Below are 57671 nucleotides of genomic sequence, written 5' to 3' on the forward strand. Positions count from 1 at the left end.
CTTGCCTTGAGGAACACGTTTCGGCTCCGAGACCTAAAACAGGCGCAGCCATAAACAACGCAGTAAATCGATCACAGAATTTAAAACTGAAATCTATCCACAGAAGCATTTACAATAATAAATTCAATCAGCCGTCCAAACCGTCCGTCCCAAAAGACAGCAGTTTACTCACCAAACAAGTACTAAGACCAAAGAAAAAGCTTCACAACGAAAATAAATCGATAAAAAAAACGACCACGAAAAAATCGCAGGGTCGTTTTTTGCGTAGTTAGAGGGGTAAAGGGAGACCAAAAACGGTAACCCTGTGGCAAACTCATAGATTTCCTTAAACCCGCGTCAAATCAGTGGACAAGACGTTCGAAATTTGACATAATGCACAGGAGTTGATCGATACGGGACTTACTTATTTTATAATTGGACCGTATCAATTTATAAAAAGGTTGACTTTTGTTCAAAACAGTTTAATATAGTGTTTGTAAATTATCAGTATAAAAATTTTGTATTGGTAATTTCGCACCATAATTTCTATCAGCTAAGATTATGTAGTTATCTTAAATCAATCAAAGGAGTGTTACTCTAATGGCAGTAGATTACGATTCCAAACAATATTTGGAAGGCGTTGACAAGTACTGGCGTGCCGCTAACTATCTTTCAGTAGGTCAATTATTCTTACGGGACAACCCATTGTTGGACCGGGATTTGACTTCTGACGACGTTAAGGTTAAGCCTATTGGTCACTGGGGAACTATCGTTTCTCAAAACTTTATTTACGCTCACTTAAACCGTGTGATTAACAAGTATGATTTGAACATGTTCTATATTGAAGGTTCAGGTCATGGTGGCCAAGTTATGGTTTCTAACTCATACCTTGACGGTAGCTACTCAGACATTTATCCAAACATTTCTCAAGACAAAGAAGGTCTTAAGAAATTATTCAAGCAATTCTCATTCCCAGGTGGGGTTGCCTCACATGCCGCTCCTGAAACTCCAGGTTCAATCCACGAAGGTGGCGAACTTGGTTACTCACTTTCACACGGTACTGGTGCAATCTTAGATAACCCAGATGTAATTGCCGCTGTTGAAATTGGTGATGGCGAAGCTGAAACCGGCCCATTGGCTGCTTCATGGTTCTCAGACAAGTTCATCAACCCAATCAAAGATGGTGCTGTATTACCAATCATCAACATGAACGGTTTCAAGATTTCTAACCCAACTATCCTTTCACGGATGTCCGATGAAGACTTAACAAGTTACTTCAAAGGTATGGGCTGGGATCCTAAGTTCGTCGAAGTCGCAGACCCAGACGTTCACGAACCAGTTCACGAAGCAATGGCTAAGACTTTGGACGAAGCCATTACTGAAATCAAAGCAATTCAAAAGAACGCTCGCGAGAACAACGATAACTCATTGCCTAACTGGCCAATGATCATCTTCCGTTCACCAAAGGGCTGGACTGGTCCTAAGGAAGACTTCGATGGTAACCCTGTTGAAGGTTCATTCCGTGCTCACCAAGTTCCGCTACCTATCGCAGCTGACAGCATGGAACATGCTGACAAGTTGGTTAGCTGGTTGAAGTCATACAAGCCTGAAGAAATCTTCAACGCTGATGGCACTATCAAGCAAGAAGTCCGCGACTTCGCTCCTAAGGGCGACCAACGGATGTCAGTTAACCCTATCACTAACGGTGGTATCGATCCTAAGCCATTGAAGCTCCCTAACTACAAGGACTACGCCGTTAAGGTCACTACTCCAGGTGCTACTGAAGCCCAAGACATGATCGTTTGGTCTGACTGGGTTGCTGACACCATGAAGCTTAACCCAGACAACTTCCGTGCATTCGGTCCTGACGAATCTAAGTCAAACCGTCTGTACAGCATGCTTGATCATGGTAAGCGTCAATGGGAAGAGGGCATCAACGAACCTTACGACGAAGACTTGGCCCCACAAGGTCGTGTCATCGACTCACAACTTTCAGAACACCAAGCTGAAGGTTGGTTAGAAGGTTACGTATTAACTGGTCGTCACGGTTTCTTCGCTACTTACGAATCATTTGGTCGTGTTGTCGACTCAATGTTGACTCAACACATGAAGTGGTTGCGTAAAGCTGCAGAACAATCATGGCGTAACCAATACCCATCACTGAACTTTGTTGATACTTCAACTGTATTCCAACAAGATCACAACGGTTATACCCACCAAGATCCAGGTATGTTAACTCACTTGGCTGAAAAGAAGCCTGAGTTTATCCGTGAATACCTGCCAGGTGACGCTAACACCTTGTTAGCTGTTGCTGACGTTGCTTTCCGTTCATACGAAAAGATCAACTTGCTGGTTACTTCAAAGCACCCACGTCCACAATGGTTCTCAATTGACGAAGCCACTAACCTTGTACACAATGGTTTGGGCTACATCGACTGGGCTTCTACTGACCAAGGTCAGGAACCTGACATTGTGTTTGCTGCTGCTGGTAGTGAACCAACTTGGGAAGTCTTCGCCGCTGTATCATTATTACACGACGAATTCCCAGAAATGAAGATTCGTGTTATCAACGTTGTTGATATCTTGAAGCTTCGTTCACCAAAGAACGACCCTCGTGGCATTAGCGACGACGAATTCGATCGTTACTTCACTGTTGACAAGCCTGTAATCTTTGCATTCCATGGCTTCGAAGACTTAGTTAAGGACATCTTCTTCGACCGTCACAACCACAACCTTCATGTTCATGGTTACCGTGAGAACGGTGACATCACCACACCATTTGACATGCGTGTCTTGAACGAACTTGATCGTTACCACTTGGCCAAGGATGCCGTATTAAGCATTCCAGAATACGCTGTTAAAGGTGCATACTTCGAACAACGTATGGATGACATGGTTGCTAAGCACAATGCTTACATCCGTGAAAACGGTACTGATATGCCAGAAGTTAACAACTGGAAGTGGCAACCACTCAAGTAATTCACTCGCTGAATTAGCTTGATAAACTGCCTAAGCGTGTCAACCTTCACGGGTTGACGCGCTTTTTTGTGTTTCCAGAATTTTATTTACGTATGTTCTGTTTTGTTGCACGCGGCCTTAATATGCTGTTTTAAACTGACTACGAGTTAACTTTCCTTTTGCACTAAGAAGCAAATTGCAAGTTAAAACCGGTTCACAGAAGCGAAGGCCAACAGTTACATTTATCAAGGTTATGCAGGCCTGGTCTATTGGCAGTCGAGGGAGATCCAATCAAATGGCGCGTCGTGACAGTTGATTTAGCTCACTCGAAAGCCACTGCAGTATCGTGCTAAATTGCAGAATGCACCGGAATACAGTTACGAAATATCGAACTTAATTAAAAAAATCGTTAGTTACTGTTGACAAGAACTAACTAACTGGTTAGAATTGTCATCGTTAGTTAGCGGTAACACAACCTAACTAAATTAGAAATCAAAATCATAACGTAAAAAAGGATGATTAAGATGAATCGCAAAACTACCGCAGATTTAACGATTACTTCTGGCAAGCAGCACCGCGACACCCGCTCCGTACACGAACAGGTGAAGGGGCTCACCAACCAGATGAATCACTATGCTAGCTTGACACGTCCAATTGATTGGGTGATGTTGAGCACCGAAGATGATGAAGATGAATTGTTGTTTGAAATACCGCTGAAGTTTGACCCAGACGTCATGGTTTCAAGCTTCAGTGGCAACCGGGACCATGTATGGGCTTTAGAAGCCGGTCAACCAGGATACATTTTTAAATTACATACAGATGCTGGTCAGGGCCAGAACCTGTTTGAGATGGTTCGCCAAATGCACAAGGTGGTTAATCCGGACGCGCCCATTGATTGGGTGATCAGCCGCGATGCTGAGGATTCGGATGTTGTTTGGCTGATGACCTTTCACGAGGACGACGCTGCCATGCGCCGGTACTTCAAGGATGTTGCGGCTGACCCGGCCTTCGATATGCTGGGCACGGCAACGCTTAAGGTACCATTTTACGTGTTAACCTCGGGTTTTGCCATGGATTAACACAGAAGCAATGAAAGTTAGTTTAGCTTATTGTGAACTAAACTAATTCCAAAAAGAAGAGGATGACTCGAATGAAACAACCTACTATGAAATCGACAGGGACGATTGCAACACAAACTGAGCCTGATGAACAATTGTTAGTGGCGACAGATACAATTCGTCAGTTAACGAAACCGATGCCGCGTTTAGACTGGGTCTGGCTGACCGTTGACGAAAATGATCAGTTGGTGGAGATGCCAATCAGTTCGACGACGGCGATGATTGAATCCAGTTTTGACGGCACAACCCAATCTGCGTGGGACTTGGAAATGGATCAACCCGCGATGTTTTTGAAATTAAAGGCTGAGTACGGACACAGGGAAGACTTGTTAGCCGCACTCACCGAGATGTACGTCAGCGATGCAGATGACCAACCGGTTGGATGGATGATCTGCCGGTCGACTGAGGAGGCCGACACCGTTTGGGCGCTTGAGTTTTATCAGGACGAGCGCAGTATGCAGCGTCATTTCAAGCGACATTTAACTAAACGGCTGTTTGATCTGCTGGCAAAGATGCCGGAGAAAGTCAATGTTCACGTGGCGTTGTCGGGATTTGAAATGGCGTAGGCGAAATAACTAGTTAGTTTTAGTTGACTTTAACTAACTAAGTGATTATACTCTATTTTGTGAGCTGGGATCGGGTACCTCGATGACGCTGGCTCAACCTACTGCAGGCTTAATTGTTAGTTTAAAATAATAACGTCTAACTAAGTAAAGGAGAAACAAAACATGACATACACTTCAAGAGATTTATTAAACGAATTTGGTCGGCTGATGCACACGTTCAAAAAACGAGGCTATTCTGCTGTTTCGAAACGTTCTCGAGAATTCTGGGCACAGCAGCCAAAGCACGGGCAGATGCGGTTGATCTACCTATTAACACAGAAGGAAGAGCTGACCAACTCCCAAATTGTTGAAGCCCTGGACATTCGTCCAAGTTCCGTCAGCGTTATGATCAAAAAACTGGAAGAGGACGGTTTGGTTGAACGGCATGACTCACCTGATGATAAGCGGATCAGTTTGATTTCACTTACCGACAAAGGGCGCGACTTGATCAAGAGTTCCCACGATTTTAAGACGGAATTTTCTGACGCACTGTTTGACGGTCTGACCGATGATGAAAAAGACGAATTCGGGCGGTTGCTCAACAAGCTGACGGATAGTTTGGATGAAAAGTTTAAAAAATGGGACGAGGGCGACGAACGGCCAGAATTCTTTGATAAGGCGCCGCAACAATTCTTCGGCGGCCGGGGCAGTTTCCGCGGGTTTAACCCTCACGGTCACAGCCATCGCAGCCGCGAAGACTGGGGTCGTCGCGGCGGTTTTGACGACAGTGACCCACGTAACGGAAACTGGGGCAACGGTCACGGTTTTGACCCAGACGATGAGGATACCGGTTCAAACAAGTAATTAAGTTCAGGATAAGGGAGTACCACAATCATGCAACGTCGAGCACCTGAAGCATCACGGGGCGGTCAGCAGGCCGCTTCATTCAAACGCGAAAAATTTAATTTTAAGGCCTTCGCAAAACTAGTGGGCCGAATCAAACCTCATTTTTGGCAATTAGGACTGGGCCTTACGCTTGGTTTGATTGCCACTGGCATGCAGTTAATGGTGCCGCAGTTTGCCAAGCAACTGATCAATCAGCTTGGTCACCAGATGAATAGCGGGCTGATGGGCCTTGTTATCGTGTTCTTCGTGGTGAGCGCCTTGATCAGTGCCGTTTCCGGCAGTGTGCTGGGATTCTTCGGGGAAGACGTGGTTCGTAAACTGCGGCGATTCCTGTGGAATAAGATTCTCGTGCTGCCGGTCAGCTACTTTGATGAGACCCGCTCCGGTGAAATCTCATCACGGCTGATCAACGACACCTCACAGGTCAAGGACCTGCTGGCAAACTCGGTACCCAGCATGGTCACGTCGATTCTTCAGTTAATCGGGGCGCTGGTTCTGATGCTGATTATGGATTGGAAAATGACACTGATTATGTTTATCGCGGTGCCGCTGGTGCTGGTCGTTATGCTGCCGGTCGTTCGCCAATCACATAAGATATCGATTGCCCGTCAAGACGCGCTGGCTGACTTTAATGGGCAGTCCAGCGAGATCCTCAGCGACATTCGGCTGGTTAAGTCGTCAACAGCTGAAGATCTGGAACGCAAAGACGGTACTGGCAAAATTGAGAAGCTGTACAAGATCGGTTTGAAGGAAGCCATTTATGACTCGATCTCCAGTCCGCTGATGCAGATGGTGATGATGGGTATGATGATCGGGTTGCTGATCTACGGTGCCAGCCGAGTAGCTTCCGGCACCATGACGTTTGGAACACTGATCTCGTTTCTGATGTATCTGACCCAGATGATCGGCCCGTTTGCACAACTGAGCCAGTTCTTCACGGACATGGCTAAAACGAGCGGTTCAACAGCTCGCATTCAAGAAATGCTTCAAATGGGTGAAGAGGATCAGGCTTCTGGCGACGACTTCAGTGTGGATGGTAAAACGTTGTCTGTTGAACACGTTAACTTCGGTTATGACAAGGATCAACCGGTCTTACAAGACGTTTCCTTTGAGGCCAAGCCAAACACTGTGGTGGCCTTTGCTGGACCTTCAGGTGGTGGTAAATCAACCATCTTCGGGCTGCTTGAACGCTACTATGACCCGGATAAGGGTGAGATCAAAATCGGTGATACCACGGTTAAAAACGTCAACTTGACCAACTGGCGAAGCCAAATTGGGTTAGTGAGTCAAGATGCTGCTATCATGGCCGGCACTATTCGCTACAATCTGACTTACGGACTGGACGGTGAGTATACGGATGACCAACTGTGGGATGTGCTGGGAATGGCATACGCCAAGGATTTTGTGGCTGCCATGCCTGATGGACTCAACACGCAGGTTGGGGAACGCGGCGTGAAGGTGTCTGGCGGTCAACGACAACGGTTGGCCATTGCCAGAGCTTTTCTGCGGGACCCGGAGATTCTGATGTTGGACGAAGCAACGGCTAGTTTGGATTCTGAATCAGAGATGATGGTACAAAAGGCGCTCGAGAAATTGATGCATAACCGGACAACGCTTGTCATCGCACACCGGTTGAGTACCATTGTGGACGCTGATCAAATCTACTTCATTGAGAAGGGGCAGGTCAGCGGACACGGAACGCACAAGCAGTTGGTGGATAAATTGCCGCTATACAGGGAATACGTTCAAAACCAAATGATGTTACAGGGGCCGCAACCCACAGCCTAGGGCGTGCCTTGTGAGACTCGTTTCCACAGGGCTGCCAACCAAAACTTCTTGAACTTATCTTCAGGAATAATCGCCGGAAGAAACTGGGACAAAAGGTTGTTTACACTCAGAATATAAGGGCACCCAGGACTAAAATGGGCTTGGTCTTGGGTGCCCTTATATTGCCGTGAACAGTCGTTTGTCGTACGTTTAAGGCACTAAAGTGGACCACTAGCTTGTCATAAAAAGGAGTGTCATCATGACGATGAAGGAAACAAAGGTATTAACGAATTTACATCCTGATATTCAGCAGTTTCAAGAAACGCTTTGGTCACGGTACCAGGAGGAAAACAAAACGGTTAAACCGGGGCAGATCCTCTTTGTGGGTTCTTCACTGATGGAGATTTTTCCAATTGAAAAGATGCAATCTGAACGCAACCTTGGATTGGACAAACACATCTATAACCGCGGTGTTCGGGCAACGACAACGGCTGACCTGCTGGCGCACATGGCGGTCCAGATTTTTGATTTAGCGCCCAGCAAAATCGTTATCAATATTGGTTCCAACGACATTGGTTTCGGCGTACCAGAAGCGACATTCCTCGCAAACTACGACAGTATTTTGACGGAGATTAAAGAAAAATTACCAACGACCGAAGTCTACGTCATGGCGTACTACCCAACGAACCACACAGGTAAGTTCAGCAGTGATGAGGATGAAAATCAACTTTTGGCCAAACGGGGCAATGCCGCAATGGCCGCGGCCAGTAAAAAGGTGGCTGAATTAGCCGCTAAACATGGTGTTCACTATATCAACGCTAATGCCGGGTTGACCGACGATGCTGGTAATCTTAAGGCGGCACTCACCTTTGATGGTGCGCACATGCTGCCGGCGGGCTACGATATCGTTTTCCAGAATTTGAAACCTTATTTAGGTTAGAAAATGGGTGAAAATGTTTTGGACGCGCCGGCTCTGTGCAACTCGTTTCGACACGGTTGCGTCGCACTCCGAGGTATGACGGACCACCTTAAATCAGCAAATTAAAAAGAGACCTGAAATCCCATTGATTTCGGTCTCTTTTTTTACGCAGCCCGGCCTTTCTGCAACAGGTAAATTGCAACCACGACCAGCGCTGAGCCGACAACCTCGACCCAGGTGATCTGCAGGCTTAAGAACAGCACACTCAAAATAAAAGTCACCACCGGTTGGGCTGCATCCACGATGCTGATTACGTCAGACGGCGCGAAGTTTGAACTATACAGCAGCAGGCTGAACGGCAAAATTGTGCCCACCACGATAACGGTGCTGATTGACATGACGAGTGTCGGTGTAATGGGCGGCGTGCTGACCCACACCGGTCGAATACAGTTGAACAAAATGCCAGCAATGAACGTGCCCCAACCTAAAATGACCATTGGGGAATGACCAGCCTTCACTATGGGCCGTGGCAGCACGACGTAAAAGGCGGCGGTGATGCCGGATCCGATACCCCATAATAAAGCATTCATTGGGATAGCCAGCTGAGAAACGTCGCCCTTCGTTATCGCGAGAAACACACCCAATGCCGAGACGACAAACGCTATCAAGTCGCTTCGAAACGGCTTTTCACGTTTGAAAATCAGGCTGCCTACAACGATAAATAATGGGCTGAGGTACTGCAGGATAGTTGCTGCCGCTGCTGTTCCCGTTTGCACGGACATGTAGAATGTCAGTAAATTCGCCATGAGACCAAAGACGGCATAGGCCAGTAGCCAGCCAATCAGCCGCCAGGACCGAAAGACGTCAAAAATGGCCATGCGATAACGCAGAAAACTAATGACTAAAAGAATCACGCCGGCGCCGAGTGTTCGGGCCGAGAGAAACCAAGTGGCGGGGACGTGCTGATTTTGCGAGATGAATTGCAGAACGGTGCCTGAAATGCCCCACATTGTGGAAGCCATGATGGCCCAGAACATGCCCTTACGAACGCTGCTGCCAACCTCTTGTTTAAGTTCCATGATTGGTAATACTCCTTGATTTTGGGCGGGTGCCCGTTTTTTGGTGCGGTAGTGGTGCTTTATACCGGGGATGCGTTTCTTTGGGGATGATTGGACTTTTGAAGTCAGTGTGTATTACTGAGGCTTGATGTGGAAGGGTAGGGGGTGAGGCTAAAGACGGTTATTTGGCTTGCTCATTTGCTCTTGGCTTGCCAAATCGTGCCTCCGCCCTCTAAGCACCTCGCTCTGCACGAAGGACGCCTATTTCTTGTTCATTGCCCATATCTAGCTGAAACGTGCTCCGCGAGGCAGGGGGCTCCTGTATAAGACACTTCGATCCCAAAAGGCAAGCCCGGCCTTTTGGGCTCAAAGTACCTTATACTCCGCCCCCTAAACGCCTCGCTCCGCACTCTGAAATATTTTACTAAATCCCGCTAACAACCAAATGGGAGAAAAACGAAAATTGGTCTCATAATTGTGACACTTTTCAGTGCGGTTTTTTAATTTTTGGTACAATAAAACCAGCAATTAAAGGGGAGGCGCAACAATGCTTAAAATTGAGCACTTAGCCAAACATTTTGGCGACCTGGAAGCCTTGCATGATATTAATTTTCAGGTTGCGGATGGCGAGATCATGGGGTTGATCGGTCAAAATGGGGCCGGTAAGTCGACCACGTTTCATAGTATTTTGAATTTTCTAAAGTACGAGGGCACCATTTCCTGGAACGACCAGGACATTAATGAATCGGTGTTTGACCAGATTGGTTACCTGCCGGAAGAACGCAGTCTGATGCCGAAGCTGACAGTCGAACAGCAAATTCTCTACCTAGCACAACTGAAGGGGCAGCCCGCACGGAAAATCAAAGGGGGGATTGATGAGTGGCTCCAACGATTTGAAGTGAAGGGGAAGCGCACCGATAAGATCCGCGCGCTGTCTAAGGGTAATCAGCAGAAGATTCAACTGATCTGTACGTTGATCCACCGGCCTTCCCTGATTATTCTGGACGAGCCGTTTAGTGGGCTTGATCCAGTGAACGTGGACCTCTTGGAACAGGCTATTCTAAACGCCAAAGCGCAGGGTGCAGCGATTATTTTCTCGAGTCATGATATGGGTAACGTGGAGGCACTGTGCGACGAGCTGGTGATGCTGCGTCACGGCAACATGGTACTGCATGGTGAGATTCGGGCGATTCGCGAGCAGTTTGGCAAGAACGAGATCTTCGTCACCACGGACTGGTCGCAGGAAGCACTACTGCAGTTAGAACACGTAATTGAAGCGAAACAATTGTCCCGCCACCGATTCATGTTGCGGGTGGATGATCCGGCTGCCGGTCAACCTATTTTCCAGGAATTGTCCGGTGGCCATTACATTGAAGAATTTAGTCAACAACCACCAACACTGGATGAAATTTTCCGACTGAAAGCGGGTGATGGGCATGCGTAAATTGTGGTTAGTGACCGTGAATACTTATCTGCGTCAGGTCAAGTCATGGAGCTTTTTAATTCTCGTGCTATCACCGTTTGTCATGATTGCACTGTCCTTTGGTATCGGCTGGATATCAGCTAATTCAGCGACTAACGGCGACCGGATCGCAGTGGTGTCAAATCAGCCGGCATTACGGTCAGCGTACCTGAAGACCCTCGGTAAAGACGGTGCAGCGCCGGCAATTAAAACGGTCAAAGCCGCAAAGCAAGCACAAAGAACCGAGAAGATTCAGGGCTACGTGGTGTTAACTCAGGGCAAACAGCTAAAAGCAGTCTACCGCGGCTCACAAGCATTAAGCAGTAGTCGGAAGGCCAAACTGACGAGCTTCTTGACGAGTGTGCAGAACCAACAAAACGTTGCACAGGCCAAACTGACGAAGCAGCAAGTTGCCACGCTGCAACAGCAGCCCATTGTGCAACAGAAAGTGACGTCGAGTCTCGGGCAAAAGAAGGTTGCTAAGATGGCATCGTTTTGGATTCTCGTTTTCATGGTGTACATGATTCTGACGACCTACTCGTCTATCACGGCGCAGGAGATTGCCTCAGAGAAGGGCACTAAAATCATGGAGATCATCTTTTCGAGCACCACGGCAATTAAATACTTTCTGGGTAAGATCTTCGGCGTGCTGTTGATGATCGTCACACAGCTAGTTGTTTATGTAATCGGCGGATGGGCAAGTCTGACTGCGGGCCAGCATTTTTCGGCAACGCGGGACCTCTATACGAGCTACCACGCGTTGATCAATCAGGTGGTGGGCAACCTGTTCAGTATCAATCTCGTGTTCCTATTCGTCGGAGTTATCCTGTATACCGTTTTAGCGGCGTTCTGCGGGGCGTTAGTAGCGAAGCCGGAAGATTCCTCAAAGGCGGGCTACCCGGCCGTCTACCTGAGCATGATTGCTTTTTTCGCCACCTTCCCGTTTCAGAGCAACGCGGATGCGCTGTTCGTACGCATCATGTCCTACATGCCGTTTTTCTCCTCGTATTTCATGCCGATGCGGGTCATCAACGGCACGGCGTCAACGCTGCAAATTAGTTTGTCGATGCTGATCTTACTGGCCACGTTGCTGGGGATGACCTGGTACATCGGCCGAATCTATGGCGGACTGATGCTGCAAACGGATGAAGGGAGCTTTTGGAAACGGTTGAAGAGAGGATTGGCAAACTAGAGCTGCGAAAGGCGTTTAAAGTCGGAGTAGACGCGCTTCTACAGAAGTCTTCTGCCTTTCGGAGATGATGCCACGAACGGCTTAACTTTATATATAAACCAAAAAATCGCAAAGCCCGCAACGGTTTTACGATTTTTTACTGTGTTTTTCAAATTCAATAAACGTTTCAGGCACCGGTGCCTCAACCCTGACTGTCTCAAACGCATACGGTACCGGCAGCACGACCCGCCAGCTATGCAATAATAGTCGCTGGCGGCGGTCGTCGTCTGCGTACAGCGGGTCACCGATGATTGGATGCCCAAGGCCGCTAAAGTGGACGCGAATCTGATGGGTTCGGCCAGTTTGCAGCTGCACCGCGACCAGGGTTGCATCGGCTATTCGCCGAATCACGCGGTAGTGGGTGGTGGCAGGCTGCGGATGAATCCCGCCAATCTGACGTTTGCGTTTGTCTTCGGGGTCACGGCCAATCGGTATGCTAATGGTACCGTGTTCGGACTGCAACCGCCCGTGCACCCAGGTGAGGTAGGTCCGCTTGATGCGTTTTTCTTTGATCAGTCGAACCAGGATGGGCACTACAGCGGGGTCTTTTGCCACGATCAGCGCGCCACTGGTCTCCTGATCTAGCCGGTGGATCATATAGGGCTGTTGTGCCTTAGGCAAAAGATAGGCTGCAACGTGGTTCAAAGTGGCCCCGACCTCCCCAGGTTGGTTTGCGTGGGTCTTACTGCCGGGCGTTTTATTCACGACAAGCATGTTGGTATCTTCGTAGACTGCTGCCACCGTGGCCGCACTATCTGGGGCAATGTTTTGAAAAGGCGTTTGGAAATCAGTGGGCAAGAACGTCAGCAAAATATGATCACCAGCTCGAACCTCAAAATTAACGGGCAAATAAGCGCCATTAACAAGCACCCGCTGTCCAAGCTTAAGACTGTAGACGAGGTGCTTGGGCATTAACCAGTCCTGCATGAGCAGCTGGCGAAGCGGTTTGGTGATGAAATTATCGGGTAACGTTGCGGAATGTTGCCATTGCATGAGAAGACCTCGTTTGGATTCTTGTATCTGAGATTAGGGGGGTGAAACTACTGACTGGGAATGAAAATTTCAGTAGAAATTGAGCTGGTTCATTTGTGAGTCTGCAGCAGAGCGCCATATTACGGCGTGCCGCGATTCTATAGCAAATCCCAAACAAACAAAAACGGGTTGCACAAATGTACACCCCGCTAGTGTTTAATTTATAATAAAACCACTACTTATCCAACTTAGCTAATTCAGCCGGCTTTACGATCAAAACATCGCAGACAGCAGAACGGCTAACATAGTTGGTAACTGAACCGATCATTAACCGTTCAACAGCGGTCAGACCAGTGGAGCCGATGACAATCAGCTGGGTGTTGTGGCCAGCTGGGAATTCACGGGCGATAACGGGCTTTGGATTCCCGAAACGCACGTGGATGTCAACTGAAGGAACACCAGCATCTAAGGCTTTTTGCTTAAGTTCAGCCAAACGGGATTGAACGTCTTCAGAAAGTTTGTAGATGACGTCACCACTTACAGCACCACCATAGGTATCACTGAATTGGTTGACTTCCAACACATTCAGAATATCCAGATGCGTATCGTTTAGCTTTGCAACTTCGATTGCCTTTTCAAGTACTGGATCGGTAGCTTTTGACCCATCAACTGGGGCCAAAATGTTTTGGTATTGTTGGTTCATATGCGCCACTCCCTAACATTTAAATATCAGTTTACGGTGAAGCTTTTTGTAAGCACGCGATGGTTTTTGCCCAACAAAGAGAACCATTTGTACTTCACCCTCTAGTTTACCATAATCTCGGAAATTGCTTTAACAAAAAAGGTCCCATTTTTGGCAAATTACCCAAAGATTGTGTATAAATGCACGATAATGTCCGCTGTAAAGCCCGACATTTAGGCAGTTATGTAAAAAAGTTAAGCGGTTTCTTTTTCTGAAAAAAGTTGTAAAATCGAGGTAACGCTGTAAAGGGAAGTGCTGATATGTACTACTACAACATGGAATCACATGATATTGGTTATAATTTGGCTACGGAACAGTTTCTCATGAATGAGAAGGACTTTGACGAGCCCCTGCTGCTGTTCTACTATCAAACCCCATGCATCATCGTGGGCCGGAATCAAAACACAATGGAAGAAATTAATCAGGACTACGTCACGAAACACAACATTCAAGTCACCCGCCGGTTATCGGGTGGCGGCGCTGTGTTCGATGATCTGGGCAACCTGTCGTTCAGTTTCGTGGTTGACCGCGACGATGACCGGTTCGGCGATTTTAAAGCCTTTACGAAACCAATTGTCGATGCACTGAAAGAAATGGGTGCCACCGGCGTTGAAGTGTCCGGCCGTAACGATATTCTAGTCGATGGCAAAAAGTTCTCTGGTAATGCCATGTACGTTAAGAACGGGAAGATGTTTTCCCATGGGACGCTGATGCTGGACGTTGACCAAAGCGTTGTTGAACATGCGCTGAACGTGCCGGAAGACAAGATCAAGTCTAAGGGTATCAAGTCGGTGCGGTCACGAGTCACCAATCTCAAGCCGTTTCTAGCACCGGAATATCAAAACTTGGACGTCCCAGCCTTTCGCGACATGCTGCTGAAGAAACTTTACGACGTCAACGACCTCGCCGCAATTGCTGACAAGGCATACACGCTGACGGACGCGGATAAGACCGCCATTCAAAAGCTGTATGATGATTATTACAATAACTGGGACTGGGTCTACGGGACCTCACCCGACTTCACGGTCAAGAAACGCCAACACTTTGACGCCGGCACCATCGATGCACGGATTCTCGTCAAAGATGGCAAAATTGATACCATTACGTTTTTCGGAGATTTCTTCGGTGAAAAGGACGCCAGTGAAGTGGCTGATAAACTTCAGGGTGTGCGCTACGATGAAGCCGCGCTGACCACTGCCTTAGCTGATATCGACACGACTGCTTACTTCGCCGGTATCGATAATGCCACCTTAGTGAAATTATTGAGCTAACGCCGGATTGTTCGACCATCTGGCGACACAAATGCTGTAACCGATTACATCCCTGTGTTAAACTAGACAAGTAAAACAATTGGTTATTAAAAGATGAAGGGAAGTTTGGATATGCGCTACGTATCAATGACCGCTCATGATATCGGCCGTAACTTGGCCACCGAGCAATATTTAATGAACAACAAGGACTTTGGGGAACCACTGTTGCTGTTCTATTATGAAAAGCCATGTATCATCGTTGGCCGCAATCAAAACACACTTGAAGAAATCAACCAGAAGTACGTTGAAGAAAACAACATTACCGTTACCCGTCGGCTGTCCGGTGGTGGTGCGGTCTACCAAGATTTAGGCAACCTGTGCTTCAGCTTCGTGCTGGATGCGAAGTCAGAACACTTCGGCGACTTTAAGTCGTTTGTGCAACCCATCGTGGATGCCTTGCATGATATGGGTGCCAGCTCCGTTGAAGTTTCTGGCCGGAACGACATTTTAGTCGACGGCAAGAAGTTCTCAGGGAACGCCATGTATACCAAGAACGGCAAGACCTTCTCCCACGGGACCTTGATGCTGGACGTGGACCAGGACGTGATTGCAAATGCCCTGAACGTGCCAGAAGACAAGATCAAGTCAAAGGGGATCAAATCCGTCCGGTCACGGGTGGCCAACTTGAAGCCGTACCTTGCGCCTGAATACCAAAACATCACCGTCCCAGAATTCCGAGATATTTTATTGAAGGAACTCTTCCACGTTGATAGTTTGGATGAAATCAAGGACAAGGAATACATCGTGACGCCAGACGAGCAAAAAGAAATCGATAAGATCTACGAACAGTATTATAACAACTGGGACTGGGTCTACGGAACTTCTCCTGAGTTTACCGTTAAGAAGCGCCAACACTTTACCTCAGGCACCATCGATGCCCGGATTCTGGTAGAGGGCGGCAAGATCAACAAGATCACCTTCTTCGGCGACTTCTTTGGCCCACAGGATGTCACTGCCTTGGCTGATAAGCTGACCGGTATCAAGTACGACCGGGAATCTCTTGAAGGGGCACTTGCGGATGTGGACATCAGTAAGTACTTTATGGGGATTTCTAAGGATGAGTTGATTGAGTTGCTGGCTTAATTTGCGTCACTTGAACTAAAAACAGCCGTGCTATTCCTGCACGACTGTTTTTGTATGCCTTTAGTGTTTTTGAGATGACTTTCACCCTTTAGTTGGCAGAATAGAAAAATCGTGCAACTTGAGTCAAAACTGCAGTGTGTTCAACACGCTTTCTATGTTTAGCCAAGGAGATAAATTTTAAAACTGTCTGCTCCAGGCAACCTAATGGAAACGAATTTCAATAATCAGAGATCGGCCATGTAAGAGCAGTTAGTGTCAAATCCAAGTCAGGATTCCCAGAAACTGCTCTTACGTTCCGGTGTCTAACTGTTTCCCGTCACTCTCTGTGAAATGTACAACCGACTGTTAGCAATGTTTTAATACTATTATGTCGTTATTTAGGTTTCGCACAAGGTTTGAAGTGCAAAAGAGGGGCATGAAATGTATAGGCCTGATAGTGAACGTCCTTTTTAACGCGGAATAATATAGTATTTGAATAATTACAGTACCCTTTATCATAATATAAGATTTAAATTGCAATGAAAACCAGATTATTTTGATGTGGATACAATAAATAGTTAATAATATTATTTATTTTAAGACAAGAAACGACAAGATAATGGCATTGATTTTTAAACATTTAGTTCAACACCGTACAAACAGTTGAAACCGCTTTATTCCCAACAACCAATTTGTCATAAAGTAGAGTAGACGGTTGACCTGGGGAACAGTTCAAAAAAGTAATTATTTTAGATGGTACATTGGAAGTGTTCCAAAACGAACGCATTGGCGCGATTTCTTTTCTTTTGTGAATAAATTAACTCAATGAAGGATGCCAACTATAACAACGCGCGGTTAAAGTTGGTCACGTCAGAACCCATACATTAAGCTATTATTTAAATTTGCGACCATTCATCATGCGTTAGCGGTCTTTCTATCGGATAACTATAAGTATTATTGAATGCTAGAGGAGGATTTTCATGAAAAACGTCATGAAAAAGTATTTGCCAAAAAGTAGTCTGATTCTTGGAATCGGCTCATTACTATATTTCTTTTTATATCCACAAGATGCACATGCGATGCATATTATGGAAGGGATGCTCCCACCTAAATGGTGTATCTTCTGGTTTGCCGTCAGCGCACCATTCTTTATCTATGGGATTATCCGGATGAAGAAAATTGTGGTGTCATCACAACAAAATGCGCGAATCATGCTGGCGTTGTGTGGCGCGTTTGTTTTCGTGCTGTCCTCACTTAAGATGCCGTCAGTCACTGGTTCTTGTTCTCACCCCACTGGTGTCGGCTTAGGGACCGTTATGTTTGGTCCTGGAGTGATGTCTGTTCTGGGTGTCATCGTCCTGTTGTTCCAAGCTTTACTCTTGGCCCATGGCGGCTTGACCACACTTGGCGCAAACTGTTTTTCAATGACCATTGTTGGCCCATTCGTTGGTTTCGGCGTTTACAAACTTTGTCGGGCATTTAAAGTTAACCGCAGTGTGTCACTGTTTCTCTGTGCCGTCCTTGCTGACTGGTCGACTTATGTGACCACATCATTTCAACTGGCCGTTGTCTTCCCAGATCCGAACACGGGCGTTGGCGGGGCCATCATCAAATTCCTCGGCATCTACGCTGTGACGCAGATCCCGTTGGCCATTGCTGAAGGGTTGCTCACCGTTATCGTTTACAACCTGGTTATCAGTAACAACCTTTGGAAGGAGACTGCATTATCATGAACAATTCAAACTTACAAACACATCAGAAACCAAAACCAAAGTGGAAGTCAAAGACGGTTCAAAACGTTGTTCTCCTGCTGCTCGTGATTGCTTTAGTGCTGTTACCCTTCTTTGTTGCCAAAAACGGCAGTTTCTCTGGTAGTGATGATCAAGGCACCGCCCAAATTTTGAAGAATGATCCGCACTATAAAGTCTGGGCGCACCCGCTTTGGACACCGCCTTCGGGAGAAATTGAAAGTCTGTTGTTTACGGTTCAAGGCAGCCTTGGAACTGGGATCATTGCCTATGCCATCGGTAACGCTCATGGTAAGAAAAAAGAACGTGAACGGCAAGCCAACGCCGGTTCAGATGCTCAAGAATCTGCGGGCACATCTCAAGAATAAAAAGTCTGGTGTAGAAAATGTTATCAATTGATAAATACGCGTATTCGAATCGATTTGTTGGCTGGTCACCAAACATGAAGGGGCTGTTGTGGCTTCTTGGCATGGTGGTTGCGTTTCAACCGTTTCAACCGCTCAAAGGCGTTGCCATCATTTTCGTGGCTGCCGCAACGATGTATGCCACGCATATGTCCTTTAAAAAGTATATGATCTGGTTTTACGCGATTCTGCCATTTCTGTTGTTAAGTATCATTGGCATCATTTTTACAATGGGTAACACGAAGGCTGGCATTTACTACCCGGTGCCCCTGTTTGGCCATTACTTCGGCATCTCGATAGCAATGCTGCCAAAGGGCTTGCGGTTAGGTCTTCAGGTACTAACGGCGGTTGTCTGCACTTACTGGTTTGCGCTGACCACGCCATTTCAACAAATTATCAAACTGCTTAAAGCAGTGCATTTACCGAAGCTGATGATTGAAGAAACGATGCTGATGTACCGGTTTATCTTTATCTTCATCGACGCTTTTGAACAAATATACCGAGCACAAAAATTACGCCTTGGGTATCGTAATTTTCGGTTAGCCATGCGTTCAAGTGCCATTCTCGCAAAAATGTTATTTGAGCAGGTCTTTGTCAACTATGAACAAATGGTTCACGCACTGGACGCGAAACTGTACGACGGTGAATTTAAATAGGAGGGGGGATAACATAATGATTGAGCTGCAACACATCGATTTTGAATATGAAGAAAAAAAGCCGATCTTAAAGGATATCTCCCTGCAGCTTGGTGCTAATGGCGCTAACGTTATTGGGTTTATCGGTCCGAATGGGACTGGGAAATCAACACTGTTTCTAAACTTAGTCGGGATGCTCAAGCCGACCGGCGGTAAAATTCTGGTAGACGGGCAACCCATCAAATACAACAAAAAAGGATTGAATAAACTGCGTCAAAAGATTGGAATTGTGTTTCAAAACTCTGATCAGCAAATTTTCTACTCCATCGTGAAGGACGACGTTGCGTTTGCCTTGCATAATCTGGATATCCCGGAAGATGAGATCACTAAGCGCGTTGACCGGGTCTTAGAAGAACTGGATATTTCCCACCTCAAAGAAAAGCCGATCCAGTATCTTAGCGGCGGCCAGAAAAAACGGGTGGCCATTGCTGGCATCCTAGTTCTGCAATCAGAATGGCTGTTACTTGATGAACCGACAGCGGGTTTGGATCCTGATGGTAAAAAGCGTATGGTCGATTTGATCAAGCACCTGATTGCTAACGGGCAGAAAATTATTTTATCGAGTCATGATATGGACTTTATGTATGACGTTTGCGATTACTTCTACATTTTAAAACAGGGTCAAATTGTGAAATCCGGCGAAAAGGAAGCGGTTTTCTTGGATGAACAGCTGTTACTAGACAGCAAGCTTGACCAACCATGGTTAGTCAAGCTGCACCAAGAGCTGCACTTACCGCTGTATCCCAACAAAGAAGCGCTATTTGCAGATAGGGGTCTGGCACAGCAGTTAATGTTGGCACAATTGGACACCAATAGTGAAGTAGGATAAAAAACGCATGTGTGACAATAGGTCACCATGCGTTTTTTAGTTTAAAATCTAACAGTTTGCAACACGAGTTGAACCGCTAAAATGCCTAGGGTCAGGTAAACAATCATGTGCTGCATATGCACGTAGCGGTTGTATTCCTTATGACGTTTATCATCCGATTTGTGTGCGAAGTCTTCAGCCATCAGTGCTTCGGCCTGCAGGAGGTCGGTGTGCATTAGGTACATGGACAGCAGTGCAAACAAATACTCTCGCTCATCACCGTCTGACAACCGATTGGCTTCATCGTGGACGACTTCCAGCTGGTCCGTGGTGAGTGGTTCAGCTGGCATCTCCGACTTGAGATATTCTGGGATGTGGGCGAGTTTTTGATACTCCTGCCAGAGATTGTGGACGATGGAATTGAAAAATTTTCTTGGCAGCCAAATGCGATTGCTGGTAATCAGCCGACTGGTGAGCCAAGCTAATGACCCAAACAGCAAGATGAACGCCACCATGCCAAGGATATCCGTCATGTCAGAAGTACCGACCATCGTGATGTGGACGATTGAGGGCAAACAGGCGACGAGGATTGGGATGATGTACATACGCATCAGGGCAATAGCGGTTTGCGAGCGCCCTTCTCGTGACTGCAAGGAGGTTCTAATGGCACTGAGATACTGGGTCATCATGGTGAACTGACCCTCGTAATCTTCGTAGGAGACGATTTGTTTGGCGAATATTCGAACAAAGTAGAATGCCACGATGGCATTGACCGCTAGCATAATGATATTAAATTGAAATTGACTCATTGGCGCCTCCTGAACGTGTTTTTGACTTTAGTGCTATGTTCGTTTCGGTAGATTTTTAGGGTAACTTTGGTTGACACCTTCTTGCTCGTCACGATGGGTAAATTAATAGTAAAATGGCGTAACGGCGCGATGCTTAGTCGCTATTTTTTGACGTTACGTCAACACCCCAAGCGCGGTCATTTGCGTGCTGATCCGCTGACCCCATTCGTCATGGTTATGGTGGGCGAGTTCGTTGACGATGAAATCTGGCTGGATGCAGTCGACTACGCGTTGGATGGCGGCGTCATCGAACGGCAGGTGCATGTCGACCTTACCTATTAGGCCGTAGACCTGCGCAAACTGGTCCAAGTAGGAAGCATCCTTGTTCAACGGCAGATTTTTGTTGACCTCGTCGAAAAAAATCCGCCGAGTTTGAACGCTGCAGTTGATGTGCATGCCTTTAATATGAGGGAGAATTGCCCTGTTGTTGTCCAGCACGTCCAAAATGTAGTTGCAGGCTTCTGCCTGGCTTTTTAGCTTGAGATTCGTATTAGTTAAGTGACCTGTATCAAGGACGATGCCGATGTTCGGTATTTTAACCTGATCCAACAAAGCCGTCGGAAAATCGGTATCAAGTAAGCTCATACCGCCGATTGTGAGATTTTCAAACAAAAAATCATAATCCATGAAGGCACCGAAACGCTCATACAGGGTATTCACAAAATCAACCGTTTCATCTAAAAGTCGTAGCTGCTTGGCAGCATCGATCTTCAACGGGTCGAAGTTATATAGATCCTTCAGCGTCGTGTCTCCCACGTGGTACACGACGTATTCTACGCCCAATTCGTGCGCTTTTTTCAGTTGCTGACCATAGATGTCAATCAGCGCTTCCTTGTCCTTAGCTTGGTAAAATTGCGTCCAAGCGTCCTTAGAACCAAACTCGGTCGTCAATGCGGTACGGTCGTTTTCCCATAAGGGCATCCAGGTCGGATAAAAGCTCAGGTGCAGACCATGAACCATATCCGGTTTGATTTTTGGCGACACATCAGCGCCCACCAAAATACCTTCGATTCCTTGGCAGCGATACTGGCCATAAAAATCCCGTAACGCCTGTTCACTGGCAAATTCATCGACTGATTGGCAGTTTAAGGGCATGTTGATTAGGTATTCCATCGGGGTGACTTCCTCTTTCTAATGGCTTTTCTTCCTGTTTAAATTATACCCTAAGCAACATTTTATTTAACCCCTTACATTCCTTTACTGACTTGCTTGCTCAACTATTAGCGACTATGCTACAATTTTAGTAGCGATTTGAAGAATGTTGTTAGTCGGGCAAGTAAAACCATTAACCGACCGATAAATTAAGGAGTTTATTTATGTTAAAAAAGCAACTGGTGTCTTTAGGTATCGTATCGTGGGCGCTATTTTCAATCATTAACCTGTTAATGTCTTCTGAATTTGTTAAACTTAAGAGTCAGATCAGCACAAGTGATATGATTAAATCACTGATCGTCTCTGGTGTGCTATACTTCATACCAATCATTATCGGTGCGCTTGGTCATAACGCCGGCTATTATGTGTTAGCGTTGGTGATCATTGTTTATTCCGTTGCCCTGGTCAACGTGATTTTAAGCATGATCAACGCCAGCGATGCCAATATGACGATCAAGGCTGTGATGATTTTTGCGAGTCTTGCAGCGCTGGTCTTTAACGGCTATTGGATGATACTAGCGTTTCGGTATCGGCACCGTCTGGATAAGATTCGTGACGAAAAAAAGTATCAAGATATCAAGAAATGGCAGGAACAACAAAAAAAATAATCGAGGTCTAATATGGAAATTGCAGTAGCAGACTTTATTGAAAAGGTAGAAACAGAACAGGTGACCGCACAACGGTTTGAAATTACCCGGGGGGCGTTGGAACAGCAAGGGAAGAAGGCTGTTTTAACACCGATCGTTGAATTTGTCTCAGAAACGGTGCAGAAGGGCGAGCTCGCGTCAGCAACCTTAGCCTTTACGGACGATGAGATTGAATTTCGTTTGGAGACCAGCATCATCAACCTCCCGTTGCGGTACGTCAACACCATTAAGAAGATGCTGTCAGATGAAGACGATATGGCGGTCAACGTATACAGTGTCATCGAATCACCAGACGTGAACGCGTCTTCACTGCGCATTGATAAGGTGGCTTCAGTTGAAGATTTCGAGACACACCAAGATGTCATGGCTGAATCTATCGGCGAGTGGTTGGATACGCAACTGGCTGCGATTAAAACCAATGAAGTACACCGGGCCGAAACGGATGCATTGAAGGCCAAGGAAGAAGCCGACGCTGAGAAAAAGCAGGCAAAAAAAACGACAGCCAAAAAGACGATCAAGAAGACCCCAAAGAAAACGGACAAGTAAGGTCTAGAACTTTAGCTTCACAAGGATGGTAAAACGTGTTATTGTAGTTACATGCGATGAGTCGAGAATAATCACGTCGTCAGTAATGGCGGTCTGCGCAAGCGGCTAGGTGATTTTCTGGCAGCGGGCACGTTTTTCCCACCGTATTGTGGGTGCCATAGTTCAAAGGAAATGTGGATTTCTGAGAACTCACTTAGCAATAAGTGGCTGCGTTTGATCCTCTCAACCAGTTTAGGCTGGCTGGGGGGATTTTTTGTTGGCGTGCACGTCATCGATAATCATTAAGTGCCAAACTTTACCGTTTATAGATTAACTAAATTTTTTTACAAAAAAAGGTTGACATGAACATTAAATGAGAGTTAAATTAGAACCAATCTCATATTAGGCAATGACGAGAAGAGTAAGTTGCGTGAACTTGTTAAGAGAGCTGTGCTTGGTGAAATGCAGCCTTGTTCAACGACTGAAGATGATCTCAGAGCCTGATTCGGGGTCCACGGGCTACCGAATCCGTCAGCAATCGTTACCTTGCAAAAGTCTCCTCATTTAGGTGAGGGTACTTTTCAAGGCTTGAATTGTGAGATTCAAGTAAATTTCAGGTGGTAACGCGAAACCTTCGTCCCGATACTTTAGGGGCGGAGGTTTTTTCTATTCTAGGAGGTCTTCGAATGACAAAAAAACAACATATTGAAACCATTCTTGCTCAGGCAGGAAACCGTTCAGACGATGAAAAAACCGGCGCTGTTTCTACGCCATTGTACTTCTCAACTGCATACCGTCACGCTGGGTTAGGTCAGTCAACGGGTTACGATTATTCTCGGGAAACGAATCCCACACGTGATCAGTTGCAACAAGCCCTAGCCAAGTTGGAAAACGGCGACACGGCTTTCGCGTTAAGTTCTGGGATGGCGGCCATTCAATTGGTCTTTACCCAGTTCAAGACTGGTGACGAAATTGTTGTTTCTGATGACCTTTATGGCGGCTCATTTCGGTTCTTCGACCTGTTGACCGATAATTACGGGTTGAAATTCGACCTCTGGGACGGCCAGGATTATGCGCGTTTGACCGAATTGACAAAACACGCCGAAACGAAGGGCATATGGCTGGAAACACCATCTAATCCAACCATGAAGATTATTGACATTCACCATACGGCTGAAATTGCCCACAAAAATGGCATGAAAGTTATCGTGGATAACACCTTCTACACGCCGTTGCTGCAACAACCATTGAACGAAGGGGCCGATATCGTGGTTCACAGTGCCACCAAGTATCTGAGCGGGCACAACGACATTTTAGCCGGTGCGGTTGTCTGTAAGAGCCAAGACGACGCCGACCTGATTGACCATAATTTAACAACCACAGGCGCCGTCTTGGATCCCTTCGATTGCTGGTTGTTACTCCGTAGTTTGAAGACTTTGCCGTTACGTTTAGCACAACATGAACGTAACGCCAAAGCCATCGTGGCTGATCTGGAAAAGAATTCAGCCGTTGAGAAAGTCCTTTATCCGGGTCATGGCGGTATGATCAGCTTTTACGTCCGCGATGAAAGTTGGGTCAATACCATTTTGCAGAATCTTGAAATCATTTCGTTTGCTGAAAGTTTGGGTGGGGTTGAAAGTCTCATGACTGTTCCTGCCATTCAAACACACAAGGATCTGTCCGTTGCTGAGCGGGAAGCCAAGGGCATCACTAGAAATCTGTTACGACTTTCCGTTGGTATCGAAAACAGTGACGATTTAATTGACGATTTGGATCACGCCATTTCAGTGGCAGCTAAAAACACGATCAAGACCACAAACTAGGGGGAATTTACATGAGTATTTCAGATTTTTCAGATGCAACTAAGGTTATCAAAACGACCACAAAACCAGATCCATCAACGGGTGCATTGAACCCGCCAATCCAATTGTCTTCAACCTTCGAACAAAAAGACTTAGACCACTTTGGCAAGTATGATTACACCCGAAGCGGCAACCCAACTCGGGACGTTGTGGAAGACAGCATCGCTGAACTCGAACATGGGACACGCGGATTTGCCTTCTCAACTGGGATGGCAGCCATCTCAACCGCCTTTTTGACCTTACATCAAGGCGACCACGTCATCGTAACCAGTGACGTTTATGGCGGGACTTTTCGTTTGGTGACTGAATTACTGCCCAACTACGGCATCGAATATGATTTCGTTGACTGTAATGATCCAGAGGCCCTGGAGGCGGCGTTCAAGTCAAACACCAAGTTGGTTTACATCGAAACACCCGCAAACCCAACCTTAAAGGTGACGGATATCAGACAAGTGGTCAAAATTGCCCACAGTCATGATGCATTAGTATTTGCTGATAACACGGTTATGACCCCGATTTTCCAGAAACCATTGGATCTGGGTGTCGATTTAGTCTTACACAGCGGGACAAAGTTCTTGGCCGGCCACTCCGACATTTTAGCTGGTCTGATCGTCACAAAGTCTAAGGAATTAGGCGATGCCATCTACTTTATTCAAAACGCAATGGGTGCCACCCTTGGTGTTAGTGATTGCTGGTTGTTGCTGCGAGGAATTAAAACGTTAGGCATTCGGGTCAAAGCCGAAGCTAACAATGCGTTGGAACTCGCAAAATGGTTTGAAGAACAACCAATTGTTGAAAAGGTCAACTATCCTGGCCTGGAAGATTTCGAAGGCCACGATGTGCAACTCAGTCAGGCAACCTCCGGCGGTGCGGTATTATCGTTTGATATTGGTACTGAAGACAATGTCCGAAAATTAGTCAAAGAACTCAAAATTCCAGTATTTTCAGTTTCCCTGGGGGCAGTGGAATCCATTATTTCGTATCCACCAAAGATGTCACACGCAGAACTGACCGCTGACGAACGCCACGCGTGCGGTATCGGCGATGGGTTATTACGATTATCCGTAGGCGTTGAAGATGTCGATGATCTGAAGGCCGATTTTGCGCAGGCTTTCGCAAAAATCGCAGCAAGTCAAAAGGCTGACGTCCCAGTTGGCCGATAGGGTTGGGGAACCTTATAAGGCTTGATTCGAATTCCTATCACTTTGGTTTCAAATGAATAAAGTCAAGAAAAGTTCTCATCGAAAAGGTGGGGGCTTTTTTTAGAGTGCAGAACCAGGGGCGGTTAAGGAGTTGCACCGTGTTGCACGTTTAGGCTCGAGGACAGAAAAATGGGAAATCAATCGGGTCTTTGGCAAAAATAGCAGAAATTGTACCTGAAAAAAACAGTTCTGGGTTTAAGATCGAAGTCTCTCAGGCACCATGCTTCACACTCTTTCCTTGACTTACACCCACCTCTAAGTGCTTTACTAGTAACTGTACAATAACAACGGGTACAGGTACCCGCTCACAGGAGGTTCACAATGAAGGATTTTAGTTTTAAGAACGCGACCGACATTCGGTTTGGTAAGAATCATATTGACAATGAGTTACATGACGCTGTTTCACAATATGGGGACAACGTACTGTTTATTTATGGGGGTCACTCCATTCAAAAATCCGGTTTGTATGACCGGGTTAAAGAATTACTGAAGGATCTCAATATTGTTGAGCTTGGCGGGGTTGAACCTAATCCAAAGATCAGTTCCGTTCGCGACGGGCAGAAATTGGCACAGGACAATAATGTTGACGTGATTTTGGCCGTTGGTGGTGGTTCGGTCATTGATGCAGCCAAAGTCATTTCATCTGCTAAGTTCTATAACGGCGATGCTTGGGATTTGGTCGTTAACGCAAACGGTGCTGACAGCTACAAGCTGAGTCAGTTACCAATCGTCGACATTCTTACTTTGTCAGCCACTGGGACTGAAATGAACCATAATGCGGTCATCTCGAACCCTGAAATCAACCAAAAAATCGGAACTCGGGTGCCTGAGACACCAGCCGTTTCGTTTTTGGATCCAGAGTTAACGGAGACCGTTCCTGCTCGTCAGACTGCTGCTGGCTCCATCGACATCATGAGTCATTTAACGGAACAGTATTTTGACCGTGATGACAGTAACGACGTTTCAAAGGGTATGATCGAAGGTTTGATGCAAACGGTTATTAAGTGGGCACCAATTGCCATTAAAGACCCTAAAAACTACGATGCTCGTGCCAACCTCATGTGGTCATCGACCATGGCATTAAACGGCATTGTGAGTGTTGCCAACGTGACGGGCTGGACTGTTCACCCATTAGAACACGAACTGTCCGCCTACTACGATATCACCCACGGTATTGGTCTTGGAATCCTCACTCCGCGTTGGATGAAAAAGGTCATTCAAGACGAAACAACTTTGCCATTGTTTGCCCGTTTAGCACGAAACGTTTGGCATTTGACTGGTGACGATGATCTGGTGTTGGCTAAGCAGGCCATTCAAAAAACGTACGAATGGAATGCTTCTTTAGGCGCCGAGATGACGCTGCCCGACGTCGGTATCAATGAGGAGACCAAGTTTGCAACGATGGCAGACGCTGGCGTTAAGGAAGGCCAGCTGGAAACTGCGGGCTATATTAAGTTGACACCTGATGATGTGGTCGCCATCTATAAAGATTCAATGACGCCGGAAACGTTTTAGACACAACAAATCCCGTGACTGAATTGACCACAAACGTTGAGATCGTTCACCCAACTGCTGCTATGCTGAGCGACTCTTTGACGGCTTAATAGCTCATCATGATTAATCTTGTTTAAACAGAATCAGATAGTAAAGGCCAAGTATTCAAACCGAATGCTTGGCCTTTTTTCGACAATTCTTGTTTTTTTGTACATCTAAAAGAGAGCGCTGCCATTTTGTTTGCTCAACCCATGCTCAATATGCTACATTTAACATAATAAGGGCAAACTACACACAGGGGGGAATCGCTATGAAAGGGAAGCTTATCGTTGGGGTGCTGGCGCTGCTTGTTGGGGGTGTCGCGCTGGGAGCTGGCCAGCCGCAGGTTAACGCGGCGACCACTTATAAAGTTGTGAAGACAAAGACGTATAATGACGTGCCGTTTCACGCGAAGGACGTTAAAAAGACGGCCTACATGTGGAATACTGCGCACACAAAGAAATTGCATAATCTAAAAAATTATCCGAAAACAACCTGGTACCTGTCGAAAAGTATTAAGTTACAGGCCGGTAAAAAGTCGGGTATTTACTATCAAGTCATCAACAATACCGGGAAGGTCAGCGGCATCGTTTGGCGCAGCTATTTAACCAAGGGAAATAATCCAAGCGATAAGCTGGCGAAGAACGCTGAAGTATTGTCATACGGTGGCGGTTTAGCGGGCATTAAATCAGCTCGTGAGGCGGCCACACTGCAGGTCGATATTTTGGCGTTGTTCCCTGGAACTTTGCTGAACACATCATTATCGACGGATGCGCGAACGGACCTCAACGCGGGCATTAATTCTGCGGCCAAATACTCAAAAACGGATACAAATAAAAAAGCGGTCGGAATTTTCTCGCCGTTTAACTGGACGACCGTCAGCAGCAAAACATCCTACACCGCGCAAGTGACTGCCGAACTGGTAAAACAGGGCTACACGACGACTAAACGTGCAGGGTACAAAGGCTGGCAAATCGGAATCTATGCCACACCGCACGGGTATGACAGTTCAACGTACAAGACCTGGACCTCAGGGTATGGGTCATGGGGCATTTACTTAGTGCCGACTAGCGATTTATTGACAAAATAAAGAGTGGGACAAAAGCCGATTTCACCACTCAATAAAAGCGCTCCTAGCTGATAATCCCAACTTGGATTTTTAGCTAGGAGCGCTTCTGCGGTTTATGCGTAGGGACTTGTTACAGGTTTAAGCCAGATAATCTGGACGCGCCAAATTTGTAATGATACTTGTCCGTAGGCGTATTTTACCCAGCCTTTACATGTGGGTAAAATTCGGCATCTCATCAATCAGAAAACTGGTTTCAAAATCACCTTCATGTTGCAGATACTGTTTGCCGAAGTTATCGATCAAACCGTGAAAATCTTGCGCCATTTCAAACGTAAATATGCTCGGCAGAGAAATTTGTTGTTTCAAATGCGGATAACTGTCAGTGTGCTCGTAGCCCAAGTGGGTAAACAGTCGGCGCGCGTACGTGTCAGCAATGAAATCGGGTTGGTCGAAAATGTAAACGAGATAGTCGTCGGCGGTTTCATTGCCAACGCCGGGCAGCTTTAGCAGTTGCGGTCGCAGGGTGGCGCGGTTGTCCAGCCAAATTTGGTGATAGTTCCAATTACGGTCTTCAAACCACTGAAAAACGTTGTGAATCGCTTTAGATTTATTTTTGAAGAAGCCGCTGGGTCTAATGAGGTCGATCAGATCGTCTTGGGAGAGCGCAAGCAGTTTTTGCGCGTCCATCTGGGTGGCGTTCTTAAGATTGACAAGCGATTTATCAGCGTTTCGCCAATATGTGTTCTGTACCAAAATCGCACCAACGATGATGTCACGTTTGGTGTCGGAGGGCCACCAGCCGGATGGTCCCATGTGGGCACTCATAATTTGGTAAAGTTTGGTTAGATCAACGGTCGGCATGTTGGTGTTCCTTTCGATATTGTCTGGGTGTGGCGTGAAATTTTGTTTTAAAGGTGGTCGTGAAGTAGGGCACGTTCGGCAGCCCAGCATCGGCAGCAATCCAGTTGACGGACTGTGATGTTGATGCCAGCAATCTGGCTGCTTCAGTTAACCGCAGTTCGGTTAATTTTTGTTGGGGCGTGATGCCGGTCACCTGTTTGTAGGTGTGGCGTAAATAGGAGGTCGAACCGTGTACATATGCGGCTAAAGTTGTCATGCTGAGCGGTTCTTTGAAATGTGCGCTCAAAACTTGGTCGATCTCTGTTACCCAGAGCTGGTTATTTACGGGGTGACCAGTCGGTGCACACCGTTTACAAGGTCGAAAGCCCGCAGCAATGGCCTCTTGCGGACTCGTAAAAATTTGGATGTGGTCTTTTTTAGGCAGTCGCGATGCGCACGAAGGGCGACAGAAAATATGCGTCGTTGTGACGCCGTACCAGAAAACATCGTCAAATTGACGGTCGTTTTGTTGAATTGCTTGCCAGCGACGGGCGGTTAATCGATGTTCAGTCATGGATGACATCCCTCCTCTTTAATAATTCTAATCATAACGCAAAATGGGTGAACATAGGGTGATAGGAGATTAGAAAACCAGATAGTGAAACTTTTTCTATCCAATATTTGCTACACTTGTTCGTGGAGGTGAGGTTATGACAACCTATTATCAAACACAGCTCCCAGTAAACGGGCAGTTGACCTGGTTAGCTGGGACAGCAACCGAACTTGTTTTTGTGGGAACACCTGGAAATATCGCTGACACACCGGTCAGCTTTTTGCCTAAGATCACGTTCGTTGAGGGCGTGCCACCAATTTTAACTGAGACAGCCGCGGCGCTCACAGCTTATTTTAACGGGCAAACAAAAAAGCTTCGCTGTCCCGTAACCTTCGTTACTGGGACTGTCCTGCAGCGACAAGTCTGGCAATATCTGTTAACCAGCGTTCAATACGGGACACGGTTGACCTACAGCCAACTCGCCGAAAAAATCGGCAAACCCAAGGCAATCCGTGCAGTTGCCACAGCAGTCGCGAAGAATCCGCTGCTGTTTGTGCTGCCCTGTCACCGTGTTGTGCGTAAAGACGGCAGCGTGGGAGAGTATCGCGGTGGAATCGCCCTTAAACAACACTTACTAAACATAGAACAGCAAAACAGCTAGAAACGCCACGAAACCGGCCTATCCTATTGCTTTTCTGGTACAATAGAACTAAGGGAAGGGAAGGATCGTCATGGTTACAATTCGAGACATTGCCAAGCGTGCTGGCGTATCGGTATCGACCGCGTCACGAGCGTTAAACAATCATCCGAAAATCAGTCAAAAGACCCGCGATAAAATCCAGGCACTGGCTGACGAAATGGGTTACATGCCAAACTACAATGCAAAAAACCTGACCAATGGCGTTTCTAACGCGATTGGGGTGGTGTTTCCACCTGGTGAACTGAGTCCGGCATCCAACCCGTTTTACGTGGATATATTAATGGGCATCAATGAAGAACTGCGGGCGCGCAACGGCGTGCTGTCCGTAGCAATCGCCAATACCATGGCAGAGTTGACTGCCAACGTTGAATCACTGATCAGTCAGGGGCTGATCCGCTATTTCGTGTTGCTGTATTCCAAGAGCAACGATCCTGTGATCAAGTTGCTGCGGGCACAAAAAGTCAACTACGTGGTCATTGGGGATCCAAACGCTGACGATGAGTGTTACGTGAACAATGATAATCAATTGGCAGGCCAAAAAGCCGGCGAGTATTTGATTCATAAATTTGAAACCAAACGCACGCTTTTTGTGGAGTCAGATCCGGAACAGGGATTTGAACGCAAACGGCGGATGGGTTTTCAAAAAGCGATGGCGGCTGCTGAGGTACCAACCGAAGTGTTGAAACTGCCTAAACAAAGTGAATTCAGATTAGACCAAGCAGTGGCCCAGTTCTTAACGACCCGGTCGACCATTGAAGGCATCGTCACAACTGATGATGCGCTTGGGTTGATGATCTATCAGCTTTTATGGCGACAATTGAACCGCGATGTACCGTTGATCAGTTTTAACCGGAACCGGTCGAACAACTTTTTGATGGGAGAATCAGTCCGGTTTGTGGAATTGTATCCACAGAGTATGGGAGCAGCTGCGGTACGTGTCTTGTTTGACCCGCAGAAACGGTCGGAGATGATTCCGTTTACAATTGAACGGTAACCTAGTTCAATGTGCATAGCGGCAAGGCAACAGGTGGCCTTTTATAGCAAATCAGCTCTGAGTAAGGCGTTCGAAACAACCAACTTGTAACATGCAATTTTTGATCTAGGGCTGGTTGGCAACCGATTTATGAAACAAAAAAAGTTGAAAAAAAGTTATACGGCTATAATGCCCAACGTGGCGGGAAAAGAGTGACTTTCGTTTCCCGTCATTTTTAAAAAAATTAATGCAACCGGTTGCATTATTGTGCAAGCGGTTGCATAATATGGGTTGTAGAAAACGTTTGCAATTATTTTCGCTTAATCTTCGAGGAGGGATTCATATGGCACAATCAGCAACAGATGTCGCTGACGGGACGGCTAAGAAAACGACGTCCAAAAAAGATTTATTGCCATCATTGCCAACCAGCACGATTTTCCTGATTAATTTCGGGTTCCTAGGTGTGCAAATGGCGTTTCAACTTCAAAGCACTAACATGGGGCGGATCTTCCAAACCTTAGGTGCTGATCCTAACAATCTCGGGTTCTTCTTCATCCTGCCGCCACTGGCCGGGATGGTTGTTCAACCACTTGTTGGGTATTTCTCAGACCGGACTTGGATGCCTAAGTTGGGTCGTCGGATTCCGTACCTGTTGATTGGTGCGGTCGTTGCCATGATCGTCATGTTCTTACTGCCAAACGCTGGTAGTTTCGGTTTCGGTTATGGGTCGTTAGCAGCGCTGTGGTTTGGTGCCATTACCCTGTTATTCATGGATCTATCATCAAACGTTGCCATGCAGCCATTCAAGATGATGGTTGGTGACATGGTTAACGAAAAACAAAAAGGGTTCGCTTACTCCATCCAAAGTTTCGCTTCCAACGCCGGGGCTTTGTTAGCAAGTATCTTCCCATTTGCTTTGACTGCTTTAGGAATCGCCAACGTCGCTAAGAAGGGGACTGTTCCTAACTCAGTTATCTGGTCCTTCTACGCCGGCGCCATCATCCTGTTACTCTGCTGCCTGTTGACCGTCTTCCGTGTTAAAGAATATGATCCAGACACTTATGCAAAGTACCATGGTATTGCTGACAACAGCAACCACAAAGGCATTTTTGAAGCCTTGAAATCAGCACCTAAAGTCTTTTGGACGGTTTCAGTTGTTCAATTCTTCTGCTGGATGGGCTTCCAATACCTCTGGACTTACGCAACTGGCGCCATCGCTTCTAACGTTTGGCACACCGCCAACGCTTCATCAGCTGGCTACCAAGCTGCTGGTAACTGGTACGGGGTTATGTCAGCCGTTCAATCAATCGCTGCCGTTATCTGGGCACTGGTTCTTTCACGGGTCGGCAACAACCACCACAAGATTTTCTACTCAGCTAGTTTGATCATGGGTGGTATCGGCTTTGGGTCGATCTTCTTCATCCACGATAAGTACACACTGTTCATTTCATTTATCTTGATTGGCTGCGCATGGGCTGCTATGAACGCCTTCCCATTCACTTTCTTGACCAACGCCATCGAAGACTCAGAAAACATGGGGACTTACTTAGGCCTGTTCAACAGCAGTATCTGCTTGCCACAAATCGTTGCTTCAATCGCAAGTTTTGCCATCTTCCCACTGTTAGGCTCACACATGCCTACGATGCTCTTACTCTCAGGAATCTTCCTGATTATCGGTGCCGTCACAGTTGGTATCGTTAAAGAAGTTTGGGCGCGCAAGTCAGATGCACAAGAGGAACCTGCTGATACTGAAAACTAGTCTTGGTGCATTAACCATGTTTGACTGCCGGTCAGCCTGGGACAGTGAACCTTTAAATGGTATCAGACCACAATGACACGCTGCCCTGAGCCGGCAGACAACATTGGGTCGCCAGAAGTTAATTTTCTTACGGTTTCACAACCAGTGAAGCGTGCCATTTAGCTAGTTTTATATGGTGGCAGCGTGGCCGCAAAACACGTTGCCAAAGCCAGTAAACAACCAAGTATTTTTTCAAATAAGTAAACACCCCCACAACAGCCGTGTTGAACCGATACAAACAAATGAAGACGCTTAATCACCCCATTCATTTTCCGGTTTGACCGGCTGTGTGTGGTCAAATAGCAAGCATTTCAACAAAAAAAGTCTCAACAACCAAAAGTAAAACAGCGCAAAGTACTGAACAACAGTACAAAACAATCAAGGAGGACTCACCTTTATGAAACGGACATTTGAAGTCACCCCCTGGAACATCGTCACTCACAAGTTAGATCCTGAAGACAAGCGCCTGCAGGAATCCATGACTTCACTGGGTAATGAATACATGGGGATGCGTGGTTTCTTTGAAGAAGATTATTCAGGCGACACCTTACAGGGTATCTACCTTGGCGGTGTCTGGTTCCCAGACAAGACCCGTGTCGGCTGGTGGAAGAACGGCTATCCTAAGTACTTTGGGAAGGTTATCAACGCTATCAATTTCATTAAATTAAACGTGCTGGTTGATGGCGATCCAATCGATTTAGCTAAGGATAAGGTTAGTGACTTTGAACTGAACCTGGACATGAAGCAGTCCAAGCTGACCCGTTCGTTTACGGTCACTAAGAACGGCCACGCCATTGAAATGAACTTCGAGCGGTTCATTAGTGTTGCTGACAAGGAACTGGTCGGCATTCGTGTAACGGCGACTAACAAATCGACCGACACCGTTAAGATCACGTTCAAGTCAGCCATGGATGCTGACGTGCAAAACGAAGATGCCAACTACGACGAACATTTCTGGAATGTCTTAAAGACGACCCAGAATGCGAGTGATGCATCGATCGTGGCCATCACGAAGGAAAATCCGTTTGGCACGCCTCGTTTCACGGTTGGTATCAAGATGACTAATGAAACTGACCTGAACCAGGACCCAGTTGACCAACCGAATGATAAAGAAGTCGTTAACCAGTTTAGCGGCGAACTTGCACCAAATCAAAGTGTCGCAATTGCCAAACGCATTACCGTTGTGACGTCACGGGACTACGATACTCAAGCCAAACTTGAGACTGCCATGAATACGCTCAGTGCGAAAGTTGCCGCTAGTTCGTATGACGACCTGTTTGCCGCGCACGCAAAAATTTGGGCTGACCGTTGGGAAAAGTCCGATGTTGAAATTGAAGGCGACACTGAATCACAACAAGGGATTCGGTTCAACCTGTTCCAGTTGTTCTCCACCTACTATGGTGAAGATAGCCGGTTGAACATCGGTCCCAAAGGGTTTACTGGTGAAAAGTACGGTGGTGCCACTTACTGGGATACTGAAGCTTTCGCCGTTCCTGTTTACTTGGGCATCACGGATCCTAAAGTTACCCGCAGTCTGCTAATGTACCGTTACCAACAATTGGACGGTGCCTATGTGAACGCCAAGGAACAGGGCCTCAAAGGTGCCTTGTATCCAATGGTGACCTTTAACGGGATTGAATGCCACAACGAATGGGAGATCACGTTTGAAGAAATTCACCGGAACGGCGACATTGCGTTTGCCATCTACAACTACACCCGTTACACCGGCGATAAGTCTTACGTCCTGAATGAAGGCAGCAAGGTTCTCACCGAAATCTCTCGGTTCTGGGCTGACCGGGTCCACTTCAGCGAACGTAACCAAAAGTACATGATCCATGGTGTTACTGGCCCGGACGAGTACGAAAACAACGTTGATAACAACTGGTACACTAACTATTTGGCAAGATGGACACTGAAGTACACCCTTGAAATTTTGGGTGAAGTGACTCCTGAAGTGGCCAAAAAGTTAACCGTGTCAGATGATGAAAAGAAGCACTGGCAAGACATCGTTGATCGCTTCTACCTGCCAGAAGACAAGGATCTCGGAATCTTCGTGCAACACGATGGTTTCTTGGACAAAGACCTCAAGCCCGTCTCATCCATTCCTGCCGATCAACTGCCAATCAACCAACACTGGTCATGGGATAAAATCCTACGTTCACCATACATCAAGCAAGGTGATGTGTTACAGGGTGTTTGGGACTTTATCGATGACTTTACGCCAGAACAAAAGAAAGCTAACTTTGATTTCTACGAACCACTGACCGTTCACGAATCTAGTTTGTCCGCCGCCATCCATTCCATTTTAGCTGCTGATCTTCACTACGAAGAGAAGGCCGTTGAAATGTACGAACGGACAGCCCGGTTGGATCTGGACAACTACAACAACGATACGGTCGATGGCTTGCACATTACCTCAATGACCGGTGGCTGGTTAGCCATCGTGCAAGGGTTCGCTGGTATGCGGGTCCGTGACGGTGAACTGCATTTTGCACCATTCTTACCTAAGAAGTGGGACTCATATCAGTTCCGAATCCAGTTCCGCGGCCGTTCGATCCAAGTCCACGTTGACCAAAAGGGGACACAATTGACCTTGTTGTCAGGTGAACCTTTGACCCTCGACTTGGATGGCAAAAAAGTATCATTAAACGCTTAAAATTGGTTTAACGTGTGATACACCAACTCACAAAACACTTGAAAGAAAAGACTGAGGCCGGTGTGGCCGTAATCTTCAGCTTTCTGATCCGCGGTTCGACAAAGGTGTCGGAACGGATAGTTACAAATTAAGTCGTTAATCAAAATAGTAGGAAACCGACCAATCACTTATGATCAGTCGGTTTTTTTATTGTGTTGGGACGCATTTGTCAGCGTACTAACAATAGTGGTTGATACTGTTCGATGTTAGCACACGTTTAATGCCTATTCGACGTTCCTAAACATTGTGAATTGGAAGACTCCTGTACCAAAATGGACACTTGTGAAATTATCCTGTAAACGCCTGGTACTACGCATTTATTTTGTACACAAATCCACAAGAACATCCCTTGCGTTCCTTAGTGAAAACGATTACACTGCAAGTGCATTAATTAAATAAGCCTAATGGAGGAATAATTATGACTACAGCATTTGCATCACCTTCTACTTACGTTCAAGGCAAAGGATTGTTGAAGACAGCTGCTCAGTATATTAAGCCATTTGGGAGTCACGGGATCTTATTAACGGATGACATAGTTTGGGGATTAGTCGGCAAGGATTTTTACGGCTATTTAACTGATGCGGGATTGACGATCGAACGGGTCACATTTAACGGCGAGAGTTCGCCTGAAGAAATTGAACGTGTTCAAGGAATTGGGGAATCCACGGGGGCTAAATTTATTATTTCATTGGGCGGCGGTAAGACTAATGACACCACTAAAGCAGTCGGCGATCGGTTGAAAATTCCAATTGTTATTGTGCCGACGCTAGCCTCCAACGATTCACCATGTACGCGGTTAAGTGTGATCTACTCAGAAAACGGTGAATTTTTAAAGTACATGTTTTACGATAAGAACCCCGATTTAGTTCTGGTGGATTCGGCCGTTATTGCCAACGCGCCGGTACGGTTTTTGATCGATGGCATGGCGGACGCACTGTCAACCAATGTGGAGGCTCAAAGTGTCGCGCGGGCACGGTCAACAACGTTGCTGCCATTGGAAACAAAACAGACTGCAGCTGGCATTGCCCTGGCGGAGAGGTGTGAATCGCTCCTCTTTGAATTTGGTGATCAGGCGGTTGCGGCTGCGGGACAGCATATGGTCACACCAGCTGTTGATCAGATTGTGGAAGCCAACATTCTCCTGAGCGGCGTTGGTGCTGAAAGCTCTGGGTTGGCTGCAGCGCATAGCTTCCAGAACGGGTTAACGGCTTTATCCGGTGATGTCCACAAGCTCTCACACGGACAAAAAGTGGCGTATGGGACACTGGTCAACTTAGTGCTGGAAGGGGCTATTGATGGTCGGTTAGAGAAGTATCTTGCTTTTGAGCTGGCGCTTGGGTTACCGACAACGTTAGCAGATCTGCACCTTGAAAATGCCTCAGATGAGGACCTGATGAAGGTATCTGAACTCACGGTTCAAGGCGGCGAGACCATTCACAACATGGGGTTCAAGGTAACTGCTGATGATGTGTTCCAAGCCATTAAAGCAGTGGACCAGTTTTCAAAGCAGTTCCAAGCAATTTAAACGCCATTGCAAGTGGCGGCATAAGCACCACAGAGAATTGTTTATACAGATTCATGATAAAAACACGGTTAAAAAAGCCAATTATGTTTTTTTAATCGTGTTTTTGATACGCATTTTATCCGCAACAGCATGATACTTGCGGATGACCTGTCCTGTTTAATAAAACGTTTTCAAAAAATATCAAATGTGCTTGACTTAACCTTTGAATATGCCTATACCATTAAATGTACTTACTTTTTTTAAGGAGGCATTCCTATGGATGCAGAAAAGGAATTAACTCGTATTTTAAATGATGGTCAACAAGTTGCCGTGGCGACACTGACTGAGGATGCTCAAAGCCCGGATGTTCGGATCGTTATTTTTGACTATGATTCGAAGAACCACCAACTGATTTTTTCTACGGTCAATGGTTCGCCCAAGACGGTTGAAATTTCAACCCACGCTACTGGCGCATTTACAACCATTCCGGCTGGTAATCAAGACGTTGTTCGGGCAAAGAATGTCACCATTAAAAAGCTCGCTGCGACTGATGAAATTGAATCGGCCTACTACGACAAATTCCCGTTTGCTCGCAAAATGGCTGACAACCACGCATTCTATGGTCTAGCCTTCACGACCGCAGAGGTATCTGCTAATGGTGAAACCGCTACTGTAACGTTTTAATATCGGGTCACGGAGAGGCATCGCTTGGCATGACGTTGCTGACAGATGACTTTCTTTGTCCACACTAAAAGGGGTACCAGCAGGACGCTTTAGGCGTCTATCCGCAGGTGCCCCTTTTAGTGTGGATAAAATTATTAATGATCGCCCAAACTCATAACGGCCTTTTCAATTGTCTGGCTATTTAAGAACCAGTGACGGTGATAATCACCGGATAAGGCTGTGAATGGAACGGGCTGATTGCCTGCTGTTATGACGTGGGCAACCAAGAAGTTTTTCAGGATCCATGGATCCTCAAGAGCGGTTTGTTCTAACTGCATGATGCGGTCGAATTTGATGCTGGAAATATTCAACTCGTTGCAAACTTGTTGTTTGGTTAAGCCTGAAAGTTCAAAGTTACGTGCAAGTTCATTTTTCGTTGCCAGCAGTTGTTCGGCATTTAATGACATTGGGTGGCCTTCTTTTCCAAAATTTGGTTAGTCTTCAAACGAGATACGGTTGACTTTCTCCAGGATTGATTCCAGCGTGACGCGTTCAGTTGCGGTCAGTGAGTTATCGACAAAAGCCTGCAGCCGATTAAAAGCAGCATCAATTTTAACCACTAGTTCTTGGCCTTCGGCTGTGAGCGAAAGGAGTTTCGTTCGTTCGTTTTCCACGGGAACTTCTCGTGACAGCAGATTGCGTTTCACCAGCCCCTTCACCAGATTAGTAACACTGGCTTCCTGGCGATTCAAATAGTGGGCCACGTCTCGTTGTTTGCACTGGGGGTGACGGGCAACATAGGCAATCACGCGACCCTGCTCACTATTGAGGCTGAGCGCGCGAAATTGGCCGTTGATGTAGGCTGTTTCACGGCTGTTGATTTGATGGATCAACGCAGCTGCTGAATGATTATTTTTGTCCATTTAATTGTCCTCCGAAGATGATAGGAGCAGTATACAAGGGCTTACTTTTAAATGCAAGTGTTAAGACTTGCATTTAAAAGTAAATCGACAGGTGTTTTAAAAATGAGCCTCATTTCAGCACATTTATGCCTATAATGGAGACAGAAGAAAGCGGTAAGGGGATCTTATGATGGACATTGGTGTGACAGTATTTTTGGGCTTTCTGATTGGTTGTTTGATCATGACCATGGGTGGCGGTGGTGGCGGATACTATCTGGGCGTCATGACAACGGTACTGGGGTTGAGCGCGTCTTCAGCGGCCTCAACCTCACTGGTAACCGCGTTGCCGCCACTGTTAATGGGCGTAGTCTCGTATTCGCACGAAAAACAGATCAACTATAAGGTCGGTTTTCGAATGATGGCCTACGCGGCACCAGCAGTCATTATCGGGTCGATTGCTGCCCGGTTCATTGACGAGAAACTGTATTCGATCATTGTTGGGCTAATTCTGGCAATGATTGGTGTGCAGTTTGTGTTGCGGTCCTTTAAGAAAAAAGGCAAACGAAAAAATGACCATAGTCAGACCTTCAATAAAGTTGCGCCGGGTTTATTCGGTAGTTTGGGCGGCCTGATGTGCGGTATCGGCGGGTTGAGCGGCGGGGCACCTGTGATGTCAGGGCTATTATTTATGGGGCTCGATTTTACAAATGCTGCTGCCACCTCAGCGTTTACCCTGACCGGTATCGTTGCCATGGGAATCGTCTGTCACATCAGTACTGGCAACGTTGTCTGGTCCGCCGGTATTGGCCTGATGATAGGCTCAATCATTGGCGCTTTTGTGATGCCGATGCTGCTTACTAAACTGGACCCCAAGAAGTTAAACAAGTACATGGTCCCAATTTTGGGCGTGTTGCTGATTGTCATGGGAATAAAAAATATGATGATGGGGTAAGTGGGAGAAGACCAAATATTTCCCCTGTTGGTGCTTGTCTTTACACAACCTTTACACGTTCGACATCGGGTCTTTACATTGAAATTATATACTTGGGTCAAGGGTTAAGAAGCGCGACTAACGAGAATTCGCGTCGATCGTTGACCCGATGCATTCGTCATTACCCAATTACCCCCCACACAAAAAATCAGCGTTTTGATTGTCACAACACCTGCGACAACTCAAAACGCTGATTTTTATTTTTAAGCTTTGCTGGTTTGGCCAGCGATGGCGGTCTTCATTTGCTTGGTATAATCTGTCAGCTTCTGTGGGGCCTGGTTGCCATATTCAGCAACTAAATTAACGCAGGCACTGCCGACAATTGCACCGTCTGCAATGCCGGTCATTTCAGCGGCCTGTTCCGGTGTATGGATCCCAAAGCCGATGGCGGTCGGCACGTCGGTCACGGTACGAATCCGAGTCACTAGCTCGCTCAGGTCGTCAGCAAACTTGCTTCGTTCACCGGTAACCCCAAGTGAGGAAACCACGTAGATGAAACCAGTCGCCTTTGACACGATTTTTTCGATCCGACTGGCTGAGGTTGGCGTGACCAGCGGAATGATGTCGATACCATGCTTAGCAGCAAACGGATCGATCTCACCACGCTCTTCAACTGGTAAATCAGGGATGACGAGCCCATCGACACCCAATGCTTCACAGCGGGCACAGAATTTTTCGTAACCGTACTGGAACGGAATGTTCAGGTAGGTCAGAAAGACTAGCGGCACCTGAGTCTCTTTCCGGATTGCTTCAACAATGTCGAAGAAGGTATCCGTTGAGATGTCTGGATCAGCCTTTAGGGCGCGAATGTCGGCTGCTTGGATTACCGGCCCATCGGCAACGGGGTCAGAGAATGGGAGACCAAGTTCAACGATGTCGGCACCGCCTTCAGCTAAAGCAACAACATTATTGACGGTACTCTCGAAATCCGGGTCGTTAGTGACGACGAATGGGATAAAGGCTTTATTATCTTTAAAAATTGGTTTTAATTTACTAGTCATCGATATTTACTCCTTTGTACTTAGCGATTGAAGCAACGTCTTTGTCGCCCCGCCCTGACAGGGTGCAGACGATGATTTGATCCTTACGCATTTTTGGTGCAATCTTTTGAACGTAGGCAACCGCGTGGCAACTTTCGATAGCGGCAACGATACCTTCCGTTTTAGCAATATATTCAAAAGCGTCAACCGCTTCATCATCGGTGATGCCAACGTATTGGGCCCGACCAGAGGCAGCCAAGGCCGCGTGTTCCGGGCCAACACCAGGGTAATCCAAACCAGCTGAAATGGAGTAAACAGGGTTGATCTGACCGGTCTTGTTTTGCAAGAACATGGACTTCATGCCGTGGAAGATGCCCTCTGAACCACGTTCAACGGTGGCTGCAGTGAGATCGGTATCAACGCCCTTGCCAGCAGCTTCGGCACCAACAAGTTGGACACTAGGTTCATCGATGTAATTGGCAAAACTGCCAATAGCATTGCTCCCGCCGCCGACACAGGCAACGACCATGTCAGGTAATTTGCCGGTCTGTTCTTTCAATTGCGACTTTGATTCTTGGCTGATGATACTTTGGAAATCTCGAACCATTAATGGGTATGGGTGAGGACCAGTTGCGGAGCCCATGACGTAGAACGTGTCATCGACCCGGGTAGCCCATTCTTGTAACGCCGCGTTGATGGCGTCCTTGAGAACCATTGATCCACTGGTAACGGGGTGCACTTTGGCGCCCAGAAGTTCCATCCGGTAGACGTTCAATTTTTGGCGGTCGGTATCTTCCTTCCCCATAAACACTTCACATTCCATCCCGAACAAGGCAGCAATCGTTGCAGTAGCCACACCATGTTGACCGGCACCAGTTTCAGCAATCAACCGGGTCTTGCCCATGTGCTTGGCCAAAAGTGCTTGACCAATCACGTTGTTGATTTTGTGAGCTCCAGTATGGTTGAGGTCTTCACGTTTGAGGTAGATTTGTGCGCCGCCTAAGTCTTCGGTCATGCGCTTAGCATAGTACAGTAATGAAGGCCGGTTGGCGTAATCAACGAGCAGATCATGCAATTCAGTTTTGAATTCTGGGTCGTTTTTGTAATGTTCATAAGCCTTGGTCATCAGATCAAGTTGGTTCATTAATGTTTCTGGAATGTATTGGCCACCGTATTCACCGTAGCGACCAGTTGTGTTTTTGTTCAGTTCAAGATTTAATTCGGTCATTGGAAAGGTCCTCTCAATTATCTTTTTTAGTTGTTGTGAGCAGTAGTAACGATTGCTCTGATTTTTTCTGGGTCTTTTTGTTTGTTCGTTTCAACACCACTGGAAACATCGACCACGTCCGGACGAACGGTGGTGATTGCCTCGGCCACGTTTTCGGGGGTCAAGCCGCCGGCAAGAATGAACGGGTGGCTTGCTTGCGGTACCCGTTTCCAATCGAGTGGAATACCCGATCCGGCACCACTGTCTAACATGGTGTAGTCAGCAGCAGTTGGCGTGATGGGTTCGTCAGGCTTATAGACTTGGAACACCTTTGCGCCGGCATCTTTTAGTGCCTGCACTGTGTCTTCCGGTTCGTTTCCGTGGAGTTGAACGTATTGAATGGCACCGGAACGAAAGACGGTCAGCATCTCATCCAACGGGGCGTTGACGAAAACGCCAACGGTTGGAATAGTGTCATCAATGATCTGTCGGAATCGTAACGCCGTTTCCAGGCTGATCTGACGACGACTTGGGGCAAAAACGAAGCCCGCAAAATCTGGTTTTACTTCATTAATAACGTCAGCGTCCTGTTCACGCATCAGGCCGCAAATCTTAATTTGCGTCATTGACGGTCACTCCTAATAGTTCATTGATCTTGGCAGCCTTATCATCGGCACGCATGAGTGTTTCGCCTACCAAAACACCGTTGACGTGAGCGGCTTCTAAAGTTGCAATGTTATCTCGGTCATGAATACCGCTTTCGGCGATGAAGGCGATGTTGTTTGGAACCAGTTTGCGGAGGTTCAAACTATTGTTCAATGAGACGGTGAAGGTCTTCAAGTCCCGATTGTTAACGCCAATCATTTTGGCGCCTAAGCCGAGGGCTTGTTGAAGTTCAGTTTCATCGTGCGCCTCAACTAGAACGGCTAAACCGAGTTTGGTTGCTAAGGCGAAGTAATCGTGAAGTTGTTGCGGTGTCAAGATGGCCACGATGAGCAGGACAATGCTGGCACCAGCAGCTTTTGCTTGATACAGCATGTAGTCATCAACCACGAAGTCTTTTCGCAGTACGGGTACGGTAACTTCGTCGGTGATTTCATCTAAGTAGCGCAGGTCACCTTTGAAATAGTCGGGTTCGGTCAAAACAGATATCGCGGTGACCCCGTTTTGATCGTAATCCTTGGCAATGTCGAGATAGGGAAAATCGGATGCAATCTGACCCTTTGATGGGGAGGCTTGCTTGACTTCACCAATCAGGTGCATACCAGGTGCTAAGAAGCGGTCGTAGACTTGTTGCGGATCCTTGGTAGGGACCTTGGCGGCGCGGGCTTTGACCTGTTCCAGTGATTCAGTTGCTTTTCCTTTGGTTAAGCGGCGCTTGGTCGCTGCCACGAGATCGTCTAAAATCATGCGACTTTGGCTCCCTTCGTCAGGTTAATTAATTCGTCGAGTTTTTCTTGTGCCTTGCCGGTGTCAATCATCTCGGCAGCCAGCTTGATGGCGTCTTCGATAGCCATATCCGGGTGGGCGGTGTAGAGTGCTAAACCGGCGTTCATCAAAACGATATCGCGCTTTGGCCCCTTCTTACCAGCGAGAATGTCGCGGGTGATTTGGGCGTTATCTTCTGGCGTACCGCCAACGATGTCAGCCTTTGTTGCACGCGTCAGGCAAAATTGTTCAGGGGTGATGGTGTAAGACTTGAAGTCGTCGCCGCGTACCTCAACAATGTTGGTTGGCGCCGAGATGGATACTTCATCCAACCCGTCAGTACCATGAACGACCAGGGCGTTTTTAACGCCTAATTGGTTGAGCACGTGCGCCATGGGTTCAAGTAAGTTATCATCGTAGACACCTAAGAGCTGCATGCCGGCGTGGGCTGGGTTAGCCAGCGGGCCAAGGACGTTGAACAATGTCCGGATACCTAAAGTCTTACGAACCGGTGCAACGAAGCGCATGGCTTGATGATATTCTTGGGCGAATAAGAAGCAGATACCAATCTGGTTGAGGATGGCCTCACTTGTTTCAGGGGTCACGTTGATGTTAACGCCCAGGGCTTCGAGGACATCTGCGGCACCGCTCTTGGAAGAAGCGGCCCGGTTACCATGCTTGGCAACGGGGGTACCGGCAGCGGCGACGACCAGTGAAGAAGTCGTTGAAATGTTGAATGAGTTGGCGTGGTCACCACCAGTACCGACAATTTCGAGAACCGGTTCGCCGGCCTTAAAGGTTAAGGCGTGGTCTCTCATAGAATCGGCAGCACCAGCAATTTCCTCAACCGTTTCGTGCTTTACTGTTAAAGCAGTAAGCAAGCTTGAAATTTGGATGTCGTTTGCCTTACCGTCCATAATTTCGTTCATCACGTCGTTCATTTGGTCAAAGGTTAAGTCTTCACGGGCTGCTACTTTAGTAATTGCGTTTTCAATAGTCATTGTCATGGGTAATTCCTCCAGTTAGTTGTGTTTGTTTGTATGCGTCTGTCAGTCGTGATTGAAGTGAAACTAACTGGATTTGCCATCGTGTATTGTTTGTCATCATAAGATCTCCCTTGGAATAGAAAAATCCGCCCATAACATCAATACACAACATAGTGTGTACTGAGTTAAGGACGGATTTGAATTCCGCGGTGCCACCTTAATTTGATAGCGTGGGACTGATCCCGACACTATCACCCTTAGCGAGATACGTATTCATATCTCCGACAACTGACGCATGTCTGTGCGTTTCCCCGTACTTGTGTAACACTTTCGAGGGAACCCTCTGTGGTCCATTTAACTACCTGCGTTTGGTCGCACTCTCAGCAACGGCGGCTCTCTTTACATGCACGGTAATCTTGATCTCCACATCATAGGTTTGTATGGACGAATCATTTATTTGATTGGCATAAGATTAAAACTTTCTAAGAGATAAGTCAACAGGTTTGCAAAAAAAAGTTTCTAAGCAAGCCCACGAAGTGCTGTTGCAACAGGAATCTGCGCCAAATAATTTTTTATGATCTGTTGGCCGACTGCCAGCTCCGTCATGATGGATTCCGGGTGGAACTGAACCCCATAGACCTGATTGTCATCATCTGCAATGGCTTGAATGGTGCCGTCGTCAGCTGTTGCGGTGACTCTGAGTTCATCTGGCAGGGTTGCCGGGTCGATAACCAGTGAGTGGTAACGCGCACACTCGAACTGTTGCGGACAACCGGCAAACATGCTGTCATTTCCCTGTTGCGTCATCAGCGATGGTTTACCATGCATCAATTTCGGTGCGTGCACGACTTTTGCACCGTACACTTCGCCAATGGCTTGGTGACCCAGGCAAACGCCTAAGACAGGGACTTTACCAATAAAGGCTTCTAAGATACTGTTCATGTTGCCGGCATCCTCTGGTCGGCCAGGACCGGGAGAAAGAATGAGTCCACTAGGTTGTTTGGCAGCGAGTTCTTCAGCCGTGATCTGGTCATTCTTCACAACGGTGATGGGTTCCTCGGTCAGTGTCCCAATGAGTTGATACAAGTTATAGGTGAAACTGTCGTAATTATCGATTAGATAGAGCATGTGCGATTCCTCCCTTGTCGGCGGTGTTGATAGCGTTGACCACGGAACGGGCCTTATTGTTAAATTCTTGGTATTCATACTTGGCAATGCTGTCGGCAACGATACCGGCACCAGAATGGACAACGATTTGGTTACCTTTGCGGTAGGTTAATCGGATGCCGATGCAGAGGTCGAGGTCGCCACTGAAATCGAGGTAGCCGAGGCAACCACCGTAGACGCCGCGTTTGCGGTTTTCGAGATTGCTGATAATCTGCATCGCCGAAATCTTCGGCGTGCCCGATAACGTGCCAGCCGGTAACACAGCGTTAACAATGTCAATGGCGCTGGCATCCTTGTTTGCCTTGCTCTCAACTGTTGATCCCAGATGCATAACGTTTGAAAATTTCAGCAAATTACGGGTTTGCGTCACTTGCACGGAACCAAATTGACTGACCTGCCCCAAATCGTTGCGGCCGAGATCAATTAACATATTGTGCTCTGATTTTTCTTTTTCACTGGTCTGCAATTCATGTGCAAACTTGGCGTCTTCTTCGGGGGTATCCCCACGACGGCGGGTGCCGGCTAGTGGGTAAGTAAACAGTGTGTCATCGCGTTTTGTGATCAGTGTTTCAGGTGAAGCACCTAGCGTTTCGAAATCGCGATGATGGAAGTAGAACTGGTAGGGTGAAGGACTGGATTTAAACAATGTTGGCGCGACACCCAACAGAGAACCGCTCATTTCCGCTTGTTGCGGGTTCGACAAAATGAGTTGGAAAATATCACCATCGACAATGTGCTTTTCAGTGTCTGCCACTTTCTCGGTGAATTCTGTCAAGCTGAAGTGGAAGTGGAATGGTTTTGTCAGCCGAAAATCAGGTAGTTGTTTCGGGATACTTGTCAACAAAGTCTTTTTCAAGGCAGTGAGCTGCGTCATGACGGTGTCATACTGTGCGTCAAGTTCCGTTGTTTTCACGATTTGGCTCAGGGTCACGATGTGTTTGCGATGGTTAAACGCAATGACCCGTTTGATCAACAGCAGGTCAGCATCGTCCAAGCCCATAGGGTCATCAACATTTTCGCGCAAAGCAGTGGTTGCATATTTGGCATAGTCGTAGCTGAAGTAACCGACGAGACCACCGGTAAATGGCGGCATGTCCGGCAGTTTTGGTGTCTTGCTTTCGGCTAAGACGGTTTCCAAGATTGGTTTCAGATCAGTTTTGCTGATGATGCTGTGGCCGTCAGCCTGTTCCTCGGTTAACATGTGGTCACGATACGTATAGGTGTGGGTCGGCCCTAAGCCAATTAATGTGTAACCATCTTCGGTCACTTTTGGTTTCCCGGTTAATAGAAACCCAGGATCGTTAGTCCCTTTCAGGGCGTTGAAGATGTTGACCGGGGTAAAGTCTGGCATGCTGAACTGCAGCGTCACGGGTACGGCAGGGTAGCAAACACTAGCTTGTTTTAATGCGTTAAGTTCCATGATTTAATCACCTCATAATTTTTTTGTGGGTTTCGATTACGAATCAGCATTGCCATCGTTTCATGTTGATTACTCCTTTATATTAATCACTAAAAAGCCCGTCCATGTTCAAACGCATAGCTTGCGCTTGAATAAGGACGGGCGATTATGCCGCGGTGCCACCTTACTTCAGTCAAAGAGTTTCCCCGTTGACCACTCTTAGCGAGGTGCGTATTCACACCTCCGACAACTGACGTATGCCTGAACGTTCCCGGGTACGCAATACATAAACGTATTTTTGCCGGGGCCCTCTGTGGTCCATTTAACTACCTGCGTTCGGCCGTACTCTCAGCAACGACGACTCTCTTTACGTGCACAGTAATCTTGATCTCCACATCATTGGTTTTTATGGACGGTATTTAATTGGTGATAAGACTACTCAGGTGGACGGGATTTGTCAACGACTATTATTTTTTGAAGCGTCCTTCTTTCAAGTCCTTTATTAGTAGACTTTGTTCAAATTAATTTTTAAGTTAGGCGATTAGTTATTTTAAAATAAGTGCGTATTTACGTGATGATAATTTCGGATTGACTGGTACAATTTTGAACCGTGTTTTTGATAAGTCAGTATTGTGAAGATATCGCTCGTGCCTAAGATCCCAGTTCAATTTTCAGAAACCGTCAAGCAAATTCAAGTTCAGTATTCTCATTTGAGGATGTTTATAATGTGGGCCAAACGTCTCGTTTGCCTTGCAATCGTCATGAAGGAAATAAGATATTATGATGAGAAAACGATTTGAATTTTTGAATGAGTGAAAGTTATTAACCATTACTGTTAAGCTAAGACTTATTCGTTGTGGCAAAAATGATTATACAAAAATATCAGCATCAAAAATCAAAGCCTAACAAAATATATTTTTAAATCGCTATATAGATTGCTTTCATGTTCATAAACCCTATAAGACAGCACTTTCATCAATAGACATTATCTCAGTATTCAATAAAAAGTTTAAATTAAAAACGCATTAACAGTTGACAGAATTCTCAAGATAGTTTATTGTTTAAAGCAATCAAAATCTAATTTAATTTTTAGGAGTTAACAATTATGACAGAAAATATAAACCGAAATTCAAATCGATTTAGTTACTATTGGTTCAGGTAGGTGTCTACAACGTACGGGTTGCAGGCACCACTCTCAAGCAGCCTGTGCGACCAATAGTTTTTCGACATGGTTCGGTCACACAGTTAAGAAATTTAGTTTTACTCACTGTGTGAACCGATTAAACACCGATTATTTTAGATTATTCGGCTGAAATCTTTTCCCGCAGTGCACATACACTGCGGGATTTTTGTTTGCCGTTCAAGTTGATAATTGACTATTATTCGAAACAATGACCTAGATTTTGACATGAGGAGGAAGAGAGAAATGTTTGATGGCCACACAGATTTATATGAATTAATTGCAGCACCGGCGCATCACAGTTTATCGCCACTGATCCACAACACAAGTTTTAACAAATTGAACATCAACAGCGTCTACTTAGCCTTCGATGTCGAAGCAGACGAACTGACGGATACCGTGGCATCGCTGAGAGCGTTATCCGTACACGGTGCAAACGTCTCAATGCCGTATAAGGAAGCGGTGGTGCCCTTCATGGACGAGCTGACCCCGATGGCCAAAAGGCTTGGCGCGGTGAATACCATTATTAAACGTCACGGACATTTAGTGGGTGACAGCACCGATGGGCAAGGATTTGTGGACGCCCTTAACGATGAGGCCGTTTCCGTGACTGGCAAGCACGTGGTTGTCCTTGGCGCTGGCGGCGCTGGCCGAGCGGTGATTGCTGCCTGTGTCGAAGCCGGAGCAATGGTGACCGTATTTAAACGCCAGAATCGGACCTTTGAGGCGATTCAACAGCAGCTAACCAACTGGTCGCCAAACATCACCGTGTTGCCTTACGAAGACCTCGACCAAATGGCGCAAGTTGTGGCAGAAGCCGACGTCATCATCAACACTACCAACGTTGGTATGGGCGCTGATACGGGCGTTCCGTTAGCTGACAGTGTGATGGCCGTCCTGCAGCCGGGTCAGTTCGTTGCTGATGCCATTTATGCACCGTTGGAAACTCAATTTTTGAAGGAAGCCAAGGTACAGGGCTGTCAAACAATGAACGGCATCAACATGCTGATCCATCAAGCAGCCCGCGCCTTTACCCAGTGGACGGACATTCCAATGCCTGTTGACACCGTTAAAGAAGCCGTTAACAACCACTTACTCAGTCTCGCTGCTAAATAATAAAACCAAACCAGAAATGAGGAATGCACAATGATTATTGTATTGACTAAGGAAGACCAAACCGTTATCTCAGCACTGAAACGACACTTCGGTGACACCCATGATGTTTTTGTCCATGACAACCGCGTTGCCCTGCAGGGTGTGCAACCCAACGAACTTAACGCTAACGAGAAGGCAGCCGTTAGGGACATCATTACCGACGAACCAAAAGCCGTTCAAGGCAGCCGGCAATTCCACCCAGAAGACACGATTATTCGAACGAAACACAGCGTTATCGGTGGCGACAACTTCGCACTGATGGCTGGTCCCTGTTCCGTTGAATCACAAGAACACGTGCTTAAGATGGCTGCCGTTGCGAAAGCCAGCGGTGCCACAGTTCTCCGGGGTGGTGCTTTCAAGCCGCGGACTTCACCATACTCCTTCCAAGGACTTGGTGAAGATGGCCTGAAGTTCTTACGAAAGGCAGCCGATGAATACAACATGGATGTTTTGACCGAGGTCATGGATGACGAGCACGTCAAAATGGTTGCCAAGTACACCGACATCTTCCAAATCGGTGCACGAAACATGCAAAACTTTTCGCTGCTTAAAGCAGTTGGAAAGACTAACATCCCGGTCATGTTGAAGCGTGGCATGTCCGCTACGGTTGACGACATCCTGAATGCGTCTGAATACATTGCTGCCGGTGGTAACCACAATATTATGATTACTGAACGGGGTATTCGAACCTTCGACAATAAGTACACTCGAAATACCATGGACGTTGGCGTTGTGCCCGTTTTGCAGAAGCTGACCCACTACCCCGTTATTATTGACCCATCGCACGCTGCTGGGCACACCGAATTTGTGACGCCATTAGCGTTGGCCGGTACCGCTGCTGGTGCTTCTGGATTGGTCGTTGAAATTCATGATGATCCGGCTCATGCATTCTCGGATGGTGCCCAGGCATTGAAGCCGAACGAATACAAGAAAATGGCTGAAAAAGCGCTGGCTATCCGCGATTTGATGACCGGCATGGATAACCAGCAAGCGGAAGCGGGGCGGTAGGATGCAAACAGTATCCGTCACGTTACCAAACCAGTCATACGATGTGCTGATTGATCGCGGACTGCTGGACAAGACAGGTAAATTAGTTGCCCAGCAGTGGTCACCTCGCAGAGTTGCGCTTGTCAGTGATGACAATGTCGCACCACTATACCAAGCGCGCGTTGCTAAAACGCTGGAACAGGCAGGGTTTGAAGTGCACTGCTACGACTTTCCAGCTGGCGAAGCGTCCAAATCACTGACCGTGCTGGCAGACCTGGCCCGAAAGATGGCCGCTGCCGCATTTAACCGCGATGATGGGGTGATTGCCCTGGGTGGCGGCGTAACCGGTGATCTAGCAGGTCTGTTGGCAGCGACATACATGCGCGGCATTCGTTTCATTCAGATCCCCACATCGTTACTGGCACAGGTCGATAGTTCCGTCGGTGGTAAGACCGCCGTGGACTTGGATACGATTAAAAATATTATCGGTGCTTTTTACGAACCGGACCTTGTCATTATTGATCCGGACACGCTCCAAACATTGAAACAACGTGATTTAATCGAAGGCTATGGCGAAATCGTCAAAACGGCAGCCTTGGAAGGTGGTGACTTTTGGAAACTGATTGAAACCATTGACTCGCCCGCTGACCTGCTGGCACATTCACCAGAGCTCAGCGCCCGCTCAATCGGGTATAAAGCGAAAGTCGTGATGGCGGATGAAACTGAAAGCGGCAGCCGGCAACTGCTGAACTTTGGTCACACGCTGGGTCACGCTGTTGAAGCGCTGGCAGCCGGCGGGTTGCGCCACGGTGAAGCGGTCAGCATCGGCATGCTTGCCTTAATGCAAGTGTTTGAGGATGCTGGGCTGTCTGAAGCGGGCATCACCGCCGCGTTGAAGGATCGGTTGGCAGCTGTTAACCTGCCGACCACTTCGCCGCTTTTAAACTCACCACAGGTACTCGACAAGGTCAAAAACGATAAGAAAAATCGTCACGGCCATCTGAATCTGGTTTACCTAAAGGCCTTAGGCGAACCGGCAATCAAGTCGGTACCAACTGAAGAAATCGCAACATTTTTACACTTACCTGAAGCATAAAATGTGTTTGGGAATGCACATTGTAAACAAAGATAGGCAGGGTAATGCGGTTCGAAAGACGCAAAATTGTAAAGTTTCAAAAAAGAAAGCATTGGGAAGTGCTTTCTTTTTTGCTTAATAGCGAAACCGCTTTAATAACTGTTTTAATGCTGAATTAAAGCAAGACTGCGTTTCTGTATTGATTAACCGCATTAATAGTTCTTGACAATGGGACATATTTAAATTTAAATAGTATTTAATTATGTTAATTGTTGAACATTTGTACTGACGGTTACTCAATTCAAATCTGATCAAGGTACAGGTGAGAAAAATGTCTCGAAAAGAACGATTGAAGACGACCTTCAGCTTATATTTTGACTACTTGATCCATGGGATGGCCATTGTGATCTTAGCGCAAAATATGACAGCTTTAGGTACCCGATGGCACGTCGGGGATGCAGGCGTTTCCTATGTGATTTCATCACTGGGCATCGGCCGACTATTAGTTTTATATATAGCAGGGTACCTCTCTGACCGGTTTGGCCGGCGCTTGTTTGTCAAAATCGGGATTCTGACCTACATCTGTTTTTTCGTGGGCATCATTCTGTCACAAACGGTGGTGGAGGCGTACTTTTTCGGTATTTTGGCCGGAATGGCGAACTCTTTCCTCGATACCGGGACATATCCGGCACTGATGGAGCTGTACCCAAACAAACAGGCAGCGGCCAACATTTTGATCAAGGCGTTTGCCTCGATTGGGGAGTTGATCCTACCAATCTTTGTCGCAACGCTGGAAGGCTTTAACCTCTGGTTTGGCTGGTCGTTTACCTTCTGTGCCGTTGCGATGGCAGTCAATTTTGTTTTTATGTGGCACCGCCAGTTCCCAGACATGGCACAGGATGCTGCACCGGAACCGGAAATTGACACGAGTAAACGCGTGTTAGCAGAACCAGAAGACTCGAAAATGACTCCGCGTAAACTCTTACTAGGAATCGTATTAACAATTTTCGGCTACATCTCAATGGCCACTTTCTACTTGATCAGCCAGTGGTTGACACAGTACGGCGAACAGGTAGTTAAACTGGACATGGTTCACGCGCGGATGCTGGTCAGCATCTATAGTGTCGGATCGATTTTGGGTGTTATCACAACAGTTATGCTTGTGGAACGGGTAATTAAACCGGTTTGGTTCATGGTCGGCGACACATTGCTTTCCTTTGTGACACTGTTACTGATGGCGATGTTCCCAGTCGGTTGGCTCATGTATATTGGTTCATTTATTATTGGCTGTTCGGCCGCCAGTGGGGTCATGCAGATCGGGCTGACCATTATGGGGAACGTCTTTCCTAAGTCTAAGGGTCGAATTACTGGGATTTACAATACCGCTGGCGCTATTGCCTCGTTCTCGATTCCTGTGTTTACCGGAATTTTATCAAAGACGAGTGTCCACAGTATTATGTGGTTTGATGTGGGCATCGCGTTGGTCGGCATTCTTTGTGCTTTAGCTGTGATGGCCATTTTGCGTAAGAGGGATCCGAACGCTGAAAGCGCTACTGAAGAAGATTTGATCTAACAATAAAAAAGATATCTGCTCGAATGAGCAGGTATCTTTTTTTGTCGCTTAATCGTTACTCAGCAACCTTGAATGGCATGCATTTCATTCGAGATATGGAATTTTGTCAATCATAGATCGCCCACCAGTCAAATGCAGCATACAACGGACTTTCTTTAATAAGCATAGACAAAGCTATATCAACTGTTTTGCACTAGCAAACGTCTGCCGGCAGTAACTGCGCACAAAGTTATGGAATCGATGCACAGAAGGGGTCACAAAGTGGTTTTGCTTAGTAATCAGGTAAAGATCATGGTTCATGGTGTTGTCTTCGATTGGGCGCAGCAGGACACGGTCTTGGTTCAACAGGGGTAGGTTGGGCATAATTGCGATTCCGACGCCGTTGGCGACAAACCCGGCAATTGTGTAATCCTCTTCAATTTCGTACAACACGTTTGGTTTGATGCCGCTGGCAGCGATGATCTTATCGATCAACGGGCGTAACCCGCTGTTCTCGGAAAACATGATCATTGGATATTTTTCCAAGTCTTTGAAGTAGATTTTGTCTTTTTTTGCTAACGGATGATTAGTTGGAATAGCGACCCGAATGGCCTGCTTAACGATGGGAATAAATTGAAAAACATTATCAGCCTCTTGTTCGTTGAAGAATTCTGCGTAGGATGCCAAAACAACATCGTACTTATCATCATAGAGATCCTGCAGGAGTTGCGGCGTGGTATTTTGTCCCAAATCGAAAGTGATTTTCTGATTTTCTTTTTCAGCCTTAAAGTGGGTCATCAGTTCTGGTACCAACCGTTGTCCCATTGTGTACGTAAAGCCCAGACTAACATGTCCTTGATCCGGATTCGTTAGTTGGCGGACAATAGCATTTCCCTGAGATAAACTATCGAGACTGTTATCAATGTAAGAAAGATAGATCTTACCGATTTGGGTCAGTTTGATGTTTCGGCCGTCAGGTTCAAATAACGGCACACCGACTTCAGCCTCCAGCTTTTTAATGGCGTAACTAAGTGACGGTTGTGAGATACCAAGGTTTTCAGCTGCCTTGGACATGTGTTGTGTTTTTGCTAATTCGCGGAAAAATTGTAGGTGACGTAAGTTCATAGTCTTAGCCTTCCTTGTGATTTATAGATACATTCTATCACTAAAATGAATTAGTATTATTTATTATGATAAATGACCATGATAATATTGCAAGTGAATTGAGTAACAATTAATATTTTTTCTTACAAAATAAACTTAGGAGTGATTTTCATGTCTTTGAATCAACTAGATGGACACACAATTTTAATCGGCTTAATGGCTTATCCTATTCGCCATTCCATGTCTCCTACAATGCATAACCATGCTTTCGAAAAACTGGGTTTAAACTACGCATACCTTGCTTTTGAAATCACAAATGATGGTTTGGAAGGTGCTGTAAACGCTATCAGAACACTGGACATGCGCGGCTCAAACATCTCTATGCCTAACAAGCAAAAGATTATTCCACTATTAGACAAGCTTGACCCAGCAACTGAAATGATTGGCGCTGTTAACACAGTTGTTAATGATAACGGCGTTTTGACTGGTTACACTACCGATGGTATCGGCATGATCAAGTCATTAGATGATGAAGGTATTGATATTCGCGGCAAGAAGATGACCATGGCTGGTGCCGGTGGCGCCGGAACTGCAATTGCTATCCAATGTGCCCTAGATGGTGTTAAAGAAATCTCACTCTTCAACCGTGATGATGAATTCTTTGCCCAAGCAAAGCGGAACGTTGATTTGATCAACGAAAAGACCGACTGCAAGGCCACCCTGCATAAGTTGGAAGATCAAGACGACTTCAAGGCTGAAATCGATAGTGCCTTCATCTACTGTGATGCTACCAGCGTTGGGATGAACCCATTGGAAGGCCAAACCTTAGTTAGTGACCCTTCATGGTTCCGTAAGGACTTAGTTGTCTTTGATACAGTTTACGCACCACGGACTACTAAGTTGATGGAAGTCGCTGAAGAAGCCGGTGTTGAACATGTCTTCAACGGTTTGGGCATGATGCTCGAACAGGGTGCCGCAGCCTTTAAGCTCTGGACTGGCAAGGAAATGCCTGTTGAATACATTCGCAACATTTTGTTTAACGAAGATAAATAAAAGAGTCTATGTAATCACGTTTCAAACTGATTAAAAACGATGATCCACTCATTGTGAAAGGGTATTTGCCAGAATTGAAGTGAGCCCTTTCAACGCGTTACGCCAATATCAAACGTCTGCAAGATTGATAGGCAGTAGCAGATCAAAGCATCATTCGTTTAACGTTGTCAGTAAATTGTTGAAGGGGTATTCATTATGAAAAACAAGTATATGCCAACGGCGATCAGCCTGTACATGAACTACTTCGTTCATGGTATCGGGGTTATCGTGTTAGCACAAAACATGACGTTCTTGGCAAAACAGTGGGGGACGAACGCAGCTGGCGTTTCAGTGGTGATTTCATCACTTGGGATTGGCCGTCTGATCGTGTTACTGGTCTCTGGGATGCTGTCAGATAAATTTGGCCGGAAACCGTTCGTTGTCTTGGGGGCAACCACCTACCTGCTGTTCTTTGCCGGAATTCTGCTGAGCCATTCAATCGTGGTGGCCTACATCTTCGGGATCATCGCTGGGATGGCGAACTCGTTCCTTGATTCCGGGACTTATCCAGCACTGATGGAAATGTTCCCGAACGCTAAAGGGACGTCAAACGTCATCATTAAGGCGTTTATCTCAGCTGGTCAGTTCGCATTGCCACTGTTTGTCAGCTTCTTAGTTGCCAGCAACATTTGGTACGGCTGGTCATTCGTCATCTGTATCGCAATCTTACTATTGAACATCATCTTTATGGTGATCGCAGGTCGTTTTCCAGCCCCTAATGCTGATGCCAAGGCAGCTGCTGCAGCAAAGGCAAAAGAGGAAGAGGAAAGTGTTGCTGATGTGAAGAGTCCAGGCAACATTTGGTTCGATGGTGTTTTGTTCATCCTATATGGTTACATTTCTCAAGCAACGTTCTACCTGGTTAGTCAATGGCTGAGCCAGTACGGGGCATCGATTGCGAACATGGGTGATACCAGTTCGCGGGCCCTCGTGAGTTACTATAGTGTTGGATCCCTAGTTTGTGTCTTTGTGACCGCAGCCCTCGCGAAGAAGGCTGTTAAGGAAATTCAATTCCTTTCAATCTACACTGCTATCTCATTCATCGCACTGCTGTTGATGTACCTGTTCCCAACCGCAATGGTCTGCTCGATCATGTCATTCGTCGTTGGCTTCTCAGCCGCCGGCGGGGTCATGCAATTGGCATTGACCGTTATGTCATCCTTCTTCCCGAAAGGCAAGGGGACGATTACCGGGATCTTCTATACGGCTGGTTCAATCGCATCATTCACCATCCCGTTGTTTACTGGGATGATGTCCACCAACTTGGCAAATATCTGGTTGTTCGATATCATCATCGCAGCCCTCGGATTCATCGTGACAACAATCATTACTGTTCGTTATTACCACTTATTTAAACATTCAGATTCTAAAACTAATGAAGAAGCACAGGAAGGAGCTGCTTAATCTTGGCAAACCCAACAGTTAAAGTAGGTAACACCGTTCTTGGCAGTGGCCGGCCAAAGATTGCCGTGCCGATTACCGGTAAAACAGAAGAAGATATTCTCACCCAAGCAGCCGATATCAAGGCTGCCCAACCCGATGTGGTTGAATGGCGGATCGACTTCTTTGAAGGTGTGTTAGATGCAAGTGCCTTGGCCCAAACGGGTAAGAAACTGCACGATGCAATTGGTGATTTAGCCTTATTAACCACCTTTCGGACAAACGGTGAGGGCGGCGAGCTCGTCTTAGACGATGCCGGCTACTTCCAAGTCTGCGAAAACGTCATTGCCGGTCAGTTTACTGACGCTTTGGACGTTGAACGTTACCACGAAGAATCAGCTGTTAAAGGGATTATTGAGAAAGCACATGCTCAAAAGGTTGTCATTATCATGAGCAATCATGACTTTGACAAGACTCCAGCGGAAGATGACATTGTTGGTCGTTTGACCAGCATGGTTGAATACGGCGCCGACGTTGCTAAAATGGCGGTTATGCCAAATTCAGTCCAGGATGTCATCACTCTCCTGAAGGCTACTCATAGAGCTAGTTTATCGTTATCCAAGCCAATTATCACAATGTCTATGGGTGACCTTGGTAAGGTTTCCCGGATGGCCGGTGAAGTCTTTGGCTCAAGTCTCAGTTTCGGTACCGTTGGTGCAGCATCAGCCCCTGGTCAAGTTGCATTGGACCACTTAAAGGTTGAACTTGAAGATCTCAAGTTAAGCTAAACCAAGGTTTACCAAACTGAATAGTATCTACCTAAGGAGGTGATCAAACC

Annotated in this window: 52 protein-coding genes; 35 read left to right on the plus strand and 17 right to left on the minus strand. The window is 46.7% G+C overall.

What is annotated here, in order from left to right:
- From FC82_RS17070 to FC82_RS01190, 7 genes are all read left to right on the plus strand, one after another.
- The coding region (locus FC82_RS17070) for a hypothetical protein (RefSeq protein WP_235809147.1) at nucleotides 1-272 on the plus strand (272 nt) is incomplete at its 5' end.
- A 307-nt stretch (nucleotides 273-579) separates the two neighbouring features.
- On the plus strand, nucleotides 580-2958 hold the full coding sequence (locus FC82_RS01165; RefSeq protein ID WP_054759210.1) for a phosphoketolase family protein: 2379 nt from the start codon (nucleotides 580-582) through the stop codon (nucleotides 2956-2958).
- A gap of 503 nt (nucleotides 2959-3461) precedes the next feature.
- On the plus strand, nucleotides 3462-4016 hold the full coding sequence (locus FC82_RS01170) for a hypothetical protein (RefSeq protein WP_054759208.1): 555 nt from the start codon (nucleotides 3462-3464) through the stop codon (nucleotides 4014-4016).
- Between the two features lie 71 nt (nucleotides 4017-4087).
- Complete coding sequence (locus FC82_RS01175) at nucleotides 4088-4621, plus strand: putative quinol monooxygenase (protein WP_054759206.1); 534 nt, start codon at nucleotides 4088-4090, stop codon at nucleotides 4619-4621.
- Nucleotides 4622-4783: 162 nt separating this feature from the next.
- Nucleotides 4784-5464 carry a MarR family winged helix-turn-helix transcriptional regulator gene (locus tag FC82_RS01180; protein ID WP_056995983.1) on the plus strand — a complete coding sequence of 227 codons (681 nt, stop codon included), beginning with the start codon at nucleotides 4784-4786 and terminating at the stop codon, nucleotides 5462-5464.
- Nucleotides 5465-5494: 30 nt separating this feature from the next.
- The gene (locus FC82_RS01185; RefSeq protein WP_054759202.1) at nucleotides 5495-7294 is read left to right on the plus strand and encodes an ABC transporter ATP-binding protein; all 1800 of its coding nucleotides are present in this window, start codon (nucleotides 5495-5497) and stop codon (nucleotides 7292-7294) included.
- Nucleotides 7295-7538: 244 nt separating this feature from the next.
- Nucleotides 7539-8213, plus strand: a complete 675-nt coding sequence (locus FC82_RS01190) for a GDSL-type esterase/lipase family protein (protein WP_054759289.1) — start codon at nucleotides 7539-7541, stop codon at nucleotides 8211-8213.
- 143 nt (nucleotides 8214-8356) lie between these two features.
- Here the strand turns inward: FC82_RS01190 and FC82_RS01195 are convergent, their stop codons facing one another.
- The gene (locus FC82_RS01195) at nucleotides 8357-9271 is read right to left on the minus strand and encodes a DMT family transporter (protein ID WP_054759200.1); all 915 of its coding nucleotides are present in this window, start codon (nucleotides 9269-9271) and stop codon (nucleotides 8357-8359) included.
- A gap of 526 nt (nucleotides 9272-9797) precedes the next feature.
- Here FC82_RS01195 and FC82_RS01200 point away from each other — a divergent pair.
- Both FC82_RS01200 and FC82_RS01205 read left to right on the plus strand, forming a co-directional pair.
- On the plus strand, nucleotides 9798-10694 hold the full coding sequence (locus FC82_RS01200; RefSeq protein ID WP_056995984.1) for an ABC transporter ATP-binding protein: 897 nt from the start codon (nucleotides 9798-9800) through the stop codon (nucleotides 10692-10694).
- Nucleotides 10687-11904: an ABC transporter permease gene (locus FC82_RS01205; protein ID WP_056996098.1), complete on the plus strand. Its 1218-nt coding sequence runs from the start codon at nucleotides 10687-10689 to the stop codon at nucleotides 11902-11904. The genes FC82_RS01200 and FC82_RS01205 overlap by 8 nt, the downstream gene beginning before the upstream one ends.
- Nucleotides 11905-12030: 126 nt before the next feature.
- Here FC82_RS01205 and FC82_RS01210 read toward each other — a convergent pair whose 3' ends face one another.
- Complete coding sequence (locus FC82_RS01210) at nucleotides 12031-12936, minus strand: RluA family pseudouridine synthase (protein ID WP_054759198.1); 906 nt, start codon at nucleotides 12934-12936, stop codon at nucleotides 12031-12033.
- 214 nt (nucleotides 12937-13150) lie between these two features.
- Nucleotides 13151-13618 (minus strand): universal stress protein, encoded by a 468-nt coding sequence (locus FC82_RS01215; protein WP_054759196.1) that lies wholly within the window; start codon nucleotides 13616-13618, stop codon nucleotides 13151-13153.
- A gap of 299 nt (nucleotides 13619-13917) precedes the next feature.
- Between FC82_RS01215 and FC82_RS01220 the strand changes: the two genes are divergently transcribed.
- The 6 genes from FC82_RS01220 to FC82_RS01245 all read left to right on the plus strand — a co-directional run bounded on the left by FC82_RS01220 (nucleotide 13918) and on the right by FC82_RS01245 (nucleotide 19705).
- The gene (locus FC82_RS01220; protein WP_054759195.1) at nucleotides 13918-14928 is read left to right on the plus strand and encodes a lipoate--protein ligase; all 1011 of its coding nucleotides are present in this window, start codon (nucleotides 13918-13920) and stop codon (nucleotides 14926-14928) included.
- Between the two features lie 111 nt (nucleotides 14929-15039).
- The gene (locus FC82_RS01225) at nucleotides 15040-16050 is read left to right on the plus strand and encodes a lipoate--protein ligase (protein WP_054759193.1); all 1011 of its coding nucleotides are present in this window, start codon (nucleotides 15040-15042) and stop codon (nucleotides 16048-16050) included.
- A gap of 959 nt (nucleotides 16051-17009) precedes the next feature.
- Nucleotides 17010-17762: an energy-coupling factor ABC transporter permease gene (locus FC82_RS01230; protein ID WP_054759191.1), complete on the plus strand. Its 753-nt coding sequence runs from the start codon at nucleotides 17010-17012 to the stop codon at nucleotides 17760-17762.
- Entirely contained in the window at nucleotides 17759-18145 is a 387-nt protein-coding gene (locus tag FC82_RS01235) for an energy-coupling factor ABC transporter substrate-binding protein (RefSeq protein ID WP_056995985.1), read from the plus strand. Before FC82_RS01230 ends, FC82_RS01235 begins: the two co-directional genes overlap by 4 nt.
- A gap of 17 nt (nucleotides 18146-18162) precedes the next feature.
- On the plus strand, nucleotides 18163-18837 hold the full coding sequence (gene cbiQ, locus FC82_RS01240; protein ID WP_054759187.1) for a cobalt ECF transporter T component CbiQ: 675 nt from the start codon (nucleotides 18163-18165) through the stop codon (nucleotides 18835-18837).
- A 16-nt stretch (nucleotides 18838-18853) separates the two neighbouring features.
- Nucleotides 18854-19705 (plus strand): energy-coupling factor ABC transporter ATP-binding protein, encoded by an 852-nt coding sequence (locus tag FC82_RS01245; protein ID WP_056995986.1) that lies wholly within the window; start codon nucleotides 18854-18856, stop codon nucleotides 19703-19705.
- A 41-nt stretch (nucleotides 19706-19746) separates the two neighbouring features.
- Here the strand turns inward: FC82_RS01245 and FC82_RS01250 are convergent, their stop codons facing one another.
- Both FC82_RS01250 and FC82_RS01255 read right to left on the minus strand, forming a co-directional pair.
- A complete protein-coding gene (locus FC82_RS01250; protein ID WP_056995987.1) occupies nucleotides 19747-20493 on the minus strand; it encodes a hypothetical protein in 747 nt (248 codons plus the stop codon).
- Nucleotides 20494-20646: 153 nt separating this feature from the next.
- A complete protein-coding gene (locus FC82_RS01255; RefSeq protein WP_056995988.1) occupies nucleotides 20647-21645 on the minus strand; it encodes an apurinic/apyrimidinic endonuclease family protein in 999 nt (332 codons plus the stop codon).
- 203 nt (nucleotides 21646-21848) lie between these two features.
- Here FC82_RS01255 and FC82_RS01260 point away from each other — a divergent pair, with 203 nt between their 5' ends.
- The 6 genes from FC82_RS01260 to FC82_RS01285 all read left to right on the plus strand — a co-directional run bounded on the left by FC82_RS01260 (nucleotide 21849) and on the right by FC82_RS01285 (nucleotide 28543).
- Nucleotides 21849-22292: a hypothetical protein gene (locus FC82_RS01260; RefSeq protein WP_056995989.1), complete on the plus strand. Its 444-nt coding sequence runs from the start codon at nucleotides 21849-21851 to the stop codon at nucleotides 22290-22292.
- A 12-nt stretch (nucleotides 22293-22304) separates the two neighbouring features.
- On the plus strand, nucleotides 22305-22877 hold the full coding sequence (locus FC82_RS01265) for a hypothetical protein (protein ID WP_054759175.1): 573 nt from the start codon (nucleotides 22305-22307) through the stop codon (nucleotides 22875-22877).
- Between the two features lie 665 nt (nucleotides 22878-23542).
- A complete protein-coding gene (locus FC82_RS01270; RefSeq protein WP_056995990.1) occupies nucleotides 23543-24679 on the plus strand; it encodes an aminotransferase class I/II-fold pyridoxal phosphate-dependent enzyme in 1137 nt (378 codons plus the stop codon).
- Between the two features lie 11 nt (nucleotides 24680-24690).
- On the plus strand, nucleotides 24691-25881 hold the full coding sequence (locus FC82_RS01275) for an aminotransferase class I/II-fold pyridoxal phosphate-dependent enzyme (RefSeq protein ID WP_054759172.1): 1191 nt from the start codon (nucleotides 24691-24693) through the stop codon (nucleotides 25879-25881).
- 360 nt (nucleotides 25882-26241) lie between these two features.
- The gene (locus FC82_RS01280) at nucleotides 26242-27435 is read left to right on the plus strand and encodes an iron-containing alcohol dehydrogenase (RefSeq protein ID WP_056995991.1); all 1194 of its coding nucleotides are present in this window, start codon (nucleotides 26242-26244) and stop codon (nucleotides 27433-27435) included.
- A 289-nt stretch (nucleotides 27436-27724) separates the two neighbouring features.
- On the plus strand, nucleotides 27725-28543 hold the full coding sequence (locus FC82_RS01285) for a hypothetical protein (RefSeq protein ID WP_056995992.1): 819 nt from the start codon (nucleotides 27725-27727) through the stop codon (nucleotides 28541-28543).
- A gap of 186 nt (nucleotides 28544-28729) precedes the next feature.
- Here the strand turns inward: FC82_RS01285 and FC82_RS01290 are convergent, their stop codons facing one another.
- Nucleotides 28730-29383: an endonuclease III domain-containing protein gene (locus FC82_RS01290; protein WP_054759166.1), complete on the minus strand. Its 654-nt coding sequence runs from the start codon at nucleotides 29381-29383 to the stop codon at nucleotides 28730-28732.
- On the minus strand, nucleotides 29370-29936 hold the full coding sequence (locus FC82_RS01295; RefSeq protein WP_056995993.1) for a bifunctional transcriptional activator/DNA repair enzyme AdaA: 567 nt from the start codon (nucleotides 29934-29936) through the stop codon (nucleotides 29370-29372). Before FC82_RS01295 ends, FC82_RS01290 begins: the two co-directional genes overlap by 14 nt.
- 136 nt (nucleotides 29937-30072) lie before the next feature.
- Between FC82_RS01295 and FC82_RS01300 the strand changes: the two genes are divergently transcribed.
- The 6 genes from FC82_RS01300 to FC82_RS01325 all read left to right on the plus strand — a co-directional run bounded on the left by FC82_RS01300 (nucleotide 30073) and on the right by FC82_RS01325 (nucleotide 38269).
- Nucleotides 30073-30576 (plus strand): methylated-DNA--[protein]-cysteine S-methyltransferase, encoded by a 504-nt coding sequence (locus tag FC82_RS01300; RefSeq protein ID WP_054759160.1) that lies wholly within the window; start codon nucleotides 30073-30075, stop codon nucleotides 30574-30576.
- A 70-nt stretch (nucleotides 30577-30646) separates the two neighbouring features.
- A complete protein-coding gene (locus tag FC82_RS01305; protein WP_054759158.1) occupies nucleotides 30647-31609 on the plus strand; it encodes a LacI family DNA-binding transcriptional regulator in 963 nt (320 codons plus the stop codon).
- A gap of 322 nt (nucleotides 31610-31931) precedes the next feature.
- Nucleotides 31932-33347, plus strand: a complete 1416-nt coding sequence (locus tag FC82_RS01310; RefSeq protein ID WP_054759156.1) for an SLC45 family MFS transporter — start codon at nucleotides 31932-31934, stop codon at nucleotides 33345-33347.
- Between the two features lie 436 nt (nucleotides 33348-33783).
- Nucleotides 33784-36042, plus strand: a complete 2259-nt coding sequence (locus FC82_RS01315; protein WP_054759154.1) for a glycoside hydrolase family 65 protein — start codon at nucleotides 33784-33786, stop codon at nucleotides 36040-36042.
- Between the two features lie 457 nt (nucleotides 36043-36499).
- Complete coding sequence (locus tag FC82_RS01320; RefSeq protein WP_054759152.1) at nucleotides 36500-37606, plus strand: glycerol dehydrogenase; 1107 nt, start codon at nucleotides 36500-36502, stop codon at nucleotides 37604-37606.
- A gap of 255 nt (nucleotides 37607-37861) precedes the next feature.
- Nucleotides 37862-38269, plus strand: a complete 408-nt coding sequence (locus FC82_RS01325; RefSeq protein ID WP_056995994.1) for a hypothetical protein — start codon at nucleotides 37862-37864, stop codon at nucleotides 38267-38269.
- A gap of 134 nt (nucleotides 38270-38403) precedes the next feature.
- On the opposite strand, the gene FC82_RS01330 is transcribed toward FC82_RS01325, so the two are convergent.
- Together FC82_RS01330 and FC82_RS01335 are read right to left on the minus strand one after the other, a co-directional pair.
- Complete coding sequence (locus FC82_RS01330; protein WP_054759150.1) at nucleotides 38404-38715, minus strand: DUF2316 family protein; 312 nt, start codon at nucleotides 38713-38715, stop codon at nucleotides 38404-38406.
- A 27-nt stretch (nucleotides 38716-38742) separates the two neighbouring features.
- Nucleotides 38743-39171 carry a MarR family winged helix-turn-helix transcriptional regulator gene (locus tag FC82_RS01335; RefSeq protein WP_054759148.1) on the minus strand — a complete coding sequence of 143 codons (429 nt, stop codon included), beginning with the start codon at nucleotides 39169-39171 and terminating at the stop codon, nucleotides 38743-38745.
- 181 nt (nucleotides 39172-39352) lie between these two features.
- On the opposite strand from FC82_RS01335, the gene FC82_RS01340 reads away from it, so the two are divergent.
- Entirely contained in the window at nucleotides 39353-40102 is a 750-nt protein-coding gene (locus FC82_RS01340) for a sulfite exporter TauE/SafE family protein (protein WP_235809148.1), read from the plus strand.
- 242 nt (nucleotides 40103-40344) lie between these two features.
- Here the strand turns inward: FC82_RS01340 and trpA are convergent, their stop codons facing one another.
- The 7 genes from trpA to FC82_RS01375 form a co-directional block, all read right to left on the minus strand.
- Nucleotides 40345-41142: a tryptophan synthase subunit alpha gene (gene trpA, locus FC82_RS01345; RefSeq protein ID WP_056995996.1), complete on the minus strand. Its 798-nt coding sequence runs from the start codon at nucleotides 41140-41142 to the stop codon at nucleotides 40345-40347.
- Nucleotides 41135-42349 carry a tryptophan synthase subunit beta gene (trpB, locus tag FC82_RS01350; protein WP_054759142.1) on the minus strand — a complete coding sequence of 405 codons (1215 nt, stop codon included), beginning with the start codon at nucleotides 42347-42349 and terminating at the stop codon, nucleotides 41135-41137. Before trpB ends, trpA begins: the two co-directional genes overlap by 8 nt.
- A gap of 26 nt (nucleotides 42350-42375) precedes the next feature.
- Entirely contained in the window at nucleotides 42376-42954 is a 579-nt protein-coding gene (locus FC82_RS01355) for a phosphoribosylanthranilate isomerase (protein WP_056995997.1), read from the minus strand.
- The gene (gene trpC / locus FC82_RS01360; RefSeq protein WP_054759137.1) at nucleotides 42941-43738 is read right to left on the minus strand and encodes an indole-3-glycerol phosphate synthase TrpC; all 798 of its coding nucleotides are present in this window, start codon (nucleotides 43736-43738) and stop codon (nucleotides 42941-42943) included. Before trpC ends, FC82_RS01355 begins: the two co-directional genes overlap by 14 nt.
- The gene (gene trpD / locus FC82_RS01365; RefSeq protein WP_054759287.1) at nucleotides 43735-44757 is read right to left on the minus strand and encodes an anthranilate phosphoribosyltransferase; all 1023 of its coding nucleotides are present in this window, start codon (nucleotides 44755-44757) and stop codon (nucleotides 43735-43737) included. The genes trpC and trpD overlap by 4 nt, the downstream gene beginning before the upstream one ends.
- 504 nt (nucleotides 44758-45261) lie before the next feature.
- Complete coding sequence (locus FC82_RS01370) at nucleotides 45262-45870, minus strand: anthranilate synthase component II (RefSeq protein ID WP_056995998.1); 609 nt, start codon at nucleotides 45868-45870, stop codon at nucleotides 45262-45264.
- Entirely contained in the window at nucleotides 45851-47329 is a 1479-nt protein-coding gene (locus FC82_RS01375) for an anthranilate synthase component I family protein (RefSeq protein ID WP_056995999.1), read from the minus strand. The genes FC82_RS01370 and FC82_RS01375 overlap by 20 nt, the downstream gene beginning before the upstream one ends.
- A gap of 1405 nt (nucleotides 47330-48734) precedes the next feature.
- On the opposite strand from FC82_RS01375, the gene FC82_RS01380 reads away from it, so the two are divergent.
- The 4 genes from FC82_RS01380 to FC82_RS01395 all read left to right on the plus strand — a co-directional run bounded on the left by FC82_RS01380 (nucleotide 48735) and on the right by FC82_RS01395 (nucleotide 53278).
- On the plus strand, nucleotides 48735-49604 hold the full coding sequence (locus FC82_RS01380; RefSeq protein WP_054759135.1) for a shikimate dehydrogenase: 870 nt from the start codon (nucleotides 48735-48737) through the stop codon (nucleotides 49602-49604).
- Nucleotides 49605-49634: 30 nt separating this feature from the next.
- Entirely contained in the window at nucleotides 49635-50651 is a 1017-nt protein-coding gene (aroF, locus tag FC82_RS01385) for a 3-deoxy-7-phosphoheptulonate synthase (protein WP_054759133.1), read from the plus strand.
- A gap of 1 nt (nucleotide 50652) precedes the next feature.
- A complete protein-coding gene (gene aroB / locus FC82_RS01390; RefSeq protein ID WP_056996000.1) occupies nucleotides 50653-51726 on the plus strand; it encodes a 3-dehydroquinate synthase in 1074 nt (357 codons plus the stop codon).
- A 310-nt stretch (nucleotides 51727-52036) separates the two neighbouring features.
- A complete protein-coding gene (locus tag FC82_RS01395) occupies nucleotides 52037-53278 on the plus strand; it encodes an MFS transporter (RefSeq protein WP_056996001.1) in 1242 nt (413 codons plus the stop codon).
- A 174-nt stretch (nucleotides 53279-53452) separates the two neighbouring features.
- Here FC82_RS01395 and FC82_RS01400 read toward each other — a convergent pair whose 3' ends face one another.
- Nucleotides 53453-54382 (minus strand): LysR family transcriptional regulator, encoded by a 930-nt coding sequence (locus tag FC82_RS01400; protein ID WP_056996002.1) that lies wholly within the window; start codon nucleotides 54380-54382, stop codon nucleotides 53453-53455.
- A gap of 150 nt (nucleotides 54383-54532) precedes the next feature.
- Here FC82_RS01400 and FC82_RS01405 point away from each other — a divergent pair, with 150 nt between their 5' ends.
- The 3 genes from FC82_RS01405 to aroD all read left to right on the plus strand — a co-directional run bounded on the left by FC82_RS01405 (nucleotide 54533) and on the right by aroD (nucleotide 57621).
- Nucleotides 54533-55414 (plus strand): shikimate dehydrogenase, encoded by an 882-nt coding sequence (locus FC82_RS01405; protein WP_054759132.1) that lies wholly within the window; start codon nucleotides 54533-54535, stop codon nucleotides 55412-55414.
- Nucleotides 55415-55609: 195 nt separating this feature from the next.
- Complete coding sequence (locus FC82_RS01410; RefSeq protein WP_056996003.1) at nucleotides 55610-56857, plus strand: MFS transporter; 1248 nt, start codon at nucleotides 55610-55612, stop codon at nucleotides 56855-56857.
- Between the two features lie 2 nt (nucleotides 56858-56859).
- Entirely contained in the window at nucleotides 56860-57621 is a 762-nt protein-coding gene (gene aroD / locus FC82_RS01415; protein WP_054759130.1) for a type I 3-dehydroquinate dehydratase, read from the plus strand.
- The last annotated feature ends 50 nt before the right edge of the window (nucleotides 57622-57671 follow it).

The sequence above is a fragment of the Secundilactobacillus collinoides DSM 20515 = JCM 1123 genome (assembly GCF_001435975.1).
Classification (GTDB): Bacteria; Bacillota; Bacilli; order Lactobacillales; family Lactobacillaceae; genus Secundilactobacillus; species Secundilactobacillus collinoides.

Excerpts from the sequence above, each read along its gene's own strand:
- FC82_RS01165 (WP_054759210.1), top strand. The coding sequence starts at position 580 with ATGGCAGTAGATTACGATTCCAAACAATATTTGGAAGGCGTTGACAAG.
- FC82_RS01170 (WP_054759208.1), top strand. The coding sequence starts at position 3,462 with ATGAATCGCAAAACTACCGCAGATTTAACGATTACTTCTGGCAAGCAG.
- FC82_RS01175 (WP_054759206.1), top strand. The coding sequence starts at position 4,088 with ATGAAACAACCTACTATGAAATCGACAGGGACGATTGCAACACAAACT.
- FC82_RS01180 (WP_056995983.1), top strand. The coding sequence starts at position 4,784 with ATGACATACACTTCAAGAGATTTATTAAACGAATTTGGTCGGCTGATG.
- FC82_RS01185 (WP_054759202.1), top strand. The coding sequence starts at position 5,495 with ATGCAACGTCGAGCACCTGAAGCATCACGGGGCGGTCAGCAGGCCGCT.
- FC82_RS01190 (WP_054759289.1), top strand. The coding sequence starts at position 7,539 with ATGAAGGAAACAAAGGTATTAACGAATTTACATCCTGATATTCAGCAG.
- FC82_RS01195 (WP_054759200.1), bottom strand. The coding sequence starts at position 9,271 with ATGGAACTTAAACAAGAGGTTGGCAGCAGCGTTCGTAAGGGCATGTTC.
- FC82_RS01200 (WP_056995984.1), top strand. The coding sequence starts at position 9,798 with ATGCTTAAAATTGAGCACTTAGCCAAACATTTTGGCGACCTGGAAGCC.
- FC82_RS01205 (WP_056996098.1), top strand. The coding sequence starts at position 10,687 with ATGCGTAAATTGTGGTTAGTGACCGTGAATACTTATCTGCGTCAGGTC.
- FC82_RS01210 (WP_054759198.1), bottom strand. The coding sequence starts at position 12,936 with ATGCAATGGCAACATTCCGCAACGTTACCCGATAATTTCATCACCAAA.
- FC82_RS01215 (WP_054759196.1), bottom strand. The coding sequence starts at position 13,618 with ATGAACCAACAATACCAAAACATTTTGGCCCCAGTTGATGGGTCAAAA.
- FC82_RS01220 (WP_054759195.1), top strand. The coding sequence starts at position 13,918 with ATGTACTACTACAACATGGAATCACATGATATTGGTTATAATTTGGCT.
- FC82_RS01225 (WP_054759193.1), top strand. The coding sequence starts at position 15,040 with ATGCGCTACGTATCAATGACCGCTCATGATATCGGCCGTAACTTGGCC.
- FC82_RS01230 (WP_054759191.1), top strand. The coding sequence starts at position 17,010 with ATGAAAAACGTCATGAAAAAGTATTTGCCAAAAAGTAGTCTGATTCTT.
- FC82_RS01235 (WP_056995985.1), top strand. The coding sequence starts at position 17,759 with ATGAACAATTCAAACTTACAAACACATCAGAAACCAAAACCAAAGTGG.
- cbiQ (WP_054759187.1), top strand. The coding sequence starts at position 18,163 with ATGTTATCAATTGATAAATACGCGTATTCGAATCGATTTGTTGGCTGG.
- FC82_RS01245 (WP_056995986.1), top strand. The coding sequence starts at position 18,854 with ATGATTGAGCTGCAACACATCGATTTTGAATATGAAGAAAAAAAGCCG.
- FC82_RS01250 (WP_056995987.1), bottom strand. The coding sequence starts at position 20,493 with ATGAGTCAATTTCAATTTAATATCATTATGCTAGCGGTCAATGCCATC.
- FC82_RS01255 (WP_056995988.1), bottom strand. The coding sequence starts at position 21,645 with ATGGAATACCTAATCAACATGCCCTTAAACTGCCAATCAGTCGATGAA.
- FC82_RS01260 (WP_056995989.1), top strand. The coding sequence starts at position 21,849 with ATGTTAAAAAAGCAACTGGTGTCTTTAGGTATCGTATCGTGGGCGCTA.
- FC82_RS01265 (WP_054759175.1), top strand. The coding sequence starts at position 22,305 with ATGGAAATTGCAGTAGCAGACTTTATTGAAAAGGTAGAAACAGAACAG.
- FC82_RS01270 (WP_056995990.1), top strand. The coding sequence starts at position 23,543 with ATGACAAAAAAACAACATATTGAAACCATTCTTGCTCAGGCAGGAAAC.
- FC82_RS01275 (WP_054759172.1), top strand. The coding sequence starts at position 24,691 with ATGAGTATTTCAGATTTTTCAGATGCAACTAAGGTTATCAAAACGACC.
- FC82_RS01280 (WP_056995991.1), top strand. The coding sequence starts at position 26,242 with ATGAAGGATTTTAGTTTTAAGAACGCGACCGACATTCGGTTTGGTAAG.
- FC82_RS01285 (WP_056995992.1), top strand. The coding sequence starts at position 27,725 with ATGAAAGGGAAGCTTATCGTTGGGGTGCTGGCGCTGCTTGTTGGGGGT.
- FC82_RS01290 (WP_054759166.1), bottom strand. The coding sequence starts at position 29,383 with ATGCCGACCGTTGATCTAACCAAACTTTACCAAATTATGAGTGCCCAC.
- FC82_RS01295 (WP_056995993.1), bottom strand. The coding sequence starts at position 29,936 with ATGACTGAACATCGATTAACCGCCCGTCGCTGGCAAGCAATTCAACAA.
- FC82_RS01300 (WP_054759160.1), top strand. The coding sequence starts at position 30,073 with ATGACAACCTATTATCAAACACAGCTCCCAGTAAACGGGCAGTTGACC.
- FC82_RS01305 (WP_054759158.1), top strand. The coding sequence starts at position 30,647 with ATGGTTACAATTCGAGACATTGCCAAGCGTGCTGGCGTATCGGTATCG.
- FC82_RS01310 (WP_054759156.1), top strand. The coding sequence starts at position 31,932 with ATGGCACAATCAGCAACAGATGTCGCTGACGGGACGGCTAAGAAAACG.
- FC82_RS01315 (WP_054759154.1), top strand. The coding sequence starts at position 33,784 with ATGAAACGGACATTTGAAGTCACCCCCTGGAACATCGTCACTCACAAG.
- FC82_RS01320 (WP_054759152.1), top strand. The coding sequence starts at position 36,500 with ATGACTACAGCATTTGCATCACCTTCTACTTACGTTCAAGGCAAAGGA.
- FC82_RS01325 (WP_056995994.1), top strand. The coding sequence starts at position 37,862 with ATGGATGCAGAAAAGGAATTAACTCGTATTTTAAATGATGGTCAACAA.
- FC82_RS01330 (WP_054759150.1), bottom strand. The coding sequence starts at position 38,715 with ATGTCATTAAATGCCGAACAACTGCTGGCAACGAAAAATGAACTTGCA.
- FC82_RS01335 (WP_054759148.1), bottom strand. The coding sequence starts at position 39,171 with ATGGACAAAAATAATCATTCAGCAGCTGCGTTGATCCATCAAATCAAC.
- trpA (WP_056995996.1), bottom strand. The coding sequence starts at position 41,142 with ATGACTAGTAAATTAAAACCAATTTTTAAAGATAATAAAGCCTTTATC.
- trpB (WP_054759142.1), bottom strand. The coding sequence starts at position 42,349 with ATGACCGAATTAAATCTTGAACTGAACAAAAACACAACTGGTCGCTAC.
- FC82_RS01355 (WP_056995997.1), bottom strand. The coding sequence starts at position 42,954 with ATGACGCAAATTAAGATTTGCGGCCTGATGCGTGAACAGGACGCTGAC.
- trpC (WP_054759137.1), bottom strand. The coding sequence starts at position 43,738 with ATGATTTTAGACGATCTCGTGGCAGCGACCAAGCGCCGCTTAACCAAA.
- trpD (WP_054759287.1), bottom strand. The coding sequence starts at position 44,757 with ATGACTATTGAAAACGCAATTACTAAAGTAGCAGCCCGTGAAGACTTA.
- FC82_RS01370 (WP_056995998.1), bottom strand. The coding sequence starts at position 45,870 with ATGCTCTATCTAATCGATAATTACGACAGTTTCACCTATAACTTGTAT.
- FC82_RS01375 (WP_056995999.1), bottom strand. The coding sequence starts at position 47,329 with ATGGAACTTAACGCATTAAAACAAGCTAGTGTTTGCTACCCTGCCGTA.
- FC82_RS01380 (WP_054759135.1), top strand. The coding sequence starts at position 48,735 with ATGTTTGATGGCCACACAGATTTATATGAATTAATTGCAGCACCGGCG.
- aroF (WP_054759133.1), top strand. The coding sequence starts at position 49,635 with ATGATTATTGTATTGACTAAGGAAGACCAAACCGTTATCTCAGCACTG.
- aroB (WP_056996000.1), top strand. The coding sequence starts at position 50,653 with ATGCAAACAGTATCCGTCACGTTACCAAACCAGTCATACGATGTGCTG.
- FC82_RS01395 (WP_056996001.1), top strand. The coding sequence starts at position 52,037 with ATGTCTCGAAAAGAACGATTGAAGACGACCTTCAGCTTATATTTTGAC.
- FC82_RS01400 (WP_056996002.1), bottom strand. The coding sequence starts at position 54,382 with ATGAACTTACGTCACCTACAATTTTTCCGCGAATTAGCAAAAACACAA.
- FC82_RS01405 (WP_054759132.1), top strand. The coding sequence starts at position 54,533 with ATGTCTTTGAATCAACTAGATGGACACACAATTTTAATCGGCTTAATG.
- FC82_RS01410 (WP_056996003.1), top strand. The coding sequence starts at position 55,610 with ATGAAAAACAAGTATATGCCAACGGCGATCAGCCTGTACATGAACTAC.